The following is a 55,960-nucleotide window of genomic DNA, read 5'->3' as shown; positions in this document are numbered from 1 at the left end:
GCTGCCGCTCGACAACCCGATCGCGGTGGGCGGTCCGCCGACGCGGATCGGTCTGCACGTCACCGGCGAGACGGTGACCGTGACCCGGGACGGCGTGTCGCTGGGCGACGCGCCGCTGGGAAACGTCGAGATCATGGGCAACCGGGTGCTGCTGGGCGTCTTCCTCGACCGCGACACACCCGACACCGGGTCGGCCGAGGTGGCCTTCGACCACATCGAGGTGCGGGGACCGAGCGCGCCCGGCCCCCGCTGAACCTCGTCAGTCCTTGGTCAGGCCGGCCCGGCGCAGAGCGTCGGCCATCGCCCCGCCGTTGAAGCTGGTCTGCGGCTGCTGCTGCCGCTGACCGCCACCCTGACGCTGACCGCCACCCTGCCGCTGTCCGCCACCCTGCCGCTGACCGCCGCCCTGACGCGGCTGCCCCTGACGCGGGCGCCCCTGACCGCCCTGACCGCCCTGGCCGCCCTGACCGCCCTGCTGCGGCCGGTCCTCCCGGGGTTTGCGGGCGGGCTCGTCGGTCAGCCGCATGGTCAGCGAGATCCGCTTGCGCTGCTCGTCGACCTCGACCACCCGCACCTTGACCACGTCGCCCGACTTGACGACCTCGCGCGGGTCCTTGACGAACGTGTTCGACAGCGCCGACACGTGCACGAGCCCGTCCTGGTGGACGCCGATGTCGACGAACGCGCCGAACGCGGCCACATTGGTCACCACGCCCTCGAGCACCATGCCCGGCTTGAGGTCGGCGATCTTCTCGACGCCCTCGGCGAACGTGGCCGTGGTGAACCCGGGGCGCGGGTCGCGGCCCGGCTTGTCCAGCTCACGCAGGATGTCGGTCACCGTGAGCACGCCGACCGTGTCGGTGACGAACTGCTCGGGCCGCAGCGCCTTGAGCAGCGGGCTGTTGCCGATCAGCGACTTGATGTCCGTGCCCGCCGAGGCCAGGATCGTGCGGACCACCGGGTACGACTCGGGGTGCACGGCCGAGGAGTCGAGCGGGTCGTCGCCGTCCGGGATGCGCAGGAAGCCGGCGCACTGCTCGAACGCCTTGGGGCCGAGCCGGGCCACCTTCTTGATCTCGTTGCGGTTCTTGAACGGGCCGTTGCCGTCGCGGTGCAGCACGATGTTCTCGGCCAGACCGGCGGTGATGCCGGAGACCCGGGACAGCAGCGGCGCCGAGGCGGTGTTGATGTCGACGCCGACCGCGTTCACACAGTCCTCGACCACGGCGTCGAGCGACTTGGACAGCTTCGACTCGGACAGGTCGTGCTGGTACTGGCCGACGCCGATCGAGCGCGGGTCGATCTTCACCAGTTCCGCGAGGGGGTCCTGCAGGCGGCGGGCGATCGACACCGCGCCGCGCAGCGAGACGTCCATGCCCGGCAGTTCCTGTGACGCGTACGCGGAAGCGGAGTAGACCGACGCGCCCGCCTCCGACACCATCACCTTGGTCAGGTTGGCCTCGGGGTGGCGCTTGATCAGGTCGCCGGCCAGCTTGTCGGTCTCGCGCGAGGCGGTGCCGTTGCCGATCGCGATCAGGTCGACGTTGTGCTTGCTGGCCAGCGCGGCGAGCCGGTGGATCGACTCGTCCCACTTGTTCTGGGGCACGTGCGGATAGATCACGTCGGTGGCCACGACCTTGCCGGTCGGGTCGACCACGGCGACCTTCACACCCGTACGGAAGCCCGGGTCGAGACCCATCGTGGCGCGCGTTCCGGCCGGCGCAGCCAGCAGCAGGTCGCGCAGGTTGGCCGCGAAGACCCGGACGGCCTCGTCCTCGGCGGCCTGCCACAGCCGTACGCGCAGATCGGCCCCCAGGTGGATCAGCACGCGCGTCCGCCAGGCCCAGCGGACCGTGTCGAGCAGCCACCGGTCGCCGGCCCGGCCCTGGTCGGAGATGTTGAACCGGGCAGCGATGCGCGGCTCGAAGGTGGACTCGTCCTCCGGCTCGGGCTCCATCGTCAGGTCGAGAATGTTCTCTTTCTCGCCGCGGAACATGGCCAGGATGCGGTGCGAGGGCAGTTTCGCGTACGGCTCGGCGAAGTCGAAGTAGTCGGAGAACTTGGCGCCCTCGGTCTGCTTGCCCTCGGCCACCTTGGCCACCAGGCGGCCGCGGGTCCACATGCGCTCGCGCAGCTCACCGATCAGGTCGGCGTCCTCGGCGAAGCGCTCGATGAGGATGGCGCGGGCCCCGTCCAGGGCGGCCTGCTCGTCGGCCACGCCCTTGTCGGCGTCGATGAAGCTGCCGGCCGACAACCGCGGGTCGAGGGTCGGGTCGCCGATCAGCATGTCGGCCAGGGGCTCGAGGCCGGCCTCGCGGGCGATCTGGGCCCGGGTGCGCCGCTTGGGCTTGTACGGCAGGTAGATGTCCTCGAGGCGGGCCTTCGAGTCGGCCGCCAGGATCGCCTGTTCGAGCGCGTCGTCGAGCTTGCCCTGCGAGCGGATCGACTCCAGCACGGCGGCGCGCCTGTCCTCGAGCTCCCGCAGATAGCCGAGGCGTTCTTCCAGCGTACGCAATTGGGTGTCGTCGAGAGCGCCGGTCACCTCCTTGCGGTAGCGGGCGATGAACGGCACCGTGGCCCCGCCGTCGAGCAGGTCGACCGCCGCGGTGACCTGGCCCTCACGGACGCCGAGTTCGGTCGCGATGCGCTGATGGATGGCTGTCGTCACGACGACGATTGTCACCGACGGGCCCGACGCTTGTCCCGCCGCCCCGCGCGAGGTAGTCCTCAGGTGTGGTGCGGCCCCGCTCTTCGCCCAGTTCCTGGCGGCTTGCCCGCTCTTAACACAAACTCCTGCGCGCACTACGTAGGAGGTACTAGAGACATCTGATCGGGGCTTTGGCAGTCTTGTTCCATGACGCTTGTTGTCCGGGCGGTCGCCGCCACCGATCAGGGCCTGGTGCGATCCAACAACGAGGACGCGGTCTTCGTCGGGAACAGGCTGCTGGTGGTCGCGGACGGCATGGGCGGCCTGCCCGCCGGCGAGCTGGCCAGCGACATCCTGGTGCAGGCGCTGAGCGTGGTCGACTCGATGCCGGACACCGGCGAGCCGCTGCAGGACCTGATCGCCGCGCTCGAGACGGCGAACGGGCGGATCGAGGCCGCCGTGGCCGACGACGACGCCCGCGACGGCATGGGCACCACGGTCACGGCGATCATGCTGGCGGACGACCGCGTGGCGGCGCTCAACGTGGGTGACTCGCGCTGTTATCTCGTACGCGATGGGGAACTCACGCAGCTCACCCGGGACGACACGTACGTGCAGGCGCTGGTCGACCAGGGCGTGCTCACCGCGGCCGACGCCCGCCGCCACCCGCAGCGGGCGCTGGTCACCCAGGCCGTCCAGGGCGGCCCGTTCCGCCCGGCCGGCCGCATGATCCCGGTCCGCGCCGGCGACCGTTTCCTGCTGTGCAGCGACGGCCTGTCCGACTACGTCGAAGACAGCGTGATCGCCGAGACCCTGCTGACCAACGCCGACCGCAAGACCGCCGCCGCCGAGCTCGTGCACCGTACGCTCGAGAACGGCGCCCCCGACAACGTGACGGTCATAGTCGCCGACATCACCGAGGGTTAGAGCTCGGGCAGGTCGTGCATCGTCCGTAGCGGGGAGAACCAGATCCAGAGCACGCCGAGCAGCGCTCCGACGGTGGCGATCCACAACGACGGCCGTACGCCGATGGTGGCGCCGAGCGCGCCGCCGATCAGCGCGCCGATGGGGCGGATGCCGTAGTTGACGGTGCGCTTGAAGCCGGACACCACGGCCAGCATCGTGTGCGGGGTGGCGGCGGTCTGCACGGAACCGACCGTGATGTCGAGGACCATGACGCCCAGTGCGGAGAAGAACTCGGAGACGACGAGCACGCCGAAGATCAGCCACTGCGGGCCGGAGACCCACGGCACCAGGATCAGCGGGGCCGGGAAGAGCAGGAAGCCCAGGATCACCGCGGGCCCGATGCCGAGGCGGCGGCTCAGCGGGCCGGCCAGCACGGCGCCGAGCAGCCCGCCGATCGAGCCCAGCCCGATGATCAGGCCGAGCGTGCCCGGGGCGACGTGCAGGCTCGTGGTCAGGTACAGGACGAACAGCGCGGCGAAGATGTAGTTGAACAGGTTGAGCGTGGTGGCGCCGAGCAGAACGGCCCGCAGCACGGGTGAACGAGCCACATACCGTACGCCGGAAGTCATGCCCTTGACCTCGGTGCCCGTCTCGGCCGGGGCCTCGGCGACCCGCACGCGGCCCAGGAAGGCGGCCGACGCCAGATAGGTGACCACGTCGGCGATCAGGGCCAGCGGCGCCGACAGCCACTGCACGAGCAGCCCGCCGACGCTCGGCCCGGCCACGAACGAGGCGGCCCGGCTGCCGTTGAGCAGGGTGTTGGCGTCCACGTAGTCGGGCCGGCGCACCAGCGAGGCGAACAGGCTGGCGTGGGCCACTTCGAAGAGCAGCGAGAACGCGCCCACCAGGAAGGCGACCAGATACAGCACCGGCATGGTCAGCACACCGGCCCACCACAGCGCGGGCACGGCCAGCAGCAGGACGGCCCGGCTCACATCGGCCACGATCATGATCCGGCGCTTCTCGGGCTGCCGGTCGGCCCAGGCCCCGGCCGGCAGCGAGAGGAACAGGTTCGGCACCAGCGCCGCCGCGGTCAGGTAGCCCATCTCGGCCGGGCCGGCCCCGATGGCCACCACGGCCAGCAGCGGCAGGGCGATCAGGGTGATCTGGTCGCCCAGCAGCGAGACGGTCTGCGCCGACCAGTAGCGCCGGAACTCCGCCTCGCGCAGCAGCCGCACCGGCCCGGTGCGACCCGTCTCCACGCCGGCCGCCGTCATCGCGCCGCACCTCCCTCTTCCGCCGCGTTCTCGTCCGACGCGCGCTTTCCCGCCGCGCCCTCGTCTGGCGCGTTCTCGTCCGGCGCGCTCTCCTCCAGGGCGGGCGCTTCCGGCGCGGGCGCCGGTGGGACTGGGCCGCGGGGCACGGCCATGTGGATCAGCTGGATCGGCCGGGAGCCGGCGGGGCGCGCGGCCGGGTCGGTCGCGCGGTCGGCGAAGCGGGCGGTCAGGGCCTCCATCTGGTCGACGAGCTCGATCAGCTCGGCCGCCGTGACGTGGACGAGCGCGTCACCGAAACCGGCCGCCGCGCGCCACTCGGAGGGCTCGTCGGCCCGCGAGGCCAGATAGTCCTGGGCGCGCTGGGTGAACACCCCGAGCAGCACGCTGTTGAGCTGGTCGGTGGCGGCCCGCATGGCCGGGTCGTCGCTGTCGTCGTCCCACGAGGTCATGCGGGCGGTGGCGCGCCACGGCCGCTCGCGGGCGTCGGCCCCGGGCACCCGCTCGGCGAAGCCGTACTTGGCCAGCTGGCGCAGGTGGAACGAGCAGTTGGGCACATTGTCGTCGAGCGCGGCCGCGGCCTGAGTGGCCGTCATGGGCCCCTCGGACCGGAGCAACCCGATCAGCCGGACGCGCAGCGGATGCGCGTACGCCCGCAGCGTGCGGGGATCGGTGATCTTCAGCTCGTGCGGTGTCGCATCGTCCGGCGGCATTCCTAGAGAATGCTTTAGAAAGACTTCTCTAGCAAGTGTGGGTCTCAGGGTTGGCACATCAGGGTCGAGCCAGGGCAGATCCCGATGTTGCCGGGCAGGCAAAAAGCCGACGATTGATGCATCAGGCCGAACGAGCCAGAAGGAATGAGAGAGACAGCCATGAACACCGTGCACGACAGCATGTCCCGCCAGGGCCTCACCCGGCCGCGCGAGGGCCGGCTCATCGCCGGTGTCGTCGCAGGACTCGCCCGCCGCTTCGGGATCGACCCGTGGCTGGCCCGCCTGCTCTTCGTCGTGGTCCTGCTGGCCATCCCGGGCAGCCAGATCCTGATCTACCCGATCCTCTGGATCCTGATGCCGTCGGAGAAGCCGGCCTTCGCGACCACCCCGTACCCGCCGGCCGTCTGACCTAGTTCCTGCTCTGAGCCGGTCGGCCGCCCACCGCCGGCTCGGAGCCCGACACTTCAACTCTTTCGCTGGAGAACGGCCCGCCTTGTGCGGGCCGTTTCTTCGTCACCAGGAGGATCAGCAGCGCCACGGCTACGACGGCTAGGAACGGCCACGCGCCTGCGGCCGAGACCACGCCGCTCAACGAGCGCTGGATCTCGGCGGCGGCGTTGATGACCGGGTCGGTGCCGGCCAGGCGCAGGTTGCCGGCCAGGCGGATCTCGTACCAGCCGTAGTACGCCACGTAGAGGCCGCTGATCACCAGCACGGCGCCGCCCAGGCGGGGCACGATCGCTAGCAGGCTGCGCATCCGGCCGATTACCGAGACGCGCACGAGGGCTACGGCTACGGCTGTCGCACTGACGACAAGGGCCATTCCCCCGGCGTACGCGAGAAAGAGCGCGACACCCGAGCCGATGGACCCGGCGCGCAGGCTGGACACCACGAGCGCCAGGAAGGGGCCGACGGCGCAACCCAGGGAGGCCACTGCGTACGCCATGCCGAACAGCACCGTGGACGCCGCCGACCCGGTCAGCGCGGGGGCCCGTACGGTCAAGGACGGCAAGCCTCGCCCGGCCAGCAGCCAGATCCCGAGCGCGGCCAGCGCCAGGCCGAGCACGACCGTGAGCCAGGGCAGACGCGGCTGCAGCACCCCGGCCACGGGAGTGAGCACCAGGCCGAAGGCGCCGAACACCACCGCGTACCCGATGGCCAGCAGCACACCGGCCCGCAGCGCCCGCCAGACGGCTGCCGCGGGACGGCCCGGTTCCGCCGCGACCAGCACCGACAGGTAGGCCGGGAGCAGGGCGAAGCCGCACGGGTTGACCGCGCCGAGCATGCCGGCGGTCAGGGCCAGCAGCAGCTCGCCGCCCACGTCAGGCGACCAGCGACTTCACTTGCCTGGTCAGCTGCAGGTCGTCGAGGTAGCCGGTGGTGACGACCTGGCCGGTGCGGTCGAGGACGACGTACAGGCTCTGCTCGGTGATCTTGAATTTCTTCCAGATCTTGCCGGCCTGGTCGTCGAGGTGGGTCACGTTGCTCACCTCGAGGTCCTTGACGAACTGGTGCATGTCCTTGTTGCCGCCCATGCCGGCGATGCCGAGGAAGTTGAGGCGGCTGCCGAACTCGTCCTGCAGGTCGCGGACGCTCTGGGCCTCGCTGGCGCAGGTGGCGCACCACGGGGCCCAAAACCACAGGATGGTCGGCTTGCCCGCGAGGGTGGTCGCGTCGAACGGCTGCCCGTCGAGCGTCTTGCCACTGAATTTCAGGGTGGCGGGGACGACGATCGGCGCCGCCGCTGGTGAGGAAGACGCAGTCGGGGCGGACGGAGGCGGCTGGACGAAGGCCGCCTCCTGCTCCGGCGGCGCGCTGCTGCAACCGGCCAGCAAAAGCACCGAGGCGAGCAACGCGCGACGTTTCACTTCGAGGCCTCCTCGGTGAGGCGCAGGGCCAGGGCCGGGCAGACGTTGACGGCCTTGCGGGCGCCGTTCTCGAGCCACGGCGGCAGCGGCGTCTGCGGGAACGCCGGGAAGCCGTTGGCGTCGAGCCGGATGATCTCGGGGGCGACCGCCGAGCACAGGCCGTGCCCGTCGCAGCGCGACCAGTCGACCGCGAGCCGGCGCGCGCCCTGCTCGGCCGTGTACGGCAACGGCAGGATGCCCTTGACGCTCTTGCCGCAGCCCTCGCCGTTGGTGTGGGCCTCGACGTCCTTGGCGAACACCTCGAGCGCGGACAGCGCGAACCGGGCCGTGCCGTCGGGGTGGCTGCACGCGCCGCGGCCCTTGACCACGCCGGCCGCCTGCCGCACGTTCTCGACCGCGTTGCCGCCCAGCGACACCAGCGTCACCGCGCGGGCCAGGTCGGGCAGGCCCAGCCGGCACGGGCCGCACTGGCCGGCCGACTCGCCGGCCAGGTACTGCACGACCTGCGAGACCTCGCCCAGCGGGCAGGTCTTGGAGCCGATCGGGATCAGCATGCCGGCGCCGAGGGTGCCGCCCACCGAGGCGAAGCCCTTGCGCGAGATGGTGACGGTCTGCGCGGCCTCGGCGGTGATCCACTTGCCGTGGTAGCCGCCGACCAGCAGGCCGGGGCCGATGTCGGCGCCGCACATGTTGAGCACGTCCATGAGCGGGGTGCCGGTCGGCGCCTCGACCACGGCCGGGCTGGTGGCCGAGCCGCCCACGGTCAGCATGACCGTGCCCGGCTCCTCGGGGATGCCGACCGCGTTGTACTCCCACGGGCCGAGCCGGGCCGCGATGGCCAGCTGCGAGAACGTCTCGGCGTTGGAGAGCAGGGTGGGCAGGCCCATCACGCCGTTGTCGCTGGAGCGCACCTTGCGGCCGGGCGGGATGTGCGCCTCGCCGTTGATGCCGCGCACCAGCGCGCCGCCCTCGCCGCTGATGAACCGGTGCGGGACGGTGACGATCCGGGTCGGGCAGGGCATCCGCCGCTCGGACAGGGCCGCGGTGATCGAGCTCTCGCCGATGCCGTCGTCGGCGATGCCGATGACGATCTCCTCGGCGTCGAGCGCGGCCGCGGCCAGCGCGGCGCCGTCCAGGATCAGGTGCGGACCGCGGGTGAGGACGGCCTTGTCCTTCCAGGACGGCGGCTCACCCTCGGTCGCGTTGACCACGATGACCGGCGGGAGCTCCTGCCGGCGGCACGAGTCGAGCACGGCGCGCACCTTGCGGGCGAACGGGAAGCCCGCGCCGCCGCGGCCGCGCAGCTCGATGCGGTCGGCCAGGCCGATCAGCTCGCCCGAGGACAGCGCGGCGAACCCGCCGTGCACCTCCTGGTGGGCGAGCAGGTCGAGCCGGCCGTACTCGTCGAAGCCCGCGGTGATGCGCGGGGTGCCGATCGCGGTGACCGGCGGAACCTGCGACGTGCTCAATTCGATTCCCCTCGCAGCTGCGACCAGTAGCCGTCGTCAGTTGCCTCGTCGTCCCGCCCGCGCCCACCGCGGCGGCCGGCCCGGCCCGCCTCGACCCGCGAGGACTCGCCCCGGCCGCGGCGGCCCGGCGCCATGTCGACCAGGGTCGGCGTCTCGTCGGACTCGACGTAGCCGTCGCCGTCGACGAACCCGGCCCGGCTGTGCCGTCCCGAGTCCTCGCCGCGGCGGCCGCGCGGGGCGTCGTCGTAGTCGTCCTCGTAGCGGGCCGGCTCGGCGTAGCGGCCGCCACGCTGGCGGGGCACGTCGTCGTACTCGTCGCGGGCGTCGTACCGGCCGCCGCGGGGCGCCTCGTCGGCCAGCGGCATGTCGCCCCGGCGGCGCGAGCGCGGCGCGGGCTCGTCGTCGTCGGCGTACCGGCGGCGGCGCGGGGCCGGCTCCTCGTACTCGTCGAAGCGCATGCGCGTGCCGGTGGTCTCGAGCTCGTCGCGACGCATCCGGGTGCCCGTGTCCTCGGGGCCGGGCCGGCGCATCCGCGTGCCGGTGTCGTCAAGACGCATCCGGGTGCCGGTGTCGTCCAGACGCATCCGGGTGCCGGTCTCGTCGGGGCCTGGGCGGCGCATGCGGGTGCTGGTGTCCTCGCCCGGGTAGCGCCGGCCGCGCGGCTCGTCGTACTCGATCTCTTCCTCGACCCGGCGGCCACGGCGCGGGCGCTCGTCGTCGTACTGCGGCATCATGCCGGTCGGCTCGTCGTACATCTCCTCGGCGCGGGCCCGGCGCTGCCGGGGCGCGACCAGGTCGTCCTCCATCGGCGGGGGCGCCATGGGCGGCGGGCTGACCGGGTTGGCGGCCGGGCGGAAGCTGTCGACGACGGCGACCGGGCCGAGCGTCTGCGGCTCGACGGGGGCGGGTTCGCGACGGCCGGGGCGCTTCATGACCGGCGAGCTGGTGGGCACCAGCGAGCCGACCGGCTTCACGCCGCCCGACGCGGCGGTCGACGAGAAGTCCTTGCGGCGGTTGAGCGAGACCGAGAGGCGGACGGCCAGGCCGACCAGCACGCCGAGCACGCAGACGATGTAGCTGACGATGACCCAGGTGGCGGCGGGGCGGCCGGCGCTCAGGCCGTGCATCAGGGCGGTCGGCCAGATCAGGTACGAGATGGAGTGGATGCCGCGCCACATCCAGGGGCTGCCGCGGCCGACGAACCGGGAGCGCGCGATGCCGGTCCACATGACCAGCACCATGACCCAGCCCGAGATCGTGCCGAAGCCGATCCACACCCGCTTGTCGCCGGCGTAGAGGAACGGGATGAACGCGTCGATCACCGAGGCGTGGTTCTCGACGATCTTCATCCACACGTGCAGGAACAGCGAGGTCACCGCGATGACGCCGGTGGTGCGGTGCGCGGACTGCAGCAGCACCCGCTGGCGGATCGAGAGGACCAGCCGGTCGGTGGAGACCAGGCCGATCATGATGGTGATGGAGAGCGAAACGAGCGTGATGACGCCGATGTAGTACTCGGTGTAGGTGAACACGTACACGTAGCCGACCCGGCCGGGCTTGGTCAGCATGGCGACCGCCCAGAGGGCCGCGATCACGCTCACGGCCAGGATGGCTACTGCTCCCCTGGAGGGCTCACCCTTTCCGGTAGCTCCGACATCGACGGCCACACGATTGGCGGATCGCTCGTTGTTCTTCGACCTGGCCATTGACTCCTCGTTCTCCGCAGCGGTCACGTCCCGTGGGCGGTGGGACGCAGGCATCCGTGGGGAATGCCCCCTGCTTCACGTTGTTGCCGGGCAGCGATCGGCGGTCGGCCGGTCCCTGCCCATCCACCAACTACGTGCTGCGAACGGGATCGGATGAACGCTCGGACCGACTTTTGTCGCCGGACCGGCTCGCGGAGGCACCGAACCGCCGCTGAGCTGCGCGGACACGCCGAAGAAACTGTTGCCTAAGCGAAAATTAAGGCGTCACGGTTCAGTGACTCATCGCACCCGGTGAACCTTTCGGTGCGTATCTGCGAACCATCTTCCGTGCAGGCGTATCGACTGCCGGGCGAGAAGGAGATGATCGGCATGCGGCACCTGACCCGGGCCGGGGGCCGGATCGGCGCTGTTCTGGTTCTCATGGTGGCGACGGTGGCGGCTTGGTGCGCCCCGGCGTCCGCGGATGTGCCCGGCTTCGAGGTGAAGGTCGGTAGGGCGCCGTCGACGTTCACGATCGGCAAGGACGCCAAGACCCTCACCGCGGTGGCCTCCACCGATCGCGGCCGGCGCTGTCTCAAGGTGCGCTGGGCGCTGACCGTCGAGACCAAGGGCATCAGCCTCGACCAGGTGCGGGTCACCCGGGTCGAGAACAACCAGTCCTTCCCCGTACGGGCCTCGGTCCAGGACGAGGCGGCGACCATCGTCGACGAGCGCTTGGACCCCGGCCAGCTGTGCCGCGACCGCACGGTGACCGGGCAGTGGAGCGTCGCCTTCACCGGCCCCGACAACGGCGAGGTGACCTTCCAGGCGCAGGCCTTCGACGGCGTCGGGCGCCTGCTCAGCTCGACCGGCTCGCAGGCCCAGGTGGTCAGCCCGGTCGCGGCCAAGCCCAGCCCGAGCCCGACCCCGTCGCCCACCCCGAGCGAGACCGAGGCGGCGCCCGAGGTCGACGAGGAGGCGGTGGCCGAGGAGCCGCAGGCCGACCCGGCCTCGACCGAGGCGGCCGCGCTCAACCCGGCCTCGAGCAGCTCGAACGTGCTCGGCATCGGCCTGATCGTCGGCGCGCTCATGGTCTTCCTGGGCGTCGGCATGCTGCTGCGGCTGCGCTCGCGCAACCGCCGCCAGCTCGCCGCCGAGTCCTCGCTGCCCACCGGGTTCTACAGCATGCCGGACCGCCGCCGGCGCTAGCTCTACTCGACGGAACGCTCGACCCGGACGACGACGGCGGTGGCGTTGTCGGCGCCGCCGGCCGCGAGCGTGTCGTCGAGCAGGGTGTGCGTGGCCGCCGCGGGGTCGTCGGCGGCCAGGATGCGGGTCAGCCGCTCGTACGTCAGCTGGTCGGAGACGCCGTCGGTGCACAGCAGGTACACGTCGCCCGGTCGCAGGGTGACGTTGAGCAGGTCGGGCTCGGGGTCGTCGGGGTGGCCGACGTACCGGGTCAGGCGGTAGCGGGCCGCCTTGGCCTCGTCGGAGTCGGCCGCGAACCAGCCGTGCAGCACGCCCAGCCAGGCGATCGTGTGGTCGACGGTCAGCAGCTCGAGCAGGCCGTCGCGCAGGCGGTAGACGCGGGAGTCGCCGAGCTGCACGACCCAGGCCGACGAGTCGTCACCGGCCGCCACGAACGCGGTCAGCGTGCAGCCGGTCAGCTCGTCGAGGTTGCTGCCGGCCCGGCGTACGGCGTCCTGGGCCTGGGAAACGGCCTTTCGCAGGGCCGCCGGCGGGTCGCCGACCAGGACCTCGCGCAGGAAGACCTCGACCGCCGTGGCCCCGGCGACCGTGCTGCCCGGGCCCGAACCCATGCCGTCGGCCACCACCGCCAGCGGCCCGCCCGGGTCGAGGTGCACCACGTCGTAGTTCTCGGTGTAACGCTCCCCCACGACGCTGCCGGCCGCCGCGGTGAGGCGACGGCCGGCAGTGGTCCAGGCGACCTTGCTGATGTCCACCTGTCCTTTTTACACCCGTTCAGGAAACGCGTGTCTGATACACCGGGCCCCGCTCCTCGTGGGTTAGAGCGGGGCCCGGCGGTCCTATTTACCCGTCAGCGTCAGAGCGCCGGGTAAGCGTTGGCCATCAGCTGGCGGAACTGCGCCGAGAACCAGGCGCCGGAGATCGGCGCGTTGGGCAGGGCGCCGCTCAGGCTGTTGCCGTTGCGGGCGTTACCGGTGTAGGTCGGGTCGCACATCCGGTCGAAGCCCTTGCCCTCGTCGTTCGGGATGAGCGAGGAGGAGCCGTCCGACTCGCCCGGGGGCTTGACCCAGACGTAGGCGTCGATGCCGCTGGCCGGGGCCGCGGTCGGGCGTTCGCCCAGGCCGGCGCCGGACTGGTTGCACCAGTTGCCGGCGTGGATCCGGCGGTCGATGCGCGACTCGTTGACGTAGGTGTCGACGCTGGTGGAGGTGCTGGCCGCGGTCGGGCGGGCCGAGCCGCCCCAGCCGTTGCGGCTGGTGTCGATCAGCATGCCGATGTTGGAGTTGAAGCCGACCGAGACCAGCTTCTGGCGGAAGGCCTGGGCGAAGGTCAGCTCGTCGGTGTACTGGTTCCAGTCCACCCACTTCGATTGCCGGACGCTCTGGCCGCCGACCGTGGTGGTCGGCTGCACGAACGGCTCGCGCAGGGCCGAGTAGTTGGCCGTGTTGGTGATGAAGCCGGTGACGTTGTTGACGCTGCCCGAGGCCTGGGCGGCCTGCAGCATGATGTCGGCGGTGGGGCCGAAGTTCGAGTCCCAGCCGATCCAGCCGTGGTGGGCGGCGTCGACGTAGTTGTAGGTGTTGGACAGCGCGCCCAGCTTGTTCAGCGCGTAGCCGATGCCCTGGACGTACCCGCCGTTGGCCTTCATCGTGTCGCAGGTCGCGGTGCCGCCGGCCTGGCCCGAGGTGTTGGTGACCAGGTTGGGCAGCGAGTCGATCTCGATGATGTTGATGATGCGCAGGCTGCGGTACTTGGCGTCGGCCTGGATCGCGGCGATCGGGTCGATGTACTCGGCCTTGTAGCGCGGCAGGTCGTTCGGGCCGAGCTCGCCGTTGGAGGCCAGCGCGGCGCAGTCACGGCCGGGCAGGTTGTAGATGACGAGCTGGATGTAGCCGGCGCCCTGGGCGACAGCGGCGTCCAGGTGGTCGCGCAGACCCATCGAGCCGTTGGAGCTGCTGTCGTCGGTGCCCTGGATCGCGGCGATCCGGTCCAGCCAGACGGCGGTCGGGTTGTTCGAGACCCGGCTGCCGCCGGGCTCGGCGTCCGCCTTGGCCTTCCACTCCGGGTTGACGTAGCCCTTGGCGCCCGCGTACGGGTTGTCGACCTTGCTGCCGGCCGGCGGCGGGGTGGTCGGCGGCGGAGTCGTGGGCGGGGGTGTGGTGGGCGGCGGGGTCGTCGGGTTCGGGGTGCTGGGCGGAGGCGAGGTGGGGCCGGTGGAACCGGTGCACGCCGTCCCGTTCAGCGAGAAGGTCGCGGGCGCGGTGTTCGTGCCCGAGTAGCTGGCGTTGAAGCCGAAGGTCGCGTTGCCGTTGGTCGGCAGCGAGCCCGCCCAGGACGGGTTGGTCGCGGTCACGTTCGCGCCGGACTGCGTGATCGTGGCGCTCCAGCCCTGGGTGACCTGCTGGTTGCCCGGGAAGGTCCAGGTCAGGCGCCAGCCGCCGGAGATCGGGTCACCGAGGTTGGTCACGCTGACGTTCCCGGTGAAGCCGGTGCTCCAACTGTTGGCGGTGTAGTCGACCCGGCAGCCGGCCGCGGCGCTCGCACTGGTCGCGGCGAACACGCCGAGACCGGTGATGAGCGATGCGGCGGCAGCCGCGGTCAGACCGCGGATGAGGACAGGTCTCATGTGGTGGCTCCTCGAGACATGCGGCGGCGCCCGTAGCGCCCGGGGATAAGCCGGAGTTACATCGAGGGGCATCGCTCCCCGGCTGTTTCGACAGCATGACATGGGAGCGCTCCCACCGCAATCGTCTGTTAACAACGGGCTCAACTTGGATGCATCGGCTATAACAGAGCCGTGCAGGTATGGGAGTTGACCGAGGCGCTGGCCGAGGTTCCGGGCGTCGAGGTCAAGGTTCGCCGGGGTTTTCTCGAGATCCACATGCCCGCGCTGGGCGACACGGCCCGGCTCGATCCGGACGAGATCCTCGCTGCTGAATCCGTCTTCGTCCCCACCCGCGAGCCCGCGGTCCAGCTCGACGTGCGCGACGGGCGCGCGGTGCTGCCGCTGATCGTCACGGTCGGCGACATGGTGTTCAACCCGGCCTACGCCGACGATCTCGTCGAGCCCGGCGCCCACCGCCGATTGCCGGCGATGCCCAATCTCATCTCATACTCCGAGATGCACCGCGATGTGCGCGCCCTCGGCAAGGCGATCGACGACGCGACCCTCCAGCTCGACCCGGAAACCCTGGCCGCGACGCTGCTCGCGCACCGATGCTTTCTCGCCGGCGCGATGCGGGTCGGTCTCTGGCCCGTACGCGTGGCGGCCTGGTGGGAGTACGCCAATGCCCGCGTCGGCGGTCCGTCCGGCGTCGCCCCGCTGCGCTCCGACCCCGACTGGGACGACCTGATGGCCGACGTGGCCGAGGCCCGCCGCCAGACCGCCGCCTCGGAGTCGACGATCTCGTAGCAGCGCCGCACCGGACCTCACGTCCGGTGCGGCGCTCCGCTCCGAGAACTACTGGTTGGACGCGTAGAGCTCCCGGATCTCCGTCGGTGACAGCGCCCGGTCGTACAGGTGCACCTGGTCGACCGTGCCGTCCAGGTAGTCGACCGGGTTGCCGTTGTACTTGCCGCGGCCGATCACCGTGTTGCCGGTCGGTGCGCCTTGCGGCAGGCAGGCCCCGGCCGTCCCGGCGAGCTCACCATCCACGTACAGCCGCAATTCGCCCTTGACCGTGTCCCGGACGCCCACGAGGTGGTACCAGCGGCCGACCTCGGGCTTGCTCGGGCCGAGCGCCCGCACGCCGGCGAAGCTCATCGCGAACCGCTGGTCGGCCCCGGAGTACTGCAGGAAGAAGTCGCTGACCGTGGGGCCGTCCTGCGACACCACCGTCTGGAACGCGCCGTCGGCCTTGTCGAGCTTGACCCAGGCCGCGGCCGAGTAGTCCGACGCCGTGTTCAGCACCGGCTTGCCCGCGTCCAGGAACTCGGACGAGCCGTTGAGCGCCACGCCCTGGCCCGTGTGACCCTCGACGAAAGTACCGGCCGGCGTCAGCGACCCGTACGAACCGTCCAGCGGCCAGTACGCGACACCCTCCAGACCGGGGGTGCCGGCGGGCGGCGGCGGCACCGAAGTACCGGATCCATCGGCCTCGCGGACGATCTTCTGGTTGATCGCTTTGACCTGGCGCAGATCCATCTTCGTGACCTGCCGGTCATACGTGAAGAAGCCGTTCAGCTCGGCCTCGACGTCCGTGATCTGGGTGTAGATGGCCGCGCTGATGCCGCAGTGCTGGGCTGAGGTCAGCACGTCCTGCTGGTTCGCGACGTACTTGGCGGTCAGCGTCGCCTTGTCGGGCGTCATCTCGTACGCCTGACCGTCGCCGAACCACATGTGGTTGGAAACCTTCAGGCCGTAGCCGCCGTGCTCGCCGTCGATCGCCACCCGCGTCTCGGACGGCGACGGTGAGGCCGGCCCGAGGTACTGGTGGAAGTCGATCACGTCGCCTCGGCCGGAGTCACCCTTGGAGTTGCAGCAGTTCACGCCGCTGTGCGCGTTGACCAGCCGGGACGGGTCCTGCGCCTTCACCGAGTCGGCGATGCGGCCGGTGGCGGCGCGGTCCCACTCGCCCCAGCCCTCGTTGAACGGCACCCAGGCGACGATCGACGTCCACGACCGGTGCTCGCGGACCATCTCGTGCAGCTCGGCCTCGAACTGGTCACGCCACTCGGCCGGCAGCGGGCCGGTGTTGCCCGACGGCATGTCCTGCCAGACCAGCAGGCCCAGCTTGTCGGCCCAGTAGTACCAGCGGTCGGGTTCGACCTTGATGTGCTTGCGGACCGCGTTGAAGCCCATGGCCTTGTCCTGCTGCAGGTCCCACTTCAGGGCGGCGTCGGTCGGCGCGGTGTAGAGGCCGTCCGGCCAGAAGCCCTGGTCGAGGTTCATCATGTTGAACAGGATCTTGCCGTTGACCGTGATGCGGAGCTTGCCGTCGGCCCCCTTCTTCGAGCCGATCGTCCGGAGCCCGAAGTACGACCCCACCTTGTCCACGGTCTTGCCGGCGCTCAGAAGCGAGACGTCCAGGTCGTACAGGAAAGGCTTGTCGGGCGACCACAGCTTGGGCTTGCTGATCGGCAGCCGCAGTGGGGTCCCGGCCGCGCCGGTCACCGAGCCGACCGTACGGCTGCCGTCGCGGGCCACGGCTTTGACCGTCGTTCCGGCCGGCGCCGCGACCTCGACTGTCACGTCGGAGAGCGACGGCGTCAGGGTCAGACCGCCGATGGAGTCGGCCGGAACGGGTTCCATCCAGACCGTACGCCAGATGCCGGAACTGCCCTGGTAGAAGATGCCGCGGTCGCTCGTGCGGCGCTGCTTGCCGATCGGCTGCCCGGTGGCGTCGGTCAGGTCCTCGGCCCAGACGATCAACTCTTGCGGGCCGGTGCCCTTGAGCGCGTCGGTCACGTCGACGTCGAACCCGTCGTAGCCGCCGCGGTGGGTCGCGACCTGGGTGCCGTTCACGAAGATCTTGGAGTCGTAGTCGACCGCCCCGAAGTTGAGGCGCAGGCGGTTGCCCTGCCCCACCTTCCAGCCCGTGGGCACGGTGAAATTGCGGCGGTACCACATGCGGTCCTCGCGCCGCTGGATGCCGGAAAGAGCGCTTTCGATGGGGTACGGGACCAGGACGCGCTCACCGAGGCTCTGCCCCGTGGGCACGGCCTGCCCGACGTCCGCCTTGGCGAACTCCCAGACGCCGTTGAGGTTCTGCCACTTGTCGCGGGTGAGTTGCGGGCGGGGGTACTCGGGCAACGCGTTGTTCGGGCCGACCTTGTCGGTCCACGGGGTGGCGATGGGCGGGATGCCGGCGTGCCAGGTGGGGGCGGCGTAGGCGGGGGTGGCGGCGCCGGCGAGCAACAGTCCGGCGATCAGGCCGACGGCAAGATGTTTCTTCACGCGCGATGTTCCCTTCGGTGGCAGGGGTTGCGCTCGGGGTCACTCATGACCAAACACATCTCAACAATCTGCTCCAGATGACGTCAAGGTTTCATGAGCGTCAATATCTGCCCGTCTGCACCCGAACTGCGACCCCTTGCTCGTCAGACCCGCCGGGCCGGTGCCGACCTTTCTGGCATGACCTTGAGCAGCGGTACGGGAACGGCGGGCGCCGTCCTGGGGGCGGACCCCCAGGACGCCCTGCTCGGCGACCTCGTCTCATTCATGACCAAGGACACGCCCTCGGTGCAGCACGTGCTGGACCTGTGCGTGCCGCACCTGCGGGAAGCGGCCGGGCTGACCGCGGCCACCGTCTTCGAGCTCGACTCCGAGACCGGCCTGCTCACCGTGACGGCCCGCGTCGGGCCGGCCGGCAGCCGCGACACCCTCACCGCGGGCAAGATCTTCCGGATGGCGGCCGGCGCCAAGCCCCTGGTCAGCGGCGAGCAGATGGCCGTCCGCCTGCGCATCGGCGGGCAGACCGTCGGCGTCCTGCTGCTCACCGGCGGCGACCTGGGCGCGCTGCGGGCCGACGTGCTGGCCCCGCTCGCCCTGCACTTCGCGGCCACCCTGCAGGGCTTGGCCGCCGAGAAGCAGCGCCAGTTCGTCTCGCACACCACCAGCACCATCCGGCGCCTGTTCGAGCAGGGCATGGCCGCCACCAGCGTCGAGGACGCCGGCCGGATCCTGGCCGCCTCGTCGGCCGAGGGGTTCCGCACCGAGCACGCCGCGGTGATCCTGGTCGACCCGGACAGCACCGTCCGCTACGTGCACAGCGTGGGCCTGCCCGAGGGCGACGCCACGATCGCCGAGGTGGTGGGCAAGCCGGCCACCGAGTCACCGGTGTGGCAGGCGATCCAGGACGGGAAGATCGCGCTGGCCAACGACTCGGCCACGTCCGCCGTACGGCCCTGCGACCTCGCCCTTCTGATGAAGCTCAAGTCGTTCGTGGCCATGCCGCTGATGTCGGCCCAGGGCCCGGTCGGCATGATCATGTGCGGCGACTCGGGCGCCACCCGGGAGTGGACGTTCCGGGACCGGATCCTGGCCGAGCAGCTGTCGGTCGAGGGCGGCCTCATCGTCGACAGCGCCGGCATGCGCCAGGCGGCTCAGGTGCACGTGGCCGAGCTCAGCCACCAGGCGTTCCACGACTCGCTGACCGGACTTCCGAACCGTACGCACCTGATCGACCGGGCCGAGGCGGCCGTCCGCGACGCCGGGGCCGTCCGCGACCGGGTGGCCCTCATGGTGCTCGACCTGAACGGCTTCAAGCAGGTCAACGACACCGCCGGGCACCAGGCCGGCGACGTGCTGCTGCAGCAGGTGGCCAAGCGCCTGCTGGGCGCCGTACGCGACAACGACGTGGTGGCCCGGCTCGGCGGCGACGAGTTCGCCATCCTGCTCACCAGCGACGCCGACGAGGCCGTGGCCAGCGTGGTCGCCGGGCGGATCTGCGACCGGCTGCGCCGGCCCTTCGCCATCGACGGCGAGGAGGTGTCGATCGGCGGCAGCGTGGGCATCGCCCTCTACCCCGACGACGCCACCGACTACGAGGCGCTCATGAAGGGCGCGGACGCCGCCATGTACGAGGCCAAGCGGGCGACCAAGCGAAGCGGGGGCGGCTACCGCCGGGCGCAGGCCAGTTTCTAGATACCGGGCGGAACCTGTCCGGTATCGCGTTTAGCGTCGTCGTCATGAACTTCGCATCAGTACGGATCATCACCGACCACGTCGACCGCCTCACCGGCTTCTACGAGCAGGTCACCGGCCAGGCCGCGAAGCGGCACACACCCGACTTCGCCGAGATCGCGCTGCCCGGCGCCACGCTCGCCATCGGCGGCACCGCCACCGTCAAGCTGTTCGGCGAGGGCTCGGCCGAACCGGCCGCCAACCGCACGGCCATCGTCGAGTTCCGCGTGGACGACGTGGACGCCGAGTTCGCCCGCCTGCGGCCAATGCTCGACGACGTGGTTCAGGAGCCGACGACGATGCCCTGGGGCAACCGGTCGCTGCTGTTCCGCGACCCCGACGGCACCTTGGTCAACCTGTTCACGCCGCCCGCCACGTCATGAGAACACCCACGCGACCATGACCCCGACGAGGGCGCCGCTGCCCAGCAGCCCGGCCCCGAAGCGCCGCGTCTCCGGCCGCCACACGGAACCCACGCCGATCAACAGGTAGAGCGGAACCCAGGCCCAGAACGGCCCCGACCAGCCCGCCATAGCCGGGAAGAGCGTCATCGACCCCATCGCCCCGCACGGCCCGACACACCCGAGGGCCAGCCCGGCCACCAGCCCGGCCAGCAACGGAGGGTCAACCAGCCGGGCCTGCTGCGGCGGCGAGGCCACGGTCAGGACGGGGTCGTCACCCGGGTGCTGGGTCAACGTGATCACATAGCCGGCCGGGTCGTTGACGATCAGGGTGCGACCGTCGGCCGGCCCGGTCTCGTTCACCCGGCAGCCGGCCTGCTGCCACAGGTCGCGCGTGACCTCGTACACCTCTTGCGTGTGGTCACCCAAGCCGGGCAAGCGGCCACCCCGCAAAATCCGAGTGGCCGGCGGCGGCGCTGTGAGCAGGGCGGCCGGAATCGGGTCGAGGCGCAGCCCGGGGAACGCGTGCAGGGTCGCTTCGAGGCGCTGCTCAACACCCCGGACCAGCTCGGCCCGCCCGCTCTCACTCACCCCGTCAAGCCTGGTCGAGCCGACGGTCGGCCGCCCGTTTATCCGAGAATTCGACCGTTTCTGGAACCGGGCCGCGCCATCCCGCCGGATTCCAGGTCGTTGCAACACTGCTGCTGGCCGGCGGTCTGGGGGGTTCCATTCCTGGGGGTCAGCCGTTGGGACTGGCGAAGCAGGCCGTTGGCGTTCCCGTTGCCGCCATGTCCGATGGCGGACCGCCGTTGTCGGCGATGGACATTTCGCCTTCCCAGTGCCCGGGAATCGCCCAGTCGTCAGCCTCGGCCTGGCGGTCGCTGATCGTCATGCCGGGACGCGCGACCCGGGACTGGCACTGGCCTCGGGATACCGCGCGACTGCCGATGAGGCGGGCTAGCAAGGGCTTGCAGGCGTCGAAGTAAGGCTGTTCCGGTCCATCCGTTGCACGACCGCTCGTTGTCGAGGTGGGTTCGCCGTGTAGCAGCCGGTGGAGAGTCATTCCGGCGCTGGGCAATGAATCCAGATGATGCAGGGCCACGAAGGCGTGGCGGTGCCTGCCTTTCCAGGTGCAGCCCTCGTAGTGGTTCAGGCCGAGCCCACGGGGGTGTCGGCTGCCTGGGGGCTGACCTCGTTGCTGAGGGTGGGGCGGGCCGGCATGTCGTTGAGGTGTTCGGCCAGGACGGCCAGGTGGGTGGCTCGGGCCTCGTTGTGGCGTAGGCGGCCGGCCTCGGTCAGCTCGACGACCACGCCGCGGCGGTCGGCCACGCAGTGGATGCGCTCGACGAGGCCGCCCTTTTCCAGGCGGGCCACTGTGCGCGACAGGGCCGACTGGCTCAGGTACATGGCGGCGGCCAGCTCTTGCATGCGGGGCTTGTCCAAGGCCTCGGCGAGACGGTCCAGCGTCTCGAACTCACTCAGCGTGAGGCCGTGCCGTTCCTGCAGCGCGCGTTCGAGGTGGGAGGCGACCCCGTTGTAGCTGGACAGCAGCGTCCGCCAGCGGTCGACCAGGCAGCTCTCACCCTCCATGCCTGCATCCTACTCACCGACAGCTCCATGCCCGCGCATCTGTTACTTACAACTCTTATGCGTGCGCATTGAATGCATGTGCATGTAACTTCCTCGGCATGACAACCACTGAAACCGGTTTTACCGGCGTCAACCCACAGGTCGGCTGGTCGTTACGGCTGTGGGGCGTCCTGGCGGTGCTCTGCATCGTCGTGTTCCTGGACGGGCTCGACATCTCGAACATCGGCGTGGCCCTGCCGTCCATCGGCGCCGAGCTCGGCCTGTCCACCACCTCGCTGCAGTGGGTGGTCAACGGCTACGTGCTCGGCTTCGGCGGCCTGCTGCTGCTCGGCGGCCGCACCGCCGACCTGCTCGGCCGACGCCGGGTCTTCCTGGTCGCGGTGGCCGTGTTCACCGTCGCGTCGCTGATCGGCGGCCTCGTCGACGACGGCGGCCTGCTGATCGCCACCCGGTTCGTCAAAGGTCTGGCCGCCGCGTTCACCGCGCCGACCGCCCTGTCGATCCTCACCACGACGTTTCCCGAGGGGCCGGCCCGCAACCGGGCGCTGGCCATCTTCACCGCGTTCAGCGCCAGCGGCTTTTCGTCCGGCCTGCTGCTGGGCGGCGTGCTGACCAACATCGGCTGGCGCTGGAACTTCCTCGTCCCCGTCCCGCTCGCCCTGGCCGCGCTGGTCGGCGGCCTGCTGCTGATCGCGCGGGACAAGCCCGCGGCCTCCGGCCGGCCGGATCTGGGCGGTGCGGTCACCCTAACCGCGGGCATGCTGCTGACTGTGTACGCGGTGGTCACGACCAGCTGGCTGCTGCTGATCCCGTCCGTGGCGCTCCTGGCCGGCTTCGTGCTGATCGAGAATCGCGTGCGGCACCCGCTCGTCCGGCTCGGCATCCTGCGCACGGGATCGATCGTCCGGGCCAACGCCAGCATGGTCGCGCTGATGGGCTCGTACGTGAGCTTTCAGTTCATCATGACGCTGTACCTGCAGGACGTCCTGCGCTGGACACCGCTGCAGGTGGCGCTCGCGGTGCTGCCGCTCGGCCTCGTCGTGGTGGCAGGATCCCCGTACGTGGGAAAGCTTGTCAGCTCGTGGGGAACCGCTCGCCTGATCACCGTCTCGATGGTGCTGCTGACCCTCAGCTATCTGTGGATCCTGCTCACGGCGGGCAGCCACCCCCACTACCTGGTCCAGATGCTGCCGACCATGCTGCTCAACGGCGGCGCGTTCGCGTTCGGCTACGGCACGATCATGACGCAGGCCACCGACGGGGTCGCGGACGCCGAGCAGGGGCTGGCCTCCGGGCTCGTGCAGACCAGCGCGCAGGTCGGCATGGCCCTCATGCTCGCCGTGACCAGCACGCTCGTCGCCTCGGCCACCGCCTCCGGCAGTTTCACCAGCTTCCGCCCCGGGCTCGTCCTGGTCACCGCGGTGGCGGTCGCCGGTCTTCTGCTCAACCTGTTCGCCGTCGCGCGGCGGTCGGCCTGATGTCCGATCTGTTCGAGCCGCTCCCCCTGCGGCACGGGCCGGCCCTGCGCAACCGCATCATGCTGGCGCCGCTCGTCAACCAGCAGAGCGAGCACGACGGGTCCGCGTCGAAATACGACCAGGACTGGATGGAGCAGGTCGCCCGGGGCGGCTACGCGCTGATCCAGACCGGCGCCACCTATGTCGAGGCGGGCGGGATCGCGTACGAACGGCAGCTAGGCATTCAAAGCGAGGCTCAGGTGGCCGGCCTGGCCGGAATGGCGTCCGCGATCCGCGAGGGCGGCGCTCTGTCGGCGGTGCAGCTGCACCACGCCGGGCACCGCGCCAACCCGGCCATCGGGGGAATCCCGGCACCGGCCTCCATCCTCACAACGGAAGAAGTGGAACGGATCCGGGACAGCTTCATCGCCGCCGCGCTGCGGGCCGAGCGGGCCGGGTTCGACGGTGTCTCGCTGCACGGCGCCTTCGGCTGGATCCTCTCGGAGTTCCTGTCGCCGCTGCTCAACCACCGCACCGACAAGTACGGCGGCAGCACCGAGAACCGGGCCCGGCTGACCCTCGAGGTGATCGAGGGCATCCGCCGGGTCAGCGGGCCCGACTTCCAGATCGGCTGGCGCCTGTCGGTCGAGCGCTACGGGCTGCGCCTGGAGGAACTGCGCGAGATCACGGCGGACATTCTCGATCGGGAGCTGATCGACTATCTCGACCTGGCCCTGTGGGACTCCGCCCAGATCGTCCAGGCGGGAGCGTTCCGCGGACGGACCATGCTCAGCGTGTTCACCAGCCTGCCCCGGCGGGGCGTCCGGGTCGGGGCGGCCGGCAAGATCACGAGCGCCCGGCGGGCCCGGCAGATGCTGGACGAGGGCTGCGACTTCGTGATCGTCGGCCGGGCCGGCATCCTGCGGCGCGACTTCCCCCGGCAGGTGGCGGCCGACCCTGCCTACCAAAGCCCGAAGCTGCCCGTGACGGCGCAATATCTGCGGGACGGCGGCCTGAGTGAACGCTTCATCGACCACCTGCGGCGGTGGCCGTACTTCGTGAACCCGAGAGAGGCTTGATCATGGCTGACATCAACTTCTACTTCGACCCGATCTGCCCGTTCGCCTGGATGACCAGCAAGTGGATCCGGATCGTGCAGGCCCAGCGCGACTACACCGTCGACTGGCGGTTCATCTCGCTGCGGCTGATCAACGCGCACATCGACTACGACAGCCACTTCCCGCCGGAGTACGAGGCCCAGCACACGGCCGGCCTGCGGCTGCTGCGGGTGGCCTCGGCCGTGCGCGAGAAGCACGGTCGTGAGGCGATCGGCCCGCTGTACGCCGCGTACGGCGCCCGCATCCTCGAGACCGGCCCCGACGAGGGGCGCGAGCCGGGCTGGCAGGGCGCCCCCGAGCTGGCCGCGGCCGCGCTCACCGAGGCCGGGCTGCCGTCCTCGCTCACCGAGTTCCTCGACGACACGTCGCGGGACGCCGAGATCCAGGCCGAGTCGGACGAGGCGCTGGCGCTGACCGGCAAGGACGTCGGCACGCCGATCGTGCACTTCGAGCCGCCGGCCGGTGTCGCGTTCTTCGGGCCGGTGATCAGCCGGCTGCCCGACGAGGAGCAGGCCGGGGTGCTGTGGGACCACGTCGTCGGGCTGGCCCGGTTCCCCGGGTTCGCCGAGCTCAAGCGCAGCCTGCGCGAGCAGCCGCAGCTGCCGTCGTTCGGCGTGACGACGAGCGAGCCCGGCAAGACGGAGGACTGGCACGCCGGCAGCCGCCGCCTGAAGAAGTAGGTCAGGTCGCGCCGTCGGCCACCCGGGCGACGCGGGTGCGCAGCTCGTCGCCCGGTTCGGGACGGCCGGTGATGTTGGCCAGGTCCTCGCGCAGGCCGTCCAGCCAGGCGCGCAGGTCGGCCACCACGTACAGATCCTGGCCCAGGTCGTCGGGCCACCGCGGGGGCGGCGGGCGGTCCGGCGGGTGGGCCGGGGTCTCGTTGCGCAGCAGCCGCTCGGCCGACCGGTCGTAGCAGGTGGCCACGTCGTCGGCCAGGGCGGTGAGCTGGTTGACGCACGGCAGCAGACCACCGGCGGGGCACGAACGCACCAGCGCCTCCGCCCCGCGTACGGCGTGGTGGCCCGCGACCAGCGTGGCCTGCCAGTCGAGCATGGCCGCCGGGTGCCGTTCGCTCTGGTAGAGGGCGAACGACGCCTCGGCCAGCTGACCGGCGAAGCGCGCCTTGGCCAGCGCGTTGCCCGGCGTGGCGCCGTTGGCCATGACGGCGATGGTCTCGCGCACCACCTCGGCCGCCGAGGCCAGGAACGTGCCGGTGGCGCGGTGAAGCTCGCCCGCGCCGCCGCGAGGCCACGCGAACAGGCCGACCAGCACGCCTACGACGGCGCCGAGCAGCACGTCGGCCACCCGCTGCTCGGCCAGCCGCCAGTCGACCGGCGTGACCTGAGCGAAGATCAGGGTGATGACCAGCGTGAACAGCGCCTGCGACCAGCCCAGCCCGAGCAGCGGGCCGGCCGCGAACCCGGCGATCATCACGACCGGCAGGGCGATCGCGAACACGAGCGGGTCGGCCCCGAGCAGCAGGAGCAGGGCGGCCACGACCGAGCCGGCGACCGTGCCGACCAGCGCCGGCCGCAGCGTCGAACGGGTCTCGGCGGCCGAGGTGCGCAGCACGGTGAGGATCGTCAGCAGCACCCAGAAGCCGTGCGACAGGTCGAGCGCGCCGGCGATCAGCCGGGCCACGGCCAGCGCGGCGGCCAGCCGCAGAGCGCCCTGGAAGGCGACGGACCGCGGCGTCAGGTTTTCGCGCAGGCGGTGCCAGTAAAGAGCCGGGGTGCGGCGGTACGCGTACCAGAACTGCCCCGGTCGGGCCGTCACCGGCGTCGGATCCGGATGCTTGGGTGGCTCCCCGGCCGCGATACGCACCGCCACGACCAGCGTCTTCGTCCACTCCCCCAACGACAACGCCAGCGCGCCCAGCCGCAGCCTCTCCGGCGGCAGCCCGTTGGGGTCGGTGTTCATGCGGGCCGCGCGGAAGTCGGTGATCGCCGCCGCGACCAGGTTGGTGTCGGGCAGCGGCCCGTCCCCGCGCAGCCAGGCGCCGGTGGCGTCGACACAGCCGGCCGTGGTGCGGAGCAGATCGATGGCGGCCGACCGGGTGATCGCCTCGCGGTCGGCCGAGAAGTACAGGTCGACCACGCGGCCCAGCAGCAGCCGGGCGGTGCCGGCGGCCGACGAGAGGGCGCGGTCGTGGCGGCCGGCCGAGGCGGGCCGGTCGATCGGCGGCAGGTGCGAGGGCCGCAGGGCGTCGGCCGCCTCGGTCGCCTCGGGCACCAGCGCGGCCAGCCGGTCCCGGCCGGTCTTGTCGCCCGACCAGTCGTCGGCCAGCGCTTCGAGGCAGGCGGCGAGGGCGGAGACCGCGTCGGCCAGCCGGTGCCGGTACGGCGTGGGCGCCGGGTCGGGCCACACGGAGAGCTCGGCGAGGGCGAGCAGGAGCACGGCGAGCGTGATGCCCGCCAACCGCTCGGGCAGCGAACCCGGATCGTACGGCGGGAAACAAGGAAGGATGTAGAGCAGCTGCATCCCGGCGGCCAGCCCCACCAACCGGGGCCCGCCCACCCCCACGAAGCTGACGGCGAAACCGAGCACGAACATGCCGGCCGCGGCCGCCCAGTCGCTCACCGACAGCAGCGTGCCGAGCGAGATCAGCGCCCACCCCACCGGCAACACGGCGACGAGCGTCCGCGCCCGCTGCTTGGGCGACCCCGGAATCTGCGACAGCGCCCCGAGCGCCACCGCCCCGAACAACGCATACGGCGCCGCGTTCGCGCTGCCGATCACATACCGGCACAGATAGAACCCCAGGCAGGCGACCAGAGTGACCCGAACCGCCCGCCGAACGACAAGCAGCCGCGGGTCCCGCCGGCGCACCCACCCCCACATGGTCAGCACCTTTCCACCGTCCGTCGGCGGTGGCCAGCGACGTGAGGCGAGTCTCGCTCCCCCGTTCGAGCGACAGCGACCCCTGAGTAGCGGCGGTAACCTCGCACTCATGTGGCGGAAAAGCTCTTATTCGGTGGCCAACAGCGCTTGTGTGGAGATCGCTTTCGCAGATCAAGGAAAGACGGTCATGATGCGTGACTCCAAGAACCCAGGCGGAGCAGTCCTGTCCTATTCGGCTGCGGCCTGGGAACAATTCTTGAAAGAGGTCCGATCCGATCGGTTCACCCGGCCGTAGCGCGACTTGCGAAACGGTGTGCCATCGCCGCCGCAGCGCCGCCGAGGATCAGACCGGCAACTATCCACCGAGCGGGCCGGCCTTGCAGACGCAAGCGGGCGGCCTGCGAACTTGATTCGGCTCGTGCATGCTCAGTCGCGATGATGGCAACGAAACGCCGCCGCTCAGCCTTCGCGCGGGTTCCGATCCACTTATCGCCCACCCGGCCCCACCAGAGTCGCGCCACATCACCGGTGAACATTTCCGCTGCCATCGCACGAAGTTCTTCATCGTCGATCTCGCCCAACTCCCAGATGGCGAGCCAATACATCATCATCAGGTTCGCATACAATTCGTGCCGGGCATGCTTGCCCGCCGCCGTGGCCGGGCTGAGAACTTCAATCAGTTCCGGGTTGTCGATGGCGAGCCGCAGCAATTCGATGTGCTGTTGGCGGTCGATGTCGGCGAACTCCTGGCGGACCTGTCGCTGCTGGAAGATCAGCGAAGCTCCGAAGCCGGGCGGCCGACCCGACGCCGTTCGACGAATCGCCATAAGGACCCCTAGAAGACGACAACCCCCTTCTGCAGAGTGACTACTCAATGCAAGGGAGCGATTCCCCTGAGTACTTTCCTCTAGACGAAGGCGCTCTCTCCGGTGATGGCGCGGCCCACGATCAGGGTGTTGATTTCGCGGGTGCCCTCGTACGAATACAGGGCCTCGGCGTCGGCGACGAAGCGGCCGATGTTGTAGTCGAGGACGATGCCGTTGCCGGCCAGCAGTTCGCGGGCCCAGCCGACCACCTCGCGCATGCGGGTCGTGCAGTAGGCCTTGGCCAGCGCGGAGTGCTCGTCGCGGTACTGGCCCGCGTCCTGCAGCTGGGCCAGCCGCACGCACATGCCGAGCGCGCCGGTCACGTTGCCCAGCATGCGGACCAGCAGGTCCTGCACCAGCTGGAACTTGGCGATCGGGCGGCCGAACTGCTCGCGCTCCTTGGAGTAGTTCAGAGCGATCTCGTACGCCGCGAGCATCACGCCCACCGCTTCCCAGGCCACGCCGCTGCGGGTCTGCCGCAGCACCTTCGCCGTGTCCTTGAAGCTGTTCGCGTTCTGCAGCCGGTCCGCCTCGGGCACGCGCACCCCGGTCAGGCGGATGTCGGCGTTCTGCACGGTACGCAGGGCGATCTTGTTCTCGATCTTGCTGGCCTCATAACCGGGGGCGTCACCGCGTACGACAAAGCCTTTGACCTGGTTGTCGGCCTCGTCGCGGGCCCACACGACAACAAGGTCGGCGAACGTCGCGTTGCCGATCCAGCGCTTCTCGCCGTCGAGCACCCACTCGTCGCCCTCGCGGCGGGCCGTCGTGCGCAGGCCGGCCGCCACATCGGAGCCACCGGTCGGCTCGGTCAGGGCGAACGCTCCCACCTGATCGAACGTGGCCATCGCGGGCAGCCAGCGCTCCCGCTGCTCGGGCGAGCCGCACATGGTGATGCTGCCCATGGCCAGCCCGGCGTGCACGCCGTAAAAGGTGGCCATCGACGCGTCGGCCCGGGCCATCTCGAGCGCGAGCCAGCCGTTGAGCAGCGACGACGAGCCCTCGCGACCGGCGATCCCGAGGTCGGCGTACTTCTTGATCAGCTGGGTCGGGAACTCGGCGCGCTGCCAGCAGTCGTTGGCGATGGGCACGACCTCGTCGTCGAGGAAGGCGCGCACCCGCTCCACCACGGCGGCCTCGTCGCTCGAAAGCAGGTCCTGAAAGGCGTAAAGATCTCCGGCGAGCATATTGCGTACCTACCCGCGAGGAGCCCGCCTTAGGCCCCCTCTGGCAAATCACGCGGGGCTGCGGCGTGGCCCAGGCGGCGCCTGACGGCGTCCGCGGAAAGGCCACATACAACACCGGTATGAGGCCTTTCCGCGGCCGACGCCAGCCACCACCTGGACCTCGCCTCGCTCCCACGTGATTTGCCAGAGGGGGCCTAGACTTCCAACCCATGCTCACCATGCAGGACGCGCTGGCCCGGTTGACCGCGTACTGGACGGCTCAGGGATGCCTGACCGTCCAGCCGATGAACACCGAGGTCGGTGCGGGCACGCTGAACCCGGCGACTTTCCTGCGGGTGCTCGGCCCCGAGCCGTGGCGCGTCGTCTACGTCGAGCCCTCGGTGCGCCCGGACGATTCGCGGTACGGCGAGAACCCGAACCGGCTGCAGACCCACACCCAGCTGCAGGTGATCCTCAAGCCCGACCCGGGCAACCCGCAGGAGCTCTACCTGGGCTCGCTCGAGGCCATCGGCATCGACGTCAAGGCCCACGACGTGCGGTTCGTCGAGGACAACTGGGCCTCGCCGGCGCTCGGCGCGTGGGGCCTGGGCTGGGAGGTCTGGCTCGACGGGCTCGAGATCACCCAGTTCACGTACTTCCAGCAGGCCGGCGGGCTCAACCTCGAGCCGGTGTCGGTCGAGATCACGTACGGCATCGAGCGCATCATCATGGCTCTGCAGGACAAGACCCACTTCAAAGACATCGAGTACGGCGATGGAGTCTCGTACGGCGAGGTGTTCGGGCAGAGCGAGTACGAGATGTCGCGCTACTACCTGGACGACGCCGATGTGGCGGCCAACCGGCAGCTGCTCGAGATCTACGCGGCCGAGGCGCAGCGGCTGATCGACGCCGGGCTGCCCGTGCCCGCTCACACGTACGTGCTGAAGTGTTCGCAAGCCTTCAACGTGCTCGATTCGCGCGGCGCCGTCTCGACCGCCGACCGGGCCGCCGAGTTCGCCCGCATGCGGCGGCTGGCCGGCGACGTGGCCCGGCTCTGGGTGGCCCGCCGCGACGAGCAGGGTCATCCGCTGGGCCTGGTCCCGCCGTTGACGCCGGCGGTCGCGCCGGCCGCCCCGGCTGCGAAGACCAATCCTCGTACGCTCGTCTTCGAGATCGGCACCGAGGAGTTGCCGCCGTCCGAGGCCCGGACCGCCCGCGACTACGTGCAGCGCGCGCTGACCGAGGGCCTGGCCGGCACCCGGCTCGAGCACGACGAGGTGCGGGTGTTCGCGACACCCCGGCGGCTGGTCGCGCTGGTCCCCTCGGTCGCGGCGGGCGAGCCGGACCACGTACGCCAGGTCCGTGGCCCGAAAGTCGGTGCACCCGCGAAAGCGGTCGAGGGGTTCGCGCGCGGCCAGGGCCTCACCGTTGATCAACTTCTCGTCGCTCCCTACGGGGATGCCGAGCACCATGTCGCTCGCAAACACGAGGCGGGTGGCGCGGCGGCCGAGGTCCTCGCGCCCGTCCTGGCGAAGGTCGTGACCGGTCTGCGCGGCGCCAAGAACATGCGCTGGAACGACCCTCAGCTCTCGTTCAGCCGCCCGATCCGCTGGCTGACCGCGCTGTGGGGCGACGACGTGGTCCCGGTCGCGGTCGGCACTCTGGCCGCCGGTCGTCAAACCCGATTGCTGCGTACGGCTTCAGAGCCGACAACCGATATCGGTTCGGCCGAGACGTTCATGGAGACGCTGGCCCTCAGCGGCATCGTGGCCGACCCCGAGGACCGCCACGACCTGATCGTCACCGGCGCCCAGGACGAGGTGTACCCGGAGGGCCGCATCGACGTGGCGGGCGAGGCCGCGCTGATCGAGCAGATCACGTACCTGGTCGAGGCGCCCACCCCGCTGCTGGGCACGTTCGACGAGAGCTACCTGTCGCTGCCGGACGCGGTGCTGACCACCGTGATGCGTAAACACCAGCGCTACCTGCCGGTGCGGTCGGCCGACGGCTCACTGCTGCCGATGTTCGTCACGGTGGCCAACGGCCCGGTCGACGTCGAACTCGTGCGCACCGGCAACGAGGCCGTGCTGAGGGCCCGGTACGAGGACGCGGCCTTCTTCTACCGCGCCGACCGCAACACGCCGCTGCCCGAGATGCGCGAACGCCTGCAGCGCCTCACGTTCACCGACAAGCTGGGCTCGATGGCCGACCGCTCGGCCCGGATCGCCGCCCTGGCCACGTCACTGGCCGTGCAGCTCGGCCTGTCGTCGGCCACGCTGGGCCGGGCCGCCCGCCTGGTCAAGTTCGACCTGGGCTCCCAACTGGTCACCGAGATGACCAGCCTGGCCGGCCTGATGGCCCGCGACTACGCCCTGCACGCGGGCGAGCCGCACGACGTGGCCCAAGCCGTCTACGAGGCCGAGCTGCCCCGCAACACCGGCGACGACCTGCCCGCCTCCATCCCCGGCGCGCTGCTTTCGCTGGCCGACCGCCTCGACCTGGTGGCCGGCCTCGCGGCAACGGTCGGCCTGCCCACGGGAAGCAGCGACCCCTTCGCCGTACGCCGGGCCGTGCTGGGCCTGTTGGCGGTGCACCGCGCCCACCCCGCCCTGTCGGGCCTCTCACTGGTCGACGCCCTGCGCACGGCCGCCGCCCAGCAGCCCGTACCGGTCCCGCCCACGGTCATCGACAGCGCCGCCGAGTTCCTGGCCCGCCGCCTGGAGCAGGCCCTCACCGAGGAAGGCAAGCCGGTCGACCGCGTGCGGGCCGCCCTCCCCCACTACGCGCGCCCCTCGGTGGTCGACACGCTGCTGACCCAGCTCGACACCCTGGTCGGCAACCCCGACTTCGTAGCGGTGGCCGCCGCCATCCAACGGGCCCGTCGCATCCTCCCGCCCGGCACCCCCGCCGGCTACGACCCGGCGGCGCTGGTCGAGCCGGCCGAACTGGCCCTGCACGAGGCGGTCGCCGGCGTGAAGCCCACCTACGGCGCCGACCTGGCCGCCTTCACCGCCGCCGTCGAGCCCCTGGTCGAGCCTTTGTCCCGCTTCTTCGACGAGGTCTTCGTGATGGCCGAGGAGCCGGACTTGCGCGCCGCCCGCCTCGGCCTGCTAGCCACCGTCCGCGACCTGGGCGAAGGCCTCCTCGACTGGCCCGAACTCCGCCTCTGAACCCGCACTGCTCAGCACGACGCGTCGGATCGTCCGGAAGCACCTCGATCCACGTCGGGGTCAGCTTCCTCCACGCTGCCGGGGCCGGGTGGAAGCGGGAGTCCTGATGCGGGGGCGCCGAGCTTGCCCAGGACGCTGATGAGCAGGCGTTCCTTGTTGATGGAAAGGAAGTTCAGGGCGGGGCCGGCGTCGATGATGGGCCGTTCGAGCACCTGCTCACGGCCTTGATGCCGTGCCGGTAGCGCCGTCGTCGGCACCGAGGGCGCGATCGAGCGCATCAAGGTCGACCTGAACGGCGGGCAGGTCTGCGGGCTCCGACCAGGTGGCGATCGGCTGGGCGGGATGGGCGCCGGCTTCGCGTAGTTCGGCGGCGGCGGTGGGATGCCGCGCATTCTGTGTTGCCCTTTACGGCGCTCATCGCTGGTCCCTGCTCCTTCGAACCAGCGTCGGCCACGTCGATGCCGGCCGGGCTCGATGACGGTCGCGAGACCACCCAGCGGGTGCAACTCGAGCCGATGATTGCGGCGGAGTCGCACGGCGGCTTCGCGCCCCTCCCCTCGGGGTTCACGATCGCCGTCCGGGCCAGGGGGAGCCGGGATGGCCTGCTCGTGGAGACAATCGTCCAGCTCGAGAAGGTGCAGCAAGGACTTGCGCATCTTTGCCAGGCCGGAGCTGTTCGCGGCCCGTGCGGGGGCGTTGCAGGCGATCAGCCACCGATCCGGCCCCGGTCGCCTCGCTGAGGGGGCTGGGGTGTGCGGGCCGGTGTGGGCGCGGCGGCTCGGTGGGGGCGGCGGATGATCCATTCAGCGAAGGCCAGGTTGATGAGCCAGGCCAGGATCATCAGGGCGGCTCTGGGGGCGGGGGCGGGGTCGCCGCCGGCGAAAATGGTGTACGGAGCCAGGGTGAAGGCCTGCGTGCCGGCGCCCAGGGCGAGGGCGTACGAGCGGATCATCCAGGCGCGGTGGCGGCGCACGTCGCGGCGGCGGATGGCCACGACGGCGACGATCAGGCCATACGTCATCGTGGCTGAGACAAATAGGCGGGCGACGTTCACCACGGTGTGGTCGTTGGCCGGCAGGTCGGAGAAGAGGGTCATCCAGGCGCCGCTCAAGGCCACCGCCAGGCCGGCTACGACCAGGAGGCGGCCGGCTCGGCGGTGCCAGGTGCGGTGGTTGCGGCGGAAGCCGGCCTCGAACTGGAAGACGCCGAGCAGGCTGTAGATCAGCGCGCCGATGATGTGCACGACCGCGGGGGCGGGCATCTCGGTGAAGCGGGCCGGCGCGGGTGCGCCGGAGGCCAGGGCGCCCAGGCGGGCGGCGCCGGCGATGGACGGGACCAGCGCCAGGGCGATCAGGCCGGGGGGAACGAGCTTCGACATGGATCGATCGTCGGGGATCGGAAGGACCGGGCCATCGGTCCGGGGGCTCGAACGGACCGGGTCCGAAGTCGTACGGCCGGGCCGTACTTAAGTGCGGGGCGGCGGAAGAGGCGGGGCGGCGGGAGTTGAAGGGCTGATCTAGGCTCGCCGGAATGTGGTTGAGGCGGATGTGGGGCAGGCACCACGAAGCGGCGAAGTTTCTCCTCGTGGGCGGCGTCTGCTTCCTGGTGACGACGGTCATCAACTACGCGCTGAAGCTGACCGTTCTGCACGAGAAGCCGGTCACCGCGCTCGCCATCGCCACCACTCTGGCCACGATTCTGAGCTATGTGCTGAACCGGGAGTGGTCGTTCCGGCACCGCGGCGGGCGGGAAAGGCACCACGAGGCGGCCATGTTCTTCGCCGTCAGCGCGATCGCCATCGTGCTCAACCTGATTCCGCTCGGCGCCTCCCGCTACTTGCTCGACCTGCGCGTGCCGGATGTCAGCCGGCCGGTGCAGGAGATCGCCGACTTCGTCAGCGGCATCGTGCTGGGCACGCTGGTCGCCATGGTGTTCCGGCTGTGGGCTTTCAAGCGGTTCGTCTTCCCGCAGGCTCAGCCGCGGGCCCGCCGGACGCGCACGACGCCGGGGCCGCGCAGCGGAAAGCTGCTGCACGGCCGGGACCGCGCCCGCACCAAGCGGTAGCTAGCGGGCCAGCACCAGCCGCAGCAGGTGCTCGCCGTCGGGTGCGTACTGGGCGTGCATGACGAACCAGGGGAAGGCCCACTCGTCCGCCGCGCCGCCGTGCTGGGTTCGGGCGGGATCGGTGCTCTGGGTGGGGCGGCCCAGCGAAGCCCACAGGCTGCTGCGCCGGCCGATCGTGCCGCCGCGGCCGGGGATGGCGCCGCGGAACGGCTGGAAGCCGGTGGAGTCGTCGAAGTGCAGCACGACCCAGGTGACCCGGTCGTACTCGTCGACGGCGACCGACACGCCGTGTTCACGTGACTCGTAGGTCCGGGCGCCCTGCGTGGCCATCAGCCCGTATTCATGGCTGACGGCCAGGGCCTGCCCTTCGAGCAGGTTCTGTCCGAGCAGCTGGGTCAGGTCGCTTCGCGGGACGACGTTCGGCTGCATGGCGTCACTCCTGGTCAGGGATTCGCGGGTCACTGTAAGCAGGTCGAGTTAACTGCGCGTGAACCCGTGCAGCCTTCCCGATCCGTTTCCGTGATCGCCACGCCAAGGATGCCTCGGCGTCGGCTTTGTCCCTTCGACTCGTGCGGGGACCCCGGCGACGGACGCCGCGGCGAATCCCGTGGAGGATGACGTGGCCGACCGACGTCAGGTGCTGCGCATGGGGGCCGTCGCCGCGGCCGCTCCGGCGCTCGCCGGAACGGTTGCCGCCCCCGCGCTCGCGCACGGGTCCAAGCACAAAGAGCCCGAGATCTTCGGGCACCGCGGTGCCTCCGGCTACCGGCCGGAGCACACTCTCGCCTCGTACGAGCTGGCCGCCCGCATGGGCGCCGACTACATCGAGCCCGACCTCGTGTCGACCAAGGACCACGTGCTGGTGTGCCGGCACGAGCCCGAGATCGGCGGCACCACCGACGTCGCGACCAAGCCCGAGTTCGCCGCCCGCAAGAAGACGGTGCTGCTCGACGGGGTCAGTGTGACCGGCTGGTTCACCGAGGACTTCACCCTGGCCGAGCTGCGGACGCTCCGCGCGATCGAGCGCCTGCCCGCCGTACGCCAGGAGAACACGATCTTCGACGGCCTGTTCCGGGTGCCGACGTTCGCCGAGGTGCTCGAGCTGCGGGCGCGCCTGTCGAAGGAGCTGGGCCGCGACATCGGCGTCATCCCCGAGACCAAGCACCCCACCTACTTCCGGCGGCTGGGCCTCGACCTGGAGACCCCGCTCGTGAACACCCTGCGCAAGTACCGGCTCGACAAGCGTGGCGCCAAGGTGTGGATCCAGTCGTTCGAGGCGGCCAACCTGAAGGTGCTGAACCAGCAGTACCGGGTGCAGGTCAACCTGGTCTTCCTGACCGGGGCGACCGGCGGGCCGTTCAACGACACCAGGACGTACGCGCAGTACCTGACCCCGGCCGGGCTGAAGGAGCTGTCGTCCTACGTGGACGGCATCGGCCCGGACAAGAACCAGGTCATCCCGCGCAACGCCGACGCCACCCTGGGCACGCCGAGCACGCTGGTGCGCGACGCCCACGCGGCCGGGCTCAAGGTCATCCCGTACACGTTCCGGGCCGAGAACCAGTTCCTGCCGGCCGACTACCGCACCGGCACCGACCCGAACGCGTACGGCCGGGCCATCGACGAGCAGATCACGTTCCTCAAGACCGGCATCGACGGTCTGTTCACCGACCAGCCCGACATCGGCGTGCTCGCCCGCAGCCTGGCCGACTGATCCTGCAGGCGGCCGTGTCCCCCGGGGCGCGGCCGCCGTCCAGTAGGGTTCACGTTCATGTCCACCCTGGTGAGGCTGCCCGGCGGGGGCACCGCCGTCGCGGCGTACGTCTCCCGGATCGAGGCCGTGCCCGCCGCCGTCGCCTCGCTCGATCTGCCCGTGCCGAGCCCCGTCCTGGTGCTGGTCGGCGGCGCGAACGCCCTGACCGATGAGATCGCCGAGAGCCTGGCCCCGCTGTTCGCCGACGTGATCGCGCCGGCCGTCCGCCGTCATCACGCGATAGCCGTCGACGGCGGCACCGACAGCGGCGTGATGCGCTTGATGGGGCGTGCCCTGAACGGGCATCCGCTGGTCGGCGTGGCCGCGCTGGGCACGGTCAGCTTCCCCGGCCACCCCGGCGAGCCCATCGCCGACTCGGCCCCGCTCGACCCCCACCACACCCATTTCGTGCTGGTCGAACCCGGCCGCGAGTGGGGCGAGGACGTCCCCTACATCGCCGCGGTCGCGTCCGGCCTGGCTGGTTCCGCGCCGAGCGTGACCCTCCTGATCAACGGCGGCGACGTCAGCGTGACCGACGCCGAGGAGAGCCTGGCTGCGGGCCGTCCCGTGCTGGTCGTATCAGGCACCGGCCGCACCGCCGACAAGATCGCGGCCGCGGCGTCCGATCCGGCCGGCTGCGGCGACGAGCGCCTGGTCGCGATTGCCGCTTCCCCCCTCGTACGCGTCACAGCCCTCACCGACCACCCGGCCCTAGCCGCCCACCTCGCCGAGGCCCTGGCCGGCTAACGCGGGCGCCAGCATCTCGAAGGCACGGTCGGTGAGCTCCAACGGGTCGGCCTCACCGTCAGTGAGGGCCCACCGTTCCAGCGCGGTGTTGAGAGCCACGAAGGCCAGCCGCGCCGCCACCTCGGGATAGAGGGCGTCGACCGGCAGGTTCAGCCGGGCGGCCAGCACGGCGGCCAGGTCGGCCTGCCACCCGGCCTGCCGTTCCAGCGAGCGGGCGTGCAGCACCGGCGTGCGCAGGATCAGCCGGACCACCGCGAGCGTCTTGGCCGCGTCGTGGTGCCCGGCACAGAAGTTGATCGCCACCGTGACCGCGCGCCGCAGCGACTCGGCCGGCGGCTCGCTCTCGGGCCGGCCGCCAAGCTCGGCCCGCATCTCGGCGCCCAGGTCGGCCAGCAGCTGGATCACCACGTCCTCTTTGGACGCGTAGTACCGGTGGAACGTGCGTCGGGACATGCCGGCGGCGGCCACGATGTCGTCGACCGTCGTCTCGTCGTAGCCCCGCGCGGCCAGCAGTTGCAGCGCCGTCTCGCGCAGCTCCTCGCTGACCATCTGCCGCTTGCGCGCGGCCAGCGAAGGCGGCGAGGCCGGCGAAGACCGCGGAGCCGGCGAACGCAGCGAAGGCGACGGCGACGGCGACCGATCCGGAACCATGGCGCGATGGTACGCCATGACGCCGTTGACACAGTGTGCCATCGGAGGCACGATGAGCCGCATGACGAACCGCACCTTTGTTGTCACGGGGGCGAACAACGGACTCGGCTTCGCCACCGCCCGAGCGCTCACCGACCGCGGCGAGCACGTCATCCTCGCCGTACGGGACGAACGGAAGGGCCGCGCGGCGCAGGCCGCGCTGACCGGCGGCACCACCGAGGTCCGCCGCGTCGATCTGTCCGACCTCGACGACGTGCGCGCCTTCGCCGACGGCATCGAGAAGGTCGACGTGCTGATCAACAACGCGGGCGTGATGGCGCCACCCCGCACGCTCAGCAAGCAAGGCTACGAGCTGCAACTCGCCGTGAACCACCTGGCTCACTTCGCGTTGACCGGCCTGCTGCTCGACCGGCTGGCCGCCGGCGCCGATCCCCGGGTCGTCACGGTCAGTTCGGAGCTGCACAAGAAGGGCCGGCTCGACTTCGACGATCTGCAGGGCGAGCGCCGCTACCGGGCGACTGCCGCCTACGACAACTCCAAGCTGGCCAACGCCGTCTTCGGCCTCGAGCTGCACCGCCGCCTGACCGCGGCCGGTTCGCCGATCCGCAGCGTGCTCGCCCACCCGGGTTACGCCGTGACGGGTCTGCAGGCCGGCGTGCAGCCCGGCCTCTACCGCACCCTGCTGACCAGGATCGGCAATCCGCTGATCGCCGTGAGCGCCGAGCGGGGCGCGCGCCCGATCGTGCACGCGGCCACCGCGCCGCAGGTGCAGGGTGGCCAGTTCATCGGGCCCGGCGGGCTCGGCGAGATGCGCGGCGCGCCGGACGTGGTGCGGCCCGCCCCGGTCGCTACCGATGCCGGGACGGGCCGCCTTTTGTGGAATGTGTCGGAGGAGCTGACCGGTGTCCGGTTCCCGCTCCCCCAGCCGGTCTAGTCCTGCGGGGGGTCGGCCAGGGGCCAGCCACCGGCCGCGAGGCGGGCCGAGACCCGTACCACGTCCTCGGGGGTGGCCTGCTGCATGACGTTGTCGTTGATCATCGCCTCGATGTCCTCGGCGTTGATCGGGTCGTCGGTGCCCAGCGACTGCTCCGCGAGGTCGTTGGCGATCTTGCGGATCTCCTCCTCGGTGAGCTTGCGGCGCAGCACGCCGAGCAGGGCGACGTAGTCCTGGCGGGGCACGCCGGTCGGGTAGCCGGCGCGCAGCCAGTCGACGGCGCGGACCATGAAGTTCGAACGGTTCTCGGCCATGGCCCCTGCCTACTTGTCGACGATCGTCGGGTAGATGTGCTCGAAGCTCAGCGCCTTGCCGAAGCCGCTGGCCACGATGAACACGATGCCGAGCAGCGCGATCAGGACGACCAGGGCGAACAGCACGTACGCGATGACCCGGCCGGCCGGGTGCGGCGCCGCGTGGTCGACCTCGGTGTCACCGCCGGCGCCGAACGCCATCGAGCGGATGCCGAGGGCGAAGATCGCGGGCAGTCCGGCCCCGAGGATCAGGCCGGCCAGCAGCACCTTCCAGGCGCCTTCGAGGGCGAATCCCAGGTTGCTCACTTATGCCGCCGTTCCCGCGGGCTCGCGGCGCTCGGCCGTCTCGTCCCACTCGTCGTTGACGTTGTTGTGGTCGACCGGCGTCTTGCGCGAGTGCCAGTACATGTAGCCCGCGGCCGCCAGCAGGATCAGGAAGATCACGAGGGCGCCGGCCAGGCCGCCGATGGCGTCGCCGATGAACCACATGAGCGCGCCGACCACGGCCGCCGAGGGCAGGGTGATCAGCCAGGCCAGGACCATGCGCCCGGCCACCCGCCAGCGCACCTGGGCGCCCGGCTTGCCGACGCCGGAGCCGAGGATCGAGCCGGTCGCCACGTGGGTGGTGGACAGCGCGAACCCGAGGTGGCTGGAGGCCAGGATGACCGCGGCCGAGGCGGACTCGGCCGCCATGCCCTGCGGGGGCGCGATCTCGACCAGGCCCTTGCCGAGCGTACGGATGATCCGCCAGCCGCCGAGGTAGGTGCCCAGCGCGATGGCCAGCGCACACGACGCCTTGACCCAGAACGGGATGTTCTTGGTGTCGGTCCACTCGCCCGACGCGATCAGCGCCAGCGTGATGACACCCATGGTCTTCTGCGCGTCGTTGGTGCCGTGGGCCAGCGAGACCAGCGAGGCGCTGCCGATCTGACCCCAGCGGAAGCCGTTGTCGGTGAAGCGCGCGGCCACGCCGACCGTCACCCGATAGATGATCCAGGTGCCGACCGCGGCCACCACACCGGCGATCACCGGCGACATGAGCGCCGGGAGGATCACTTTGCCGACCACGCCATCGAGCTTGGATCCGTCGCCGTTCCAGTTGACCCCGGCCCAGCCCAGGCCCGCGATGGTGGCGCCGATGAGGCCGCCGAACAGCGCGTGCGAGGAGCTGGAGGGCAGGCCCAGCAGCCAGGTGAGCAGGTTCCAGACGATGCTGCCGACCAGGCCGGCCAGCACGATCAGGAGCAGTGCCGTGCCACCGTCGCTGGTCAGCGACTCTTTGGGCGTTCCGTCGGAGTTCTGGATCCGGACGACGGCATTGCTGACGGTCAGCGCGACCTCGACGGAGAGGAATGCGCCGATCAGGTTCAGGATGCCGGAGAGCGCCACGGCCACCTTCGGCCGGAGGGCGCCTGTGGCGATGGACGTGGCCATCGCGTTCGCCGTGTCGTGGAACCCGTTGGTGAAGTCGAACCCGAGGGCCGTGATCACCACCAGGACCAGGATGACCGTTGTCTCTGTCACGTGGTCAGCGTTATCCGCAAAAGTCAGACCTGAAAGGGGCCTGGGAGAACGAATCCAAGCTTCGGCCGCCGTTGGGAAAACACACACCGGCCGTTAACCGAATGGTCATCTGTCTGCAGGTTCGGCCGACGAGGAGACCCTGCGCAAGCGACCAGCGAGCAAACTGTTGCCGAACGCTACCGGGAAAGGGCCGGACCCAGCGGGTCCGGCCCTTTCTGCTCAGACAACTCTCAGTTGCTGGGTTCCAGCACGACGGTCGCCGTGCCGGTCTGGGCCGGAGAGCCCGTGTCGGTGTACGAGGCCACGAACACCGCGGTCAGGTTGTCGGCCCCGGCGTGGCCGGCGTCGAGGAACGTGGTGATCGAGCCGGTGCAGCCGGACGCCGTGGACAGCGGGTGCCCGTGCTGGTCGTGCCCGAGGACGTAGGTCACCGTGACCCGCGAGCAGTCGACCGGCGCGTCGTCGGTCACCGTCACCTCGAAGTTCACCGTGTCACCGAACTGGAAGGGCTGGCCCTCCTGCGGCGTGACGAACGTGACGACCGGGGCCGCCGTGCCGACCGGCAGCCGCACCTCGGCCGAGGACGACCGGCCGGTGCTGTCGGTGACCTTCAGCGTCGGGCGGTAGTTGCCGTCCTTGGTGTAGGTGAACGTCGGGTTGGGCGAGCGCGAGTCGACCCGGTTGTCGTTGTCCAGGTACCACTCGTATCGCAGGGCGTCGCCGTCCGGGTCGGCCGTGCCGGCGCTCGAAAACGAGACCGTCAGCGGCGACTGCCCGGAGGTCGGCGTGGCGGCCACCTTGGCGATCGGCGTGCGGTTGCCGCGTACGTAGTCGAACCGCGACAGTTGTGCGTCGGGGTTCTCGGCGAAGTAGCCGTCGCCGTACTCGAGGACGTAGAGCGCGCCGTCCGGGCCGAACTCGAGGTCCATCGGGTTGTCGAAGACGAGCTCGGGCAGCACCGACTCGATCTTCGTCACCTGGTTGCGGCGGTCGAGCGTGAGCGCCTTGACCCAGTCGCGGGTCCACTCGGCGAACAGCGGCTTGCCGTCGAACGCGGCCGGCCACTTGAACACCGAGCGCGAGCGCTTGTCGTAGTCGTACGCCGGGCCGCCCATCGGGCCGATGCCACCGGTGCCCAGCTCCGGGAACTGCGCGCTGGCGCCGTACGTGTAGGCGATCTCGGCCTTCTCGACCGGCGGCAGGTTGCGCAGGCCGGTGTTGTTGGGCGACTCGTTGACCGGCGCCGCGCAGTTGAACGCGGCGCCCGAGGTGCCGGTGGCGAAGTCGTAGTCGACGTACGGCTTGTCGGAGTCGGCGCAGTACGGCCAGCCGTAGTTCGCCGGCTTGTCGATCGCCAGCCAGCGGCCGTGCCCGGCCGGGCCACGGGCCGGGTTGGGCTGTTGCGCGTCGGGCGAGTAGTCGCCGAGGTAGATGACGTCGGTCTCCGGGTCGATGGTGAACCGGAACGGGTTGCGCAGGCCCATCGCGTAGATCTCGGGCTTCGTCTTGGCCGTGCCCGGCTTGAAGAGGTTGCCCTTGGGGATCGTGTAGCGGCCGTTCGAGCCGACCTTGATGCGCAGGACCTTGCCGCGCAGATCGTTGGTGTTGGCTGCGGAGCGCTGGGCGTCGAAGACCGGGTTGCGGTTGGCCCGCTCGTCGATCGGCGCGTAGCCGTCGGACGAGAACGGGTTGGAGTCGTCGCCGGTCGACAGGTACAGGTTGCCCTTGCTGTCGAAGTCGATCTTACCGCCGACGTGGCAGCACTGGCCGCGGTCGACCGGGACCTGCAGGATCTTCTGCTCGGTGTTCAGGCGCAGCGTGCTGCCGCTGAGCTTGAACCGGGAGAGCTGAAGGTGACCCTTGAACGGCGCGAAGTCGGCCGCGGTGCCTTCGGTCGGCGCGTCGCCCTCGTTGACCTGCGGGGTCAGCGGGTCGTCGGAGGGGGTGTTCAGCACCGGCGAGTAGTAGACGTAGACCCAGTTGTTGCGCTTGAAGTCGGGGTCGATCGCGATGCCCTGCACACCCTCCTCGTCGTGCAGGTAGACCGGGATGTTCGCGGCCAGCACGTTACGGCCGGTGGCGGGCTCGTGGATGCGGACCTCGCCGCCGCGGGCGGTGTGCAGCACCCGGCGGTCGGGCAGGACGGCGAGCGCGATCGGCTCGCCGGGGAAGTCGTTGAGGGTGACCTTCTGGAAGTCGGAGGACGGCGGCAGCGGCTGGTTGGAGGACCCTCCCCCGGCCACGGCCACAGAGGGGGTGACAAGCAACGCCGCCCCCGCGACACTGAGAACTGCCAGACGACGCAACATCAGAAACGAAGCCCCTCCAGGTAGGTGTAAGCGCGCTGGGCGGTGACAAGAGCGTCGGCGGGCGTGCGCGGCGGCGAACCGGCGTCGTCACGCTCCACGATGTACTCGATCAGGCCGGCCTCGCGGGCGTGCTCGAAGATGCGGCCGAAGTCGATCAGCCCGTCGCCGGCGTCGGCGAAGCTGGCGTTGATGTCGAGGTCCTTGACGTGCACCTGCTTGATGCGGCCGCGGTTCTCCTTGATCAGGTCGACCGGGTCGTGCGCGCCGCGGAAGGCCCAGAACAGGTCGACCTCGAAGTGCACGTAGCGGTTGTCGGTCTCGTTGAACAGGATGTCCATGCCGGTCAGCTTGGTGCCGTTCTGCCGGAAGAACTCGGCGTGGTGGTTGTGGTAGCCGAACGAGATGCCGGCCCGCTTGGCCAGCTTGCCGGCCTTGTTGAGGTCGGCCGCGAAGGCGCGGTAGACGGCGGCGTCCCGGATCGGGCCGTTCGCGCCCTGCCCGAAGAACGGGTGGACGATGAACTTGTTGCCGACGATGTTCGCGTCCTCGAGGGCAGCCTCCCACGTGGACGCGTTGAACGGCTGCGGGATGCCGACGTGGCCCGAGGTGGCGCGCAGGCCGGCGGCGTTGAGGGCGGCCCGGAACTGGGCGGCGGTGCGGCCGACGAAGCCGGCGTGCTCGACCCGGGTGTAGCCGATCTCGCGCAGCTCGGCCAGGGACTCCTCGAGGTTGATGCTCAGCTGGTTACGCAGCGTGTAGAGCTGGACGCTGATCTGGTCGCGCGGGACACGGCGCGACGAGTGCGAGCCGCCCGCCTGCGCGGCGCCCGGGACGGCAATAGTTGCGGCGGCGCCGGCCGCGGCCGCGGCGCCCAGAAGCTGGCGACGGTTCAGGGATTGCGGCATTGCTTCTCCTTCGAACGACATCGTTCGATGAGGTTACCGATGTGTTTCGTCCGAAGGGAAGGGAACTTTGATCGAAAGAATCAAAAGTTTTCATCATGGATGCAAAACGCCCCAGCCACCCAAGGTGACTGAGGCGTTTGTGTATGTAACGGCCGGTCAGGCGATGCGGGCCTCCGAGTCCACCAGGGACAGCGCCTCGGTCAAAATGGACAGTCCCTCGCGGGCCTCGGCCTCGGTCAGCGTAAGGGGCGGCCCCATGCGCAGCACGTTGCCGTAGAGCCCGCCCTTGCCGACGAGCAGCCCGCCGGCCCGGCACTCGTCGAAGACACGCACCGTGGCCGCCGGATCGGGCTCGGTGGTGCCGGGCCGGACGATCTCGATGCCGATCATCAGCCCCTTGCCACGCACCTCGCCCACACAGGACAGATCGAGCGCCCGCAGCCCGTCCAGCAGGATCGCGCCGACCCGGGCCGCGTTGCCCTGCAGGTCGTGGTCGAGCACGTAGTCGAGCACGGCCGACCCGGCCGCCATCGACAGCGGGTTGCCGCCGAACGTCGAGAAGCTGATGGCCGGCACGGCGTTCATCACTTCGGCCCGGCCCACCACACCGCCCAGCGCGAAACCGTTGCCGATCCCCTTGGCGAACGTGATGAGGTCGGGCGTCACCCCGTGGGCCTGATAACCCCAGAAATGCTCGCCCGTACGCCCCCAGCCCGTCTGCACCTCGTCGGCGATCAGCAGGATGCCGCTCTCGGTCAGCACCTTCTGATACGCCTTGAGCACCCCGTCCGGCCCGGCCACGAACCCGCCGACCCCCTGAATCGGCTCCGCGATGAGCGCCGCCACATCCCCCGCGGTAACTGTGGCCAGCACTTCACGCAGGTCATCGACCGCCGCGTCCAGGATGTCGCCGTCGGCCAGCCCGGCCATCCGCCCGCGCAGCCGGTCACCCGAGGCCAGCCACTGCACCTGCAGCGGACTGAGCGAACTGGACGACCAGCTGCGGTGCCCGGTGACCGCCATGGTGGCGAACGTGCGGCCGTGATAGCTGTTCTTGATGGCCAGGATCTGGTTGGAGCGGCGCACGTTGGCCGCCATCAGCAGCGCCGCCTCGTTGGCCTCACTGCCCGAGTTGGTGAAGAAGACGCGCGCGTCGGGGATGCCGGAGATCCGGGCGATCTTCTCGGCCAGCTCGACCTGCTGCCGGATGAGATAGAGCGTCGAGGTGTGCACGACGCCGGTGGCGAGCTGGCGCTGCACGGCCTCGTTGATCTCGGCCACGTCGTAGCCGATCATGTTGGTGAGGACGCCGCCGAAGAAATCGAGATAGGTGCGGCCGTCAGACCCGGTGACCCGGCGATCCTTTCCGGCCACGATTTCGAGCGCGTCATCGCCGTAGTAGATGGGCATCCAGGAAGGCATTACGGCTTGGTGCCGGGCCAGCAGGTCGCTCATGTGAGTCTCCCTCGTTGAAGATCAAGGTCAAGATCTGGATGTCCTGGCGGGGTGGTGGGTACAGACCGTCGCTCCCGCGGGGACCCGCGCGGCTTTCGCTGGCCGCTGGCGCGTCCAGAACGCGAAAGCCACCCGGGCGACGTGAGTGAGTGGTTGCGCCCAGAAGCCAGACCCGACTTCGTGGCGGCCGCGCGGGTCATCGCCAGCCTCGCGGATGTGGGCGGGCTCGGGGGCCGCTTCCGCGGCTTTCCAGCAGCGCGGCGTCGGCCAGCACGTCGGCCAGGTCGTCGAAGCCGTCGGCGACCAAGCCCACGGTGACCCGCACATGGTCGCCGGCGAGGGGCGTCACGCAGAAGGGCGCGCCCGGTGAGACGGCGATGCCGTGGGCGGCCAGCGTGACCATGGCGATCTGCTGGTCGTCGACGGTCATCCACAGGTTGATGCCGTCGGCGGCGGTCGCGGTGACGCCCCGCTCGTGCAGAGCTCCGAGCAGGGCTGCGCGCCTGGTGGCGTACCGGGAACGGGCCTTTCGAATGTGCGCCGTGGCGCCGGGATCGGTCAGGAGGTCGAGCAGCACCCCCTGCAGCAGACGGCTGGACCAGCCCGGACCGAGCAGCCGCCGGTCGGCCACCGGGCCGATCACGCTCGCCGGCCCGCCCACCGCTGCCAGGCGCAGATCCGGTCCGTGGGACTTCGAGAAGCTGGCGACGTGGACCGTACGCTCGCTCAAGAAACTCCCGAGGCTGACCGGTTCGGCGGTGGCGATGTCGCCGGCGTGGTCGTCCTCGATCACCAGCACGTCGGGGAAGTCGCCCAGCACCTCCGCCAACTCGGCCGCCCGTGACGAAGACATGCTCACGCCGGTCGGGTTGTGGGCTCGGGGCTGCAGGAAGACGGCGACGGCGGGATAGTCGGCGAGCACCCGGCGCAGCGCCGGGGGACGCAACCCGTCCGCGTCCATCGGCACGCCGACCACCGTGGCGCCGACGGTCTGCAGCAGGTCGAGCAGCGGTGGGAAGGCCGGGTTCTCGACGACCACGTGATCGCCGAAGCGGACCACCTCGCCGATCACCCGGTCGAGGGCGTCCAGGGCGCCGTCGACCACGGTCAGCCGCTCGGGCGGGAAGGGCCACCGCTCGCGCAGCACCGCCTCCAGGGCGGGCAGCACCGGCTCGTCGAGATAACTCGTGGCCAGCCGCCCGTCCCCGATCCGTTTGAGCGCGTCGGTCAGGTCGGGCAACAGGTCGTGATCGGGGACGCCGGTCGAGAGGTCGCGCGACACCGCGGCGGCCCGGCCACCGAGCTGGGAATAGCGCAGGCGCTGACGAGGCAGGACGGGCGCGGACACGTACGTGCCCGACCGGCCCCGGGTCTGGATGGCGCCCGCCCGGGTGAGGCTGCGCCAGGCCTCACTGACCGTCGTGGGGCTGACGCCGAGCTCGCGCGCGACGTCGCGGACGGTCGGCAGCCGGGTGCCGGCCGGCAGCTGCCCGGCGGTCACCAGGCGGCTCACGGCCGCGGCAATGCCCCGTGCGCTGCGGTCGTCGACAGCGCCCGTGATCAGGGCCAGCAAATTACCTCTCCGAAACAGTCCGTTACAACGAGGCAATTGTTCGCCTCGATGTGTGTCATTAGTGTCCTACGGCATCTGAAGCTGACATTCAAGCCCTAGCGCAGCTGGTATGACGGGGAGTAGACACACGATCACGGGCGCTTCCACCGCGCCGCCGCACGAAAGAAGGGGCCGTCATGAGCGACATCGTTCGCGCCGCCCTCGTCCAGACAACGTGGACGGGCGATAAAGAGTCGATGATCAAGGCGCACGAGGACTACGCCCGCGACGCCGCCGCCCAGGGGGCGAAGGTGATCTGCTTCCAGGAACTGTTCTACGGCCCGTACTTCTGCCAGGTGCAGGAGGCGGAGTACTACGAGTACGCCGAATCGATCCCCGGCCCGACCACCGAGCGCTTCCAGGCGCTGGCGGCCGAGCTCGGCATGGTGATGGTCCTGCCCATGTACGAGAAGGAGCAGGAGGGCGTCCTCTACAACACCGCCGCCGTGGTCGACGCCGACGGCTCGTACCTCGGCAAGTACCGCAAGCACCACATCCCGCAGGTCAAGGGCTTCTGGGAGAAGTTCTACTTCCGCCCCGGCAACCTGGGCTACCCGGTCTTCGACACCGCGGTCGGCAAGGTCGGCGTCTACATCTGCTACGACCGGCACTTCCCTGAGGGCTGGCGCGAGCTCGGCCTGGGCGGCGCGCAGATCGTCTTCAACCCGTCGGCCACCAGCCGCGGGCTGAGCAGCTATCTGTGGCAGCTCGAGCAGCCGGCCAGCGCGGTGGCCAACGAGTACTTCGTCGGCGCGATCAACCGGGTCGGCACCGAGGCGCTGGGTGACAACGACTTCTACGGCCAGAGCTACTTCGCCGACCCCGAGGGCAAGTTCGTGGGCGACGTGGGCGACACGCACGACCCCGAGCTGATCGTCCGCGACCTCGACCTGGGCCTGATCAAGACGGTCCGCGAGCGCTGGCAGTTCTACCGCGACCGCCGCCCGGAGTCCTACACCCGGACGGTGGAGCTGTGAGCACGCTGATCAGGGGCGGCACGGTCGTCGGGCCGACCGGGCCCTACCCGGCCGACGTGCTCGTCGACGGCGAGAAGATCGCCGCCATCTTCGCGCCCGGGCAGGCGCCCGAGGGTCCCGAGGTCATCGACGCCACCGGCAAGTACGTGATCCCGGGCGCGATCGACGCCCACACCCACATGCAGATGCCGTTCGGCGGCACCGAGGCCAGCGACACCTTCGACACCGGCACCCGGGCCGCCGCGATCGGCGGCACCACCACGATCATCGACTTCGCCATTCAGCGCTACGGCGAGGTGGTGCAGGACGGGCTGGCCGCCTGGCACGCCAAGACGGCCGACCAGTGCCACATCGACTACGGCTTCCACATGATCGTGGGCGGGGTCGACGACGACTCGCTCAAGGCGATGGACCAGCTGGTCGCCAGCGAGGGCATCACGAGTTTCAAGCTGTTCATGGCGTACCCGGGCGTCTTCTACTCCGACGACGGCCAGATCCTGCGGGCCATGCAGAAGGCGCGCGACAACGGCGCGATGATCATGATGCACGCCGAGAACGGGCCGGCCATCGACGTGCTGGTCAAGCAGGCCCTCGAACGCGGCGAGACCGATCCGATCTACCACGGCATCACCCGGCCGCAAGAGCTCGAGGCCGAGGCCACGAGCCGGGCCATCTGGCTGGCCAGCGTGGCCGCCGACTGCCCGCTCTACATCGTGCACCTGAGCGCTTCGAAGGCCCTGGAGCAGGTGAAGGCCGCCCGCGACCTGGGCCGCAACGTCTTCGCCGAGACCTGCCCGCAGTACCTCTACCTCACGCTGGAGGACCAGCTCGGCGCGCCCGGCTTCGAGGGCGCCAAGTGGGTCTGCTCGACGCCGCTGCGCAGCAAGCACGAGAGCCACCGGGCCGACCTGTGGCAGGGCCTGCGCACCAACGACCTCTCCGTGGTGTCGACCGACCACTGTCCCTTCTGCATGAAGGACCAGAAAGAGATGGGGATCGGCGACTTCTCGAAGATCCCCAACGGCATCGGCAGCGTCGAGCACCGCGTCGACCTGCTGTACCAGGGCGTGGTCGACGGCAAGCTGTCGCTGGCGCGCTGGGTCGAGACGATCGCGACCACCCCGGCCCGGATGTTCGGCATGTACCCGCGCAAGGGCATCATCGCGCCCGGCTCGGACGCCGACATCGTGCTCTACGACCCGGACGGCCGCACCCGGATCAGCGTCGAGACCCACCACATGAACATGGACTACTCGGCCTGGGAGGGCTGGGAGATCGCCGGCCGGGTCGACACCGTGCTGTCCCGCGGCGAGGTCATCGCGTCCGGCGGCGAGTACACCGGCCGGGCCGGCCGCGGCAAGTACGTGTCGCGCGGCCTCTCCGACTACCTGGTCTGACCGAAGGAGCCGCGCATGGACATAGGTGTGGTGCTGCAGAACAACCCGCCGGCGATGGCGGTGGTCGAGCTGGCCAAGATGGCCGAGCAGAAGGGGTTCAGCCACGTCTGGACCTTCGACTCGCACGTGCTCTGGCAGGAGCCGTTCGTCATCTACTCCAAGATCCTCGACGAGACCGAGCGGGTGATCGTCGGCCCGATGGTCACCAACCCGGGCACCCGCGACTGGACGGTGCTCGCCTCGCTGTTCGCGACCCTCAACGAGATGTACGGCAACCGCACCATCTGCGGGATCGGCCGGGGCGACTCGGCGCTGCGGGTGCTGGGGGCCCAGCCGCAGTCGCTGGCTCAGCTGCGTGAGTCGATCGGGGTGATCCGGGGGCTGGCCAACGGCGAGAAGGTCGAACTGCGGGGCACGGAGCAACAGTTCGCGTGGGCTCCCGACAGCCGCCTGGAAGTGTGGGTGGCCGCGTACGGACCGAAAGCCCTGGCCCTGACCGGCGAGGTCGGCGACGGCTACATCCTGCAGCTGGCCGACCCGGACATCGCGGCCTGGATGATCGGCGCCGTGCGGCGGGCGGCCGAGCAGGCGGGCCGCGACCCGATGGCCATCAAGTTCTGTGTGGCCGCCCCCGCGTACGTCGGCGACGACCTGGCCCACCAGCGGGACCAGACGCGCTGGTTCGGCGGCATGGTGGGCAACCACGTGGCCGACATCGTGGCCCGCTACGGCAGCGACGGCACCGTGCCGCAGGTGCTGACCGACTACATCAAGGGCCGGCAGGGCTACGACTACGCCGAGCACGGCCGGGCCGGCAACACGCACACCACGTTCGTGCCGGACGAGGTGGTCGACCGGTTCTGCATCCTCGGGCCGGTCGAGAACCACCTCAAGCGCCTGGAGGAGCTGCGGGCGCTCGGGGTCGACCAGTTCGCGGTCTATCTGCAGCACGACGCCAAAGAGGAAACCCTGCGGGCGTACGGCGATCACATCATCCCGGCGCTCTCGTGAGGAGACTTCTGTACGTCGTCCTGGGGCTCGCGGTCGCCGTGGTGCTCTGGGAGGGCTACAAGGCCGTCGGCAACCCGGACGGCACGGTGCTCTTCGGCGTGCGGATCCTGCCGCGCGCCGACGACCTGTCGATGCCGCACCTGTGGAACGTGCTGGAAAGGCTGGGCCGCCCGGAGCTCACGGGCGGCCGGCCGGTCTGGATCGTGGTGCTGCAGGCCTGCCTGTTCACGCTGGGCATCACGGCCGCCGGGTTCGTCATCGGCGCGCTGGTCGGGCTACTGCTCGCGGTGGCGATGGAGAGGTTCCGCATCGTCGAGCGGGGTCTGCTGCCGTACGTCATCCTGAGTCAGACCGTGCCCCTGGTCGCCCTGGCGCCGCTGGTGGCCGGGTGGGGCGGCACCATCATGCCGTCCTGGGCGACCGTCTCGGTGATCGCCGCCTACCTCGCGTTCTTCCCGGTCGCGGTGGGCATGCTGCGCGGCCTGCAGTCGCCGTCGGCGGCCGGGGTCGAGCTCATGCGCAGCTACGCCGCCGGGTGGTGGCGCACCTTGGTCAAGCTCCGCTTCCCGGCCTCGCTGCCCTACCTGTTCCCGGCGCTGCGCCTGGCCGGGGCGGCAGCCGTCGTCGGGGCGGTCGTCGGCGAGATCTCGACCGGCACCCGGGGCGGCATCGGCCGCCTCATCATCGAGTACTCCCGCGAGGCCACCTCGGACCCCGCGAAGGTCTACACCGCGATGCTCGGGGCGGCCCTGCTCGGCCTGGTCGTCGCCGGACTCGTCAGCCTGCTGGAACTGCCGCTGATGCGGCACCGCCGCCACGTGGAGGTGGTCACGCTATGAGCGCGGTCGTCGTTTCGTCAGTGACGAAGACCTTCAACCCCGGTCGCCCGGACGAGGTCGTCGCCCTGTCCGATGTCGACCTCACCGTCGGCGACGGCGAGTTCGTCTCGCTCATCGGGCCGTCCGGCTGCGGCAAGAGCACCCTGCTGCGGCTCATCGCCGACCTGATCGCACCCACCACGGGCACGGTCACGGTGGCCGGGAAGCCCGCCGGGGTGGCCCGCAAGGAACAGGCCTACGGCATCGCCTTTCAGCAGTCCGGGCTGTTCGAGTGGCGGACCGTGCTCAGGAACGTCGAGCTGCCGCTCGAACTGCGCGGCCTGGCCAAGGCCGAGCGCAAGGCCAAGGCGGAAGAGATGCTGGCCCTGGTCGGCCTGGAGGAGTTCGCCGGCCACTACCCGGCCCAGCTGTCCGGCGGCATGCAGCAGCGGGTGGCGATCGCCCGGGCGCTGGCCGTGCAACCGCCGCTGCTGCTGATGGACGAGCCGTTCGGCGCGCTCGACGAGATGACCCGCGAACGGCTGCAGTCCGAACTGCTGGCCATCTGCGCCAAGACCGGCACGAGCACGGTCTTCGTCACCCACTCGATCTCGGAGGCGGTGTTCCTCTCGGACCGGGTGGTCGTGATGTCGGCGCGGCCGGGCCGGATAACCGCGTCGATCCCGGTCGGCCTGCCCACCCGCGACGAGGCGGCCCGGCAGTCCGAGCACTACTTCGAAAGCGTCACGGCGGTGCGGCAGGCGCTGCGCGGCACTCCCCTGAAGAGCGCCTCATGAGGTACGCCCGCAGTGTGCTGCCGCCGGTGGTCGTCGGCGTCGTCGCGATCATCCTGTGGCAGGTGACCGTGACGGCCGGGCGGATCGCGCCGTTCATCCTGCCCGCGCCGTCGGCCATCTGGGACGAGTTCGTCGTCCAGCGGGCCAACATCTGGGAAGCCGCGCTGGCCAGCGGGGCCAACGCGCTGATCGGCCTGATCGCCGGCGCTGTGCTGGGGGTGCTGGCGGCGATGGCGTCCAGCCGGTTCCGGCCGCTGGCCGAGGTGTCGCTGCCGTTCGCGGCGGTGCTCAACGCGCTGCCGATCATCGCGCTGGCCCCGATCCTCAACAACATGTTCGAGTCGACCAGCAGCATCCCGCGCCGGCTGGTGGCCGCGATCATCGTGTTCTTCCCGGTCTTCATCAACACGCTGCGCGGGCTGCGCGAGGTGAACCCGATCCACCAGGAGCTCATGCGCACGTACGCGGCCAGTGGCTGGACCTTCGCCCGGAAGGTGCGGCTGCCGGGCGCCCTCCCCCACGTCTTCACCGGCCTGCGGCAGGCGTCGTCGCTGGCCGTGATCGCGGCGGTGGTGGCGGAGTATTTCGGCGGGCTGCAGAACGGGCTGGGCTCGCGGATCACCTCGGCCGCCGCCTTCACCGCGTACCCACGGGCGTGGGCCTTCGTGGTGGGCGCCTGCCTGCTCGGCCTCGTCTTCTATCTCACCACGCTGCTGCTGGAGCGCCTGGCCATGCCCTGGCGCACCCGCCTCATCGCCTGATCAAGCCAGACCCCGCAAGCCAGACCCCGCAAGCCAGGCCCCGCAAACCAGGCCCCGCAAACCAGGCCCCGCCCTCCCAGGGGGCCCCCATCCAACACAGCCATCCTTCCAAATTTCGCCCGATCCGGCCGGGGCCCTGTGGACAACCGCCCCGGTGCCCTGTGGACAACGACCCCCGAAACTACGGAGGCATCCATGCGACGAATCCGAATGATGACCGCGATAGCCGCCGCGTCCGCGATGATCGTGGCCGGCTGCGGCACCGCCGACCAGGACTCGACCACCCCGGCGCCCGGCGGCAGCGGCGGCGCCCTCGCCCCGGTCAAGCTGCAGCTGCAGTGGTTCTTCCAGGCCCAGTTCGCCGGCTACATCGCCGCCGTCGACCAGGGCTTCTACAAGCAGCAGGGCCTCGACGTGCAACTGCTCGAGGGCGGCGTCGACATCGTGCCGCAGACCGTGCTGGCCCAGGGCAAGGCCGACTACGCCGTGGCCTGGGTGCCCAAGGCGCTGGCCTCGCGCGAGCAGGGCGCCGGCATCACCGATGTCGGCCAGATCTTCGGGCGCTCGGGCACGTACCAGGTGGCCTGGAAGGACAGCGGCATCACCAAGGCGGCCGACCTCAAGGGCAAGAAGGTCGGCAACTGGGGCTTCGGCAACGAGTACGAGTTGTTCGCCGGCATGACGAAGGCCGGGCTCGACCCGGGCAAGGACGTGACCCTCGTCCAGCAGCAGTTCGACATGCAGGCGCTGCTGAAGAAAGAGATCGACGCCGCCCAGGCCATGAGCTACAACGAGTACGCCCAGCTGCTCGAGGCCAAGAACCCGGCCACCGGCAAGCTCTACACGGCCGACGACTTCTCGATCATCGATTGGAAGGCCGAGGGCTCCTCGATGCTGCAGGACGCGGTCTGGGCCAACACCGAGAAACTGAACGACCCGGCCTACCAGCAGCAGACCGTCAAGTTCCTGACCGGCACCATCCAGGGCTGGGCGTTCTGCCGCGACAACGCCGAGAAGTGCCGCGACCTGGTGGTGGCCAAGGGCTCCAAGCTCGGCAAGAGCCACCAGCTGTGGCAGACCAACGAGACCAACAAGCTGATCTGGCCCGCGCCGGCCGGGATCGGCGTGATCGACGAGGCGGCCTGGAAGCAGACCGTGGACATCTCGATGACCACCAAGAACCAGACCGGCGACACGGTGCTGACCAAGGCGCCGGAGGGCCTGGCCTTCACCAACGACTACATCAACCAGGCGATCACCGCGGCCAAGGCGGCGGGTGTCGACGTCAACGGCACGTCGTTCCAGCCCACCACCGTCACCTTGACCGAGGGCGGCGCCTAGGAACCGTCCCCCTAGATGGGGACCATCCGCGCCGCCAGCGCCACCGCGGTGAGGTCGCCGCCGCGCAGCTTGCCCGCTGCGGCGACCGCACCCAGGCTTTCGAGCCGCTGCGCCGTCGCCTCGACCAGTTCGTCCTCGCCGCCCAGCAGCCGGCGGGCGATCCGCGCCTGCCACGGGCTGAGGTCGGCGTAGGCGCACTGGTCGAGCGCGGTGATCGTGGCGGCGTCCAGCGTGCCCTGCAGAGCCCGCTCGGTGACGACGCCGAGCAGCCAGTCGGGCCACCACCCGTACTTGCCGACGGCCAGACCCGACCGCACGGCCGCGGCCGGGGTCTGGCCCGCGCCGATCAGCCGCATCGCGAGGCCCATGTCGAAGCGTTCGAGCCGCATACCCTCGACAAAGACCCGCAGCAGCGGCATCGTGCCGACGAACCGTTCCGCGGCGGACGCTCCCTCGGGGTACCGGCCTCGCAGGACGTCGAGCAACGCGTACGCCTCGTTCAGGCCCTCCTCGTCGGCGGCGCGCTCGCGCAGCCGGTCGACTGTCGCCTCCAGACGGTCGACCGCCCGCCCGGCCCGCTCGCTGAGCTCGCTGCTGGCCGGCCGTTGCAAATGCCGCACCATCACGTCGGCCGCCAGCTCGGCCTCGCGCCGCAGAAGCCGCGAGGTGATCTTGGGCATGATCTCGTCGCTGAGGCCCTCGGTCACCGACGCGCCGTCGAAGCGTTCGGTCGCTTCGAGGAACTGGGACCACCAGGAGGCCGGGTGGCTCGCGGTCATGATCGTCCTCCGTCCGGAATCCGCGGGGTGAGCATCCCGGCCTTGACCAGGGTGCGGCTGAGCTGCCGGGTGATCTCGGCCAGGCGGGTGCAGGCGTCGGCCCCGATCGCGTCGTAGGCCGGTTGGGCCAGCCGGTCGGTGGTCGCCTCGATGCCGGCCCGCAGCTCGCGACCCGTCTCGGTGAGCCCGCCCTCGGCGTCGAGCAGGCCGCGGGCCCGCAGACCGTCGGCCGCGGCGGCCCACGCCTCGCGCCGCCAGCCCCGGGTGATCCGCAGGAACCGCTCGTCGGCCTCGCCCGAGGCGACGTGCAGCAGCAGCGCCTCGATCCCGCTGAGGCCGGCCGTGACCAGGGCGGCCACGTGCCCGTCGCCGCGGAACTCGCGCAGCAGCGTCTGCGCGTGCCACAGCACCAGGTGCGGCTCGTCCGGCCAGGGCAGCTCGGCCTGGGCGGCGAACAGCGGGCGGCCCTGCGGCCAGGCGGTGGCCGCCTCGGCCGCCGCGCGGGCCAGGCCGGCCGCCTCGGCCACCTCGGGCGAGGCCAGCGTCTCGGCGCCCAGCCCACGGGTCAGCGCGGCATCGACCGCGCACAGCCGGGCCTCGGTCATCGCGGCCGGGGTCGTGTTCTCCCAGACCGCCGGCAGCGCCCGGGCGACCAGGGCCGGGTTGAAGTTGTAGAAGGTGGCCGTCACGATGCCCGGGCCGCACTCGCCGAACGCGGCGCCGCGGGACGCGAAGTAGCCGTCCTGCGGGGCGACGCCCAGCTCGGCGTAGCGCTCGTCGGCCTCCGGCGCGAAATAGATCATCGCGTGGATGGGCTCGGTCACCCGCCACGCCCGCCTCTGCGGCGACTCGTTCACTGCTGCACCCCTTCTGTCCCGTCCCACGGCAGTTCCTCGGCCACAGCTTCCTCGATCGGCGCCGCCGAATGCCGCGGCGGCGGCCGGTCGGTGACGGTGTGCCACGTGCCGGCCGTACGGGCCGCCGCGCGCGTCACCATGTGCACCGGCAGCGGTGGCGGCGTGAACGGCCCGGCGCCCCAGCGCACCCAGATCGCCACCCGCCCGGCCGCGGCCTCGGCGAGCAGCTTGTCCACCGTGCGCGGCCGGTCGAGCCGGTCGACCTCGACGGCGATCGGCGGGCCGTCGGGCCGGGCGCAGGCCACGTCGAGCACCGAGTGGCCCCGCAGCGGTGGCGGCAGCGGAAAGACACTGGGCGCCCGGCGGTAGACCCGCCAGCCCAGACTCACGGCCCACTCGGCGATCGTGTCGATGACGCGGGCCGTCGCCTGGTCGTTGGTCAGCTCGGCGAAGTGCAACGCCTCCAGCCGGTCGGCCAGGGACCGGGCCGTCCGAGTGCCGTCGTCCGCTGTGTCCATCGCCAAACCCTAAGCCCCGGCCCCGACGCGCTCGGCCCGCCGCGACAGCATCTCGCCCATCAGCTCGGCCGGCATCGGCCGGGCCATGTGGTAACCCTGGCCCAGCGTGTATCCGAGGCTGCGCAGCCGGTCGGCCTGCTCCTGCGACTCGATGCCCTCGGCCACGGTGTCCAGGCCGAGCGCGCCGGCCAGCTGGGCCACCGCGTGGGCGACTGCCTGCCGGGCCTCGGCCGCGGGCGTGCCCGGCTCGTCGAGCTCGATGCCGTCCACGAACGACTTGTCGAGCTTGATGATCGAGGCCGGGAACGAACGCAGCAGGCTCAGCGACGACTCGCCCGTGCCGAAGTCGTCCAGCGCCAGCCGTACGCCCATCGCGTGCAGCTCGTGCAGGGTGCGCGAGACCTGCTCGCCACGCAGCACGGCCGACTCGGT

General features: G+C 70.6%; 54 protein-coding genes (2 of these 54 cut by a window edge). 23 read left to right on the top strand and 31 right to left on the bottom strand.

The genetic code is table 11. From position 1 onward, the window contains the following. A protein-coding gene (locus tag OWR29_RS10575; protein ID WP_267562445.1) for a serine/threonine protein kinase crosses the window boundary here: on the top strand, positions 1-253 show its 3' portion. The gene continues 1,529 nt to the left of window position 1, outside the view; only the last 253 of its 1,782 coding nucleotides appear in the window; its start codon lies off the left edge, out of view; the stop codon is at positions 251-253. A 6-nt stretch (positions 254-259) separates the two neighbouring features. On the opposite strand, the gene OWR29_RS10570 is transcribed toward OWR29_RS10575, so the two are convergent. Next, positions 260-2,677, bottom strand: a complete 2,418-nt coding sequence (locus OWR29_RS10570; RefSeq protein WP_438872576.1) for a Tex family protein — start codon at positions 2,675-2,677, stop codon at positions 260-262. 177 nt (positions 2,678-2,854) lie between these two features. Here OWR29_RS10570 and OWR29_RS10565 point away from each other — a divergent pair, with 177 nt between their 5' ends. Continuing rightward, positions 2,855-3,574: a PP2C family protein-serine/threonine phosphatase gene (locus OWR29_RS10565; protein WP_267562443.1), complete on the top strand. Its 720-nt coding sequence runs from the start codon at positions 2,855-2,857 to the stop codon at positions 3,572-3,574. Here the strand turns inward: OWR29_RS10565 and OWR29_RS10560 are convergent. Continuing rightward, complete coding sequence (locus tag OWR29_RS10560; RefSeq protein WP_267562442.1) at positions 3,571-4,830, bottom strand: MFS transporter; 1,260 nt, start codon at positions 4,828-4,830, stop codon at positions 3,571-3,573. The two genes, OWR29_RS10565 and OWR29_RS10560, sit on opposite strands and share 4 nt — an antisense overlap. Then, positions 4,827-5,540 (bottom strand): winged helix-turn-helix domain-containing protein, encoded by a 714-nt coding sequence (locus OWR29_RS10555; protein WP_267562441.1) that lies wholly within the window; start codon positions 5,538-5,540, stop codon positions 4,827-4,829. The genes OWR29_RS10560 and OWR29_RS10555 overlap by 4 nt, the downstream gene beginning before the upstream one ends. Before the next feature lie 159 nt (positions 5,541-5,699). On the opposite strand from OWR29_RS10555, the gene OWR29_RS10550 reads away from it, so the two are divergent. Beyond that, the gene (locus OWR29_RS10550) at positions 5,700-5,948 is read left to right on the top strand and encodes a PspC domain-containing protein (RefSeq protein ID WP_267562440.1); all 249 of its coding nucleotides are present in this window, start codon (positions 5,700-5,702) and stop codon (positions 5,946-5,948) included. A 1-nt stretch (position 5,949) separates the two neighbouring features. On the opposite strand, the gene OWR29_RS10545 is transcribed toward OWR29_RS10550, so the two are convergent. The 4 genes from OWR29_RS10545 to OWR29_RS10530 are packed head-to-tail and all read right to left on the bottom strand — an operon-like array spanning position 5,950 to position 10,478. After that, positions 5,950-6,825: a cytochrome c biogenesis CcdA family protein gene (locus OWR29_RS10545; protein WP_438872575.1), complete on the bottom strand. Its 876-nt coding sequence runs from the start codon at positions 6,823-6,825 to the stop codon at positions 5,950-5,952. Positions 6,826-6,862: 37 nt separating this feature from the next. After that, a complete protein-coding gene (locus OWR29_RS10540) occupies positions 6,863-7,408 on the bottom strand; it encodes a TlpA family protein disulfide reductase (RefSeq protein WP_267562437.1) in 546 nt (181 codons plus the stop codon). After that, on the bottom strand, positions 7,405-8,877 hold the full coding sequence (locus tag OWR29_RS10535; protein WP_267562436.1) for an NADH-quinone oxidoreductase subunit NuoF family protein: 1,473 nt from the start codon (positions 8,875-8,877) through the stop codon (positions 7,405-7,407). The genes OWR29_RS10540 and OWR29_RS10535 overlap by 4 nt, the downstream gene beginning before the upstream one ends. Continuing rightward, the gene (locus tag OWR29_RS10530; protein ID WP_267562434.1) at positions 8,874-10,478 is read right to left on the bottom strand and encodes a translation initiation factor III; all 1,605 of its coding nucleotides are present in this window, start codon (positions 10,476-10,478) and stop codon (positions 8,874-8,876) included. The genes OWR29_RS10535 and OWR29_RS10530 overlap by 4 nt, the downstream gene beginning before the upstream one ends. A 432-nt stretch (positions 10,479-10,910) precedes the next feature. On the opposite strand from OWR29_RS10530, the gene OWR29_RS10525 reads away from it, so the two are divergent. Continuing rightward, positions 10,911-11,771 carry a hypothetical protein gene (locus OWR29_RS10525; protein ID WP_267562433.1) on the top strand — a complete coding sequence of 287 codons (861 nt, stop codon included), beginning with the start codon at positions 10,911-10,913 and terminating at the stop codon, positions 11,769-11,771. A 2-nt stretch (positions 11,772-11,773) separates the two neighbouring features. Here the strand turns inward: OWR29_RS10525 and OWR29_RS10520 are convergent, their stop codons facing one another. After that, entirely contained in the window at positions 11,774-12,526 is a 753-nt protein-coding gene (locus tag OWR29_RS10520; protein ID WP_267562432.1) for a PP2C family protein-serine/threonine phosphatase, read from the bottom strand. A gap of 101 nt (positions 12,527-12,627) precedes the next feature. After that, positions 12,628-14,397, bottom strand: a complete 1,770-nt coding sequence (locus tag OWR29_RS10515) for a glycoside hydrolase family 6 protein (protein ID WP_267562431.1) — start codon at positions 14,395-14,397, stop codon at positions 12,628-12,630. A gap of 171 nt (positions 14,398-14,568) precedes the next feature. Between OWR29_RS10515 and OWR29_RS10510 the strand changes: the two genes are divergently transcribed. Beyond that, positions 14,569-15,183 carry a hypothetical protein gene (locus OWR29_RS10510; protein WP_267562430.1) on the top strand — a complete coding sequence of 205 codons (615 nt, stop codon included), beginning with the start codon at positions 14,569-14,571 and terminating at the stop codon, positions 15,181-15,183. 48 nt (positions 15,184-15,231) lie between these two features. Here OWR29_RS10510 and OWR29_RS10505 read toward each other — a convergent pair whose 3' ends face one another. Beyond that, positions 15,232-17,667 carry a LamG-like jellyroll fold domain-containing protein gene (locus OWR29_RS10505; protein WP_267562429.1) on the bottom strand — a complete coding sequence of 812 codons (2,436 nt, stop codon included), beginning with the start codon at positions 17,665-17,667 and terminating at the stop codon, positions 15,232-15,234. A 177-nt stretch (positions 17,668-17,844) separates the two neighbouring features. Between OWR29_RS10505 and OWR29_RS10500 the strand changes: the two genes are divergently transcribed. Both OWR29_RS10500 and OWR29_RS10495 read left to right on the top strand, forming a co-directional pair. After that, entirely contained in the window at positions 17,845-19,356 is a 1,512-nt protein-coding gene (locus OWR29_RS10500) for a sensor domain-containing diguanylate cyclase (protein WP_267562428.1), read from the top strand. A gap of 44 nt (positions 19,357-19,400) precedes the next feature. Continuing rightward, the gene (locus OWR29_RS10495; RefSeq protein WP_267562427.1) at positions 19,401-19,778 is read left to right on the top strand and encodes a VOC family protein; all 378 of its coding nucleotides are present in this window, start codon (positions 19,401-19,403) and stop codon (positions 19,776-19,778) included. On the opposite strand, the gene OWR29_RS10490 is transcribed toward OWR29_RS10495, so the two are convergent. From OWR29_RS10490 to OWR29_RS10480, 3 genes are all read right to left on the bottom strand, one after another. Next, positions 19,773-20,387 carry a hypothetical protein gene (locus tag OWR29_RS10490; protein WP_267562426.1) on the bottom strand — a complete coding sequence of 205 codons (615 nt, stop codon included), beginning with the start codon at positions 20,385-20,387 and terminating at the stop codon, positions 19,773-19,775. The genes OWR29_RS10495 and OWR29_RS10490 overlap by 6 nt on opposite strands. A gap of 148 nt (positions 20,388-20,535) precedes the next feature. After that, positions 20,536-20,688 (bottom strand): hypothetical protein, encoded by a 153-nt coding sequence (locus tag OWR29_RS10485; protein ID WP_267562425.1) that lies wholly within the window; start codon positions 20,686-20,688, stop codon positions 20,536-20,538. Between the two features lie 257 nt (positions 20,689-20,945). After that, positions 20,946-21,386, bottom strand: coding sequence for a MarR family winged helix-turn-helix transcriptional regulator (locus OWR29_RS10480; protein WP_267562424.1), 441 nt, complete (start codon positions 21,384-21,386; stop codon positions 20,946-20,948). Between the two features lie 98 nt (positions 21,387-21,484). On the opposite strand from OWR29_RS10480, the gene OWR29_RS10475 reads away from it, so the two are divergent. Genes OWR29_RS10475 through OWR29_RS10465 form a run of 3 tightly spaced genes read left to right on the top strand, consistent with a single transcriptional unit; the run spans position 21,485 to position 24,641 of the window. After that, positions 21,485-22,864, top strand: coding sequence for an MFS transporter (locus OWR29_RS10475; RefSeq protein ID WP_267562423.1), 1,380 nt, complete (start codon positions 21,485-21,487; stop codon positions 22,862-22,864). Next, positions 22,864-23,922 (top strand): NADH:flavin oxidoreductase, encoded by a 1,059-nt coding sequence (locus OWR29_RS10470; protein ID WP_267562422.1) that lies wholly within the window; start codon positions 22,864-22,866, stop codon positions 23,920-23,922. Before OWR29_RS10475 ends, OWR29_RS10470 begins: the two co-directional genes overlap by 1 nt. A gap of 2 nt (positions 23,923-23,924) precedes the next feature. Then, entirely contained in the window at positions 23,925-24,641 is a 717-nt protein-coding gene (locus tag OWR29_RS10465) for a mycothiol-dependent nitroreductase Rv2466c family protein (protein WP_267562421.1), read from the top strand. Between the two features lies 1 nt (position 24,642). Here OWR29_RS10465 and OWR29_RS10460 read toward each other — a convergent pair whose 3' ends face one another. Beyond that, on the bottom strand, positions 24,643-26,802 hold the full coding sequence (locus tag OWR29_RS10460; protein WP_267562615.1) for an FUSC family protein: 2,160 nt from the start codon (positions 26,800-26,802) through the stop codon (positions 24,643-24,645). Between OWR29_RS10460 and OWR29_RS48025 the strand changes: the two genes are divergently transcribed. After that, on the top strand, positions 26,801-27,097 hold the full coding sequence (locus OWR29_RS48025) for a DUF397 domain-containing protein (RefSeq protein ID WP_324291232.1): 297 nt from the start codon (positions 26,801-26,803) through the stop codon (positions 27,095-27,097). The genes OWR29_RS10460 and OWR29_RS48025 overlap by 2 nt on opposite strands. Here the strand turns inward: OWR29_RS48025 and OWR29_RS10450 are convergent. Both OWR29_RS10450 and OWR29_RS10445 read right to left on the bottom strand, forming a co-directional pair. Further along, complete coding sequence (locus tag OWR29_RS10450) at positions 27,084-27,629, bottom strand: DUF6082 family protein (protein ID WP_267562419.1); 546 nt, start codon at positions 27,627-27,629, stop codon at positions 27,084-27,086. The two genes, OWR29_RS48025 and OWR29_RS10450, sit on opposite strands and share 14 nt — an antisense overlap. Positions 27,630-27,709: 80 nt before the next feature. Continuing rightward, entirely contained in the window at positions 27,710-28,855 is a 1,146-nt protein-coding gene (locus OWR29_RS10445) for an acyl-CoA dehydrogenase family protein (RefSeq protein ID WP_267562418.1), read from the bottom strand. A 209-nt stretch (positions 28,856-29,064) separates the two neighbouring features. Here OWR29_RS10445 and OWR29_RS10440 point away from each other — a divergent pair, with 209 nt between their 5' ends. Continuing rightward, the gene (locus tag OWR29_RS10440) at positions 29,065-32,004 is read left to right on the top strand and encodes a glycine--tRNA ligase (protein ID WP_267562417.1); all 2,940 of its coding nucleotides are present in this window, start codon (positions 29,065-29,067) and stop codon (positions 32,002-32,004) included. A gap of 11 nt (positions 32,005-32,015) precedes the next feature. Here OWR29_RS10440 and OWR29_RS10435 read toward each other — a convergent pair whose 3' ends face one another. Next, the gene (locus OWR29_RS10435) at positions 32,016-32,660 is read right to left on the bottom strand and encodes a PIN domain-containing protein (protein WP_267562416.1); all 645 of its coding nucleotides are present in this window, start codon (positions 32,658-32,660) and stop codon (positions 32,016-32,018) included. A gap of 50 nt (positions 32,661-32,710) precedes the next feature. Beyond that, the gene (locus OWR29_RS10430; protein WP_267562415.1) at positions 32,711-33,382 is read right to left on the bottom strand and encodes a DUF2306 domain-containing protein; all 672 of its coding nucleotides are present in this window, start codon (positions 33,380-33,382) and stop codon (positions 32,711-32,713) included. A gap of 152 nt (positions 33,383-33,534) precedes the next feature. Between OWR29_RS10430 and OWR29_RS10425 the strand changes: the two genes are divergently transcribed. Continuing rightward, positions 33,535-34,068, top strand: a complete 534-nt coding sequence (locus OWR29_RS10425; RefSeq protein ID WP_267562413.1) for a GtrA family protein — start codon at positions 33,535-33,537, stop codon at positions 34,066-34,068. On the opposite strand, the gene OWR29_RS10420 is transcribed toward OWR29_RS10425, so the two are convergent. After that, entirely contained in the window at positions 34,069-34,497 is a 429-nt protein-coding gene (locus tag OWR29_RS10420; protein ID WP_267562412.1) for a DUF6392 family protein, read from the bottom strand. A 190-nt stretch (positions 34,498-34,687) separates the two neighbouring features. Between OWR29_RS10420 and OWR29_RS10415 the strand changes: the two genes are divergently transcribed. Both OWR29_RS10415 and OWR29_RS10410 read left to right on the top strand, forming a co-directional pair. Continuing rightward, complete coding sequence (locus OWR29_RS10415) at positions 34,688-35,782, top strand: glycerophosphodiester phosphodiesterase (RefSeq protein ID WP_267562411.1); 1,095 nt, start codon at positions 34,688-34,690, stop codon at positions 35,780-35,782. 57 nt (positions 35,783-35,839) lie between these two features. Further along, the gene (locus OWR29_RS10410) at positions 35,840-36,568 is read left to right on the top strand and encodes a TRP family putative cation channel (RefSeq protein WP_267562409.1); all 729 of its coding nucleotides are present in this window, start codon (positions 35,840-35,842) and stop codon (positions 36,566-36,568) included. Here the strand turns inward: OWR29_RS10410 and OWR29_RS10405 are convergent. Next, positions 36,533-37,219 (bottom strand): TetR family transcriptional regulator, encoded by a 687-nt coding sequence (locus OWR29_RS10405; protein ID WP_267562408.1) that lies wholly within the window; start codon positions 37,217-37,219, stop codon positions 36,533-36,535. The genes OWR29_RS10410 and OWR29_RS10405 overlap by 36 nt on opposite strands. Positions 37,220-37,280: 61 nt before the next feature. Between OWR29_RS10405 and OWR29_RS10400 the strand changes: the two genes are divergently transcribed. Next, a complete protein-coding gene (locus tag OWR29_RS10400) occupies positions 37,281-38,153 on the top strand; it encodes an oxidoreductase (RefSeq protein WP_267562407.1) in 873 nt (290 codons plus the stop codon). Here OWR29_RS10400 and OWR29_RS10395 read toward each other — a convergent pair. From OWR29_RS10395 to OWR29_RS10365, 7 genes are all read right to left on the bottom strand, one after another. Then, positions 38,150-38,467 carry a DUF3349 domain-containing protein gene (locus tag OWR29_RS10395; RefSeq protein ID WP_267562406.1) on the bottom strand — a complete coding sequence of 106 codons (318 nt, stop codon included), beginning with the start codon at positions 38,465-38,467 and terminating at the stop codon, positions 38,150-38,152. The two genes, OWR29_RS10400 and OWR29_RS10395, sit on opposite strands and share 4 nt — an antisense overlap. A gap of 9 nt (positions 38,468-38,476) precedes the next feature. Next, entirely contained in the window at positions 38,477-38,773 is a 297-nt protein-coding gene (locus OWR29_RS10390; RefSeq protein ID WP_267562404.1) for a hypothetical protein, read from the bottom strand. Then, positions 38,774-39,991: an inorganic phosphate transporter gene (locus OWR29_RS10385; protein ID WP_267562403.1), complete on the bottom strand. Its 1,218-nt coding sequence runs from the start codon at positions 39,989-39,991 to the stop codon at positions 38,774-38,776. A gap of 230 nt (positions 39,992-40,221) precedes the next feature. Then, complete coding sequence (locus tag OWR29_RS10380; protein ID WP_267562401.1) at positions 40,222-42,300, bottom strand: PQQ-dependent sugar dehydrogenase; 2,079 nt, start codon at positions 42,298-42,300, stop codon at positions 40,222-40,224. Then, the gene (locus tag OWR29_RS10375) at positions 42,300-43,205 is read right to left on the bottom strand and encodes a sugar phosphate isomerase/epimerase family protein (protein WP_267562400.1); all 906 of its coding nucleotides are present in this window, start codon (positions 43,203-43,205) and stop codon (positions 42,300-42,302) included. The genes OWR29_RS10380 and OWR29_RS10375 overlap by 1 nt, the downstream gene beginning before the upstream one ends. A gap of 156 nt (positions 43,206-43,361) precedes the next feature. After that, positions 43,362-44,660, bottom strand: coding sequence for an aspartate aminotransferase family protein (locus OWR29_RS10370; RefSeq protein ID WP_267562399.1), 1,299 nt, complete (start codon positions 44,658-44,660; stop codon positions 43,362-43,364). A gap of 196 nt (positions 44,661-44,856) precedes the next feature. After that, positions 44,857-46,233 (bottom strand): aminotransferase-like domain-containing protein, encoded by a 1,377-nt coding sequence (locus tag OWR29_RS10365; protein WP_267562397.1) that lies wholly within the window; start codon positions 46,231-46,233, stop codon positions 44,857-44,859. 176 nt (positions 46,234-46,409) lie between these two features. On the opposite strand from OWR29_RS10365, the gene OWR29_RS10360 reads away from it, so the two are divergent. The 7 genes from OWR29_RS10360 (at position 46,410) to OWR29_RS10330 (ending at position 53,374) form a co-directional block, all read left to right on the top strand. Next, the gene (locus tag OWR29_RS10360) at positions 46,410-47,249 is read left to right on the top strand and encodes a nitrilase-related carbon-nitrogen hydrolase (RefSeq protein ID WP_267562395.1); all 840 of its coding nucleotides are present in this window, start codon (positions 46,410-46,412) and stop codon (positions 47,247-47,249) included. After that, positions 47,246-48,646: a dihydropyrimidinase gene (gene hydA / locus OWR29_RS10355; protein WP_267562394.1), complete on the top strand. Its 1,401-nt coding sequence runs from the start codon at positions 47,246-47,248 to the stop codon at positions 48,644-48,646. The genes OWR29_RS10360 and hydA overlap by 4 nt, the downstream gene beginning before the upstream one ends. Before the next feature lie 15 nt (positions 48,647-48,661). Further along, the gene (locus OWR29_RS10350; protein ID WP_267562393.1) at positions 48,662-49,657 is read left to right on the top strand and encodes a TIGR03842 family LLM class F420-dependent oxidoreductase; all 996 of its coding nucleotides are present in this window, start codon (positions 48,662-48,664) and stop codon (positions 49,655-49,657) included. After that, the gene (locus OWR29_RS10345) at positions 49,654-50,496 is read left to right on the top strand and encodes an ABC transporter permease (RefSeq protein ID WP_267562392.1); all 843 of its coding nucleotides are present in this window, start codon (positions 49,654-49,656) and stop codon (positions 50,494-50,496) included. The genes OWR29_RS10350 and OWR29_RS10345 overlap by 4 nt, the downstream gene beginning before the upstream one ends. Beyond that, positions 50,493-51,272, top strand: coding sequence for an ABC transporter ATP-binding protein (locus OWR29_RS10340; RefSeq protein WP_267562391.1), 780 nt, complete (start codon positions 50,493-50,495; stop codon positions 51,270-51,272). Before OWR29_RS10345 ends, OWR29_RS10340 begins: the two co-directional genes overlap by 4 nt. Continuing rightward, entirely contained in the window at positions 51,269-52,033 is a 765-nt protein-coding gene (locus tag OWR29_RS10335; protein WP_267562390.1) for an ABC transporter permease, read from the top strand. The genes OWR29_RS10340 and OWR29_RS10335 overlap by 4 nt, the downstream gene beginning before the upstream one ends. A 195-nt stretch (positions 52,034-52,228) precedes the next feature. Continuing rightward, complete coding sequence (locus tag OWR29_RS10330; protein WP_267562389.1) at positions 52,229-53,374, top strand: ABC transporter substrate-binding protein; 1,146 nt, start codon at positions 52,229-52,231, stop codon at positions 53,372-53,374. A gap of 11 nt (positions 53,375-53,385) precedes the next feature. Here OWR29_RS10330 and OWR29_RS10325 read toward each other — a convergent pair whose 3' ends face one another. The 4 genes in view from OWR29_RS10325 to OWR29_RS10310 are tightly spaced (at most 9 nt apart) and all read right to left on the bottom strand, a layout consistent with a single transcriptional unit that may run on beyond the window. Beyond that, positions 53,386-54,153: a hypothetical protein gene (locus OWR29_RS10325; RefSeq protein ID WP_267562388.1), complete on the bottom strand. Its 768-nt coding sequence runs from the start codon at positions 54,151-54,153 to the stop codon at positions 53,386-53,388. Continuing rightward, the gene (locus tag OWR29_RS10320) at positions 54,150-55,010 is read right to left on the bottom strand and encodes an SCO6745 family protein (RefSeq protein ID WP_267562387.1); all 861 of its coding nucleotides are present in this window, start codon (positions 55,008-55,010) and stop codon (positions 54,150-54,152) included. Before OWR29_RS10320 ends, OWR29_RS10325 begins: the two co-directional genes overlap by 4 nt. After that, entirely contained in the window at positions 55,007-55,528 is a 522-nt protein-coding gene (locus OWR29_RS10315) for a hypothetical protein (RefSeq protein WP_267562386.1), read from the bottom strand. Before OWR29_RS10315 ends, OWR29_RS10320 begins: the two co-directional genes overlap by 4 nt. 9 nt (positions 55,529-55,537) lie before the next feature. Continuing rightward, positions 55,538-55,960, bottom strand: partial view of a putative bifunctional diguanylate cyclase/phosphodiesterase gene (locus OWR29_RS10310; RefSeq protein ID WP_267562613.1) — the 3' end only. Its footprint extends 1,893 nt past the window's final position; 423 of the gene's 2,316 nt are visible here — the last part of the coding sequence; its start codon lies off the right edge, out of view; its stop codon occupies positions 55,538-55,540.

It is taken from the genome of Paractinoplanes pyxinae, assembly GCF_026626335.1.
Classification (GTDB): Bacteria; Actinomycetota; Actinomycetes; order Mycobacteriales; family Micromonosporaceae; genus Actinoplanes; species Actinoplanes pyxinae.
This window is presented reverse-complemented; position numbering and strand designations above follow the sequence as displayed.

Coding starts and splice junctions, on each gene's coding strand:
- OWR29_RS10565 (WP_267562443.1), top strand. CDS start 2,855: ATGACGCTTGTTGTCCGGGCGGTCGCCGCCACCGATCAGGGCCTGGTG.
- OWR29_RS10560 (WP_267562442.1), bottom strand. CDS start 4,830: ATGACGGCGGCCGGCGTGGAGACGGGTCGCACCGGGCCGGTGCGGCTG.
- OWR29_RS10555 (WP_267562441.1), bottom strand. CDS start 5,540: ATGCCGCCGGACGATGCGACACCGCACGAGCTGAAGATCACCGATCCC.
- OWR29_RS10550 (WP_267562440.1), top strand. CDS start 5,700: ATGAACACCGTGCACGACAGCATGTCCCGCCAGGGCCTCACCCGGCCG.
- OWR29_RS10545 (WP_438872575.1), bottom strand. CDS start 6,825: ATGCTCGGCGCGGTCAACCCGTGCGGCTTCGCCCTGCTCCCGGCCTAC.
- OWR29_RS10515 (WP_267562431.1), bottom strand. CDS start 14,397: ATGAGACCTGTCCTCATCCGCGGTCTGACCGCGGCTGCCGCCGCATCG.
- OWR29_RS10500 (WP_267562428.1), top strand. CDS start 17,845: ATGACCTTGAGCAGCGGTACGGGAACGGCGGGCGCCGTCCTGGGGGCG.
- OWR29_RS10495 (WP_267562427.1), top strand. CDS start 19,401: ATGAACTTCGCATCAGTACGGATCATCACCGACCACGTCGACCGCCTC.
- OWR29_RS10485 (WP_267562425.1), bottom strand. CDS start 20,688: ATGACGATCAGCGACCGCCAGGCCGAGGCTGACGACTGGGCGATTCCC.
- OWR29_RS10480 (WP_267562424.1), bottom strand. CDS start 21,386: ATGGAGGGTGAGAGCTGCCTGGTCGACCGCTGGCGGACGCTGCTGTCC.
- OWR29_RS10475 (WP_267562423.1), top strand. CDS start 21,485: ATGACAACCACTGAAACCGGTTTTACCGGCGTCAACCCACAGGTCGGC.
- OWR29_RS10470 (WP_267562422.1), top strand. CDS start 22,864: ATGTCCGATCTGTTCGAGCCGCTCCCCCTGCGGCACGGGCCGGCCCTG.
- OWR29_RS10465 (WP_267562421.1), top strand. CDS start 23,925: ATGGCTGACATCAACTTCTACTTCGACCCGATCTGCCCGTTCGCCTGG.
- OWR29_RS48025 (WP_324291232.1), top strand. CDS start 26,801: ATGGTCAGCACCTTTCCACCGTCCGTCGGCGGTGGCCAGCGACGTGAG.
- OWR29_RS10460 (WP_267562615.1), bottom strand. CDS start 26,802: ATGTGGGGGTGGGTGCGCCGGCGGGACCCGCGGCTGCTTGTCGTTCGG.
- OWR29_RS10450 (WP_267562419.1), bottom strand. CDS start 27,629: ATGGCGATTCGTCGAACGGCGTCGGGTCGGCCGCCCGGCTTCGGAGCT.
- OWR29_RS10445 (WP_267562418.1), bottom strand. CDS start 28,855: ATGCTCGCCGGAGATCTTTACGCCTTTCAGGACCTGCTTTCGAGCGAC.
- OWR29_RS10440 (WP_267562417.1), top strand. CDS start 29,065: ATGCTCACCATGCAGGACGCGCTGGCCCGGTTGACCGCGTACTGGACG.
- OWR29_RS10435 (WP_267562416.1), bottom strand. CDS start 32,660: ATGCGCAAGTCCTTGCTGCACCTTCTCGAGCTGGACGATTGTCTCCAC.
- OWR29_RS10430 (WP_267562415.1), bottom strand. CDS start 33,382: ATGTCGAAGCTCGTTCCCCCCGGCCTGATCGCCCTGGCGCTGGTCCCG.
- OWR29_RS10425 (WP_267562413.1), top strand. CDS start 33,535: ATGTGGTTGAGGCGGATGTGGGGCAGGCACCACGAAGCGGCGAAGTTT.
- OWR29_RS10420 (WP_267562412.1), bottom strand. CDS start 34,497: ATGCAGCCGAACGTCGTCCCGCGAAGCGACCTGACCCAGCTGCTCGGA.
- OWR29_RS10410 (WP_267562409.1), top strand. CDS start 35,840: ATGTCCACCCTGGTGAGGCTGCCCGGCGGGGGCACCGCCGTCGCGGCG.
- OWR29_RS10405 (WP_267562408.1), bottom strand. CDS start 37,219: ATGGTTCCGGATCGGTCGCCGTCGCCGTCGCCTTCGCTGCGTTCGCCG.
- OWR29_RS10400 (WP_267562407.1), top strand. CDS start 37,281: ATGACGAACCGCACCTTTGTTGTCACGGGGGCGAACAACGGACTCGGC.
- OWR29_RS10395 (WP_267562406.1), bottom strand. CDS start 38,467: ATGGCCGAGAACCGTTCGAACTTCATGGTCCGCGCCGTCGACTGGCTG.
- OWR29_RS10380 (WP_267562401.1), bottom strand. CDS start 42,300: ATGTTGCGTCGTCTGGCAGTTCTCAGTGTCGCGGGGGCGGCGTTGCTT.
- OWR29_RS10375 (WP_267562400.1), bottom strand. CDS start 43,205: ATGCCGCAATCCCTGAACCGTCGCCAGCTTCTGGGCGCCGCGGCCGCG.
- OWR29_RS10370 (WP_267562399.1), bottom strand. CDS start 44,660: ATGAGCGACCTGCTGGCCCGGCACCAAGCCGTAATGCCTTCCTGGATG.
- OWR29_RS10360 (WP_267562395.1), top strand. CDS start 46,410: ATGAGCGACATCGTTCGCGCCGCCCTCGTCCAGACAACGTGGACGGGC.
- OWR29_RS10350 (WP_267562393.1), top strand. CDS start 48,662: ATGGACATAGGTGTGGTGCTGCAGAACAACCCGCCGGCGATGGCGGTG.
- OWR29_RS10340 (WP_267562391.1), top strand. CDS start 50,493: ATGAGCGCGGTCGTCGTTTCGTCAGTGACGAAGACCTTCAACCCCGGT.
- OWR29_RS10335 (WP_267562390.1), top strand. CDS start 51,269: ATGAGGTACGCCCGCAGTGTGCTGCCGCCGGTGGTCGTCGGCGTCGTC.
- OWR29_RS10330 (WP_267562389.1), top strand. CDS start 52,229: ATGCGACGAATCCGAATGATGACCGCGATAGCCGCCGCGTCCGCGATG.
- OWR29_RS10325 (WP_267562388.1), bottom strand. CDS start 54,153: ATGACCGCGAGCCACCCGGCCTCCTGGTGGTCCCAGTTCCTCGAAGCG.
- OWR29_RS10315 (WP_267562386.1), bottom strand. CDS start 55,528: ATGGACACAGCGGACGACGGCACTCGGACGGCCCGGTCCCTGGCCGAC.